We start from the raw sequence: 57,671 nt of genomic DNA, 5'->3' as shown, positions 1-57,671 counted from the left end.
GGCTTTATAAGCGCGGGCGATCCCCATTTTCAGGGTAAAGTCATCCCCCAGACCTTGCGACAGGTTCAGCGACGGGCTCCAGTTATCCCCCACAATACTGTGATGATCGAAACGTAGCCCCGGCGTCAGCATGGTGCTGTCGGTCAGTTCCATGTTGTTTTCAGCAAACAGAGAGAAAATTTCCGCTTTTGAATAGGGGCTACGATTGGTACTGCTGTAACCCGGGATATTTCCCCCCATAAAGGTTTGCGAGTTGGAGAGCTCGTCTTTCATACGCTGTTGGGCCCATTCGCTACCCAGCGTCAGGTTTTGATTGACCAGCAGATCGAAAGGAAGGCTCACTTCGCTGTGTAGGGTGACGTCATTCAAATCGGCATCGGCATATTTTTGCGATGCTTTGGGATCGAAAATTCCTTCGGTGCCGCCTGCTAAGCCTTCCGGCATCCGGGAGTTACGGGTATGTTCGTATTGCACCCAGTTACTGGTGGTTACGCCATTATCCCAGCCGCCGTTCCAGGTCAGAGAGTAGTTCTGCCGATAGAGGCGGTTCGTCTCTTTTCCGTAATTATCTTTCACCAGTTGGTTCGTATTGGTGTTCTGAGTATCACCGGCATAGAGATTGCCCTGGCGACTGTATCCGGCCTCCAGCTCCAGAGACTGAAGCGGAGCAAAATCCCAACGAACTACGCCGTTGATATCTTTGTTAATGACCCCCTCGCGTCCTGCCGGTAGCGTGTCGGCGTAACTCCCGGTACGTTCAGACTGATGCCCCTGGTTAATATTACGCGCATCCGCCTGCGTTTTGTCGAGGTTGCCATACAGACGGAAGCTGAAATCCCCGCCCAGCGGGCCGTTCAGGCTAAAGTTAGTGCGTTTGGTCGCGCCTTCGTCTTTATGTTCCGGCGCGTTGAAATAGGTATTCCAGGAACCGTGCCACTCGCTACCGCCTTTTTTGGTAATGATATTGACCACGCCACCCGCCGCGCCGTTACCGTAGCGTGCGGCGGCAGGGCCACGCAGCACTTCAATGCGTTCGATCATCTCCGGCGGCACCCACGCGGTATCGCCGCGGGTATCGCGTTCGCCGCGCCAGCCCAGGCGCACCGAGTTACGGCTGGTGACGGGTTTACCGTCTATCAGGATGAGGGTGTTTTCCGGCCCCATGCCGCGAATATCGATTTGGCGGTTATTCCCGCGCTGACCGCTGGTGGAGTTGCCGGTCAGGTTTACGCCCGGCATGGTGCGGATGATTTCTGACACGTCGCGCGCGGGCGGATTTTTGCGGATCTCATCGGCGGTGATGGTGGATACGCCTGGCGCCTGTAGGTTTTGCTGGGCAGCGGTCACCACGATGGTGTCTTCATTGGTGAGCGCAGCGCTATCGGTTTTTTCTTCCGCCATCACGGGCAGAGCGGCCCCGTAAATCCCTAAATTGACCAGTAAGGTCAGGGAATGAATCTTCTTGTTCATTGTATATCCTGCTTTTCTTTAGCCACATAAGCCAAAGCGCCCGTCAAAGGCATTGGCCGGGTGGTGAAATTGTGTTCGCGCGTCCCATAGCGCGACAATACGCTATTGCAAATGCAAATAGTTATCAATAATATTATCAATATATTTCACCTTTTATATACAAAATTCATAATAAACACAGGGTTATAATGAAAGAGGCGCTGGCAACGGGAAGTGAGGCCTGGTGGAGGACGAAAACCGGGCCGGAATGGATACGGGAAAAAGACGGAAATTATCGGGTCACTTTTTGGTGGCGCGACCCGCAGGGAAACGAAACACACTCCCCGATACGGCGTGTCTGGGTCTACATCACTGGCGTAACCGATCATCATCAAAACGCGCAGCCTCAGACGATGGCGCGTATTGCCGGAACGGATGTCTGGCGCTGGAGTACGGCGCTTAGCGCTAACTGGCGCGGCAGCTACTGTTTTATTCCTACCGAACGCGATGACGTTTTTGCCGCTTTTGCGCCGGGCGAAACGCCCGATCGGAACGCACTGCGTGAAGGCTGGCGACAGCTATTACCGCAGGCGATTGCCGACCCGCTTAATTCGCAAAGCTGGCGGGGAGGACGTGGTCATGCGGTTTCAGCGCTGGAAATGCCGGATGCGCCCCTTCAGCCGGGGTGGGATCGTCCTGAAACGCCGTACTCGCCGCCTTTGATGATGCAGTGGCATAGCGAACGTCTGGATAACTCCCGCCGCGTATGGATATTGACGATCGGAGACGAGGCGCCGGAGGAAAGACCGTTGGCTATTCTGCTGGACGGTCAATTCTGGGCGGAAAATATGCCCGTCTGGCCCGCGCTCGCCTCGCTGACTCATCAACGCCTGCTTCCTGGTGCCGTCTACCTGCTGATTGACGCGATTGATACTCAACACCGCAGCCAGGAGTTGCCCTGCAATGCCGACTTCTGGCTGGCGGTGCAGCAGGAACTGTTGCCGCAAGTCAGAGCCGTGACGCCTTTTAGCGATGATGCCGGGCGAACGGTGGTCGCCGGACAGAGTTTTGGCGGCCTGTCGGCGCTGTATGCCGGCCTGAACTGGCCGACGCGTTTTGGCTGTGTACTGAGCCAGTCAGGATCGTTCTGGTGGCCTCATCGCATCACCCCGCCGGAGGGGGAAGTCATTACCCGGCTGAAAACCGGCGCATTATGCGCGCGCGGACTGCGTATCGTACTGGAGGCCGGCGTGCGTGAGCCGATCGTGTTTCAGGCAAATCAGGCGCTTTATGCCCAACTGAACACCTCGCAGCAGTCCATTTTCTGGCGTCAGGTTGACGGCGGACACGATGCGCTTTGCTGGCGCGGCGGGCTAACGCAAGGGCTGATGCTGCTTTGGCAGCCGCTTATCGACACGCTTTAACCGGGCACATGTCCATGACAGGAGTTGAGTATGGAATTCAGTAATCCCTTCGATAATCCGCAGGGACAGTTTTACATCCTGCAAAATGCGCAGCGTCAATTCAGCCTTTGGCCAGCGGCGTGCGCGCTTCCCGCAGGCTGGGACGTGGTATGCGAACCGCAATCGCAGGACGCGTGCCAGCAGTGGCTTAATACGCGCTGGACAACACTGAATCCGGCGCATTATGCCGATAAGCAGGAGGCGAAATGACGCAGCGTTTACCGTTAGTCGCCGCCCAGCCGGGGATCTGGATGGCGGAAAAACTCTCTGATTTACCCTCCGCCTGGAGCGTGGCGCACTATGTGGAACTGAACGGCGAGCTGGATGCCGCCTTGCTGGCAAAAGCGGTAGCGGTAGGGATGCAACAGGCGGATACGCTACGGATGCGTTTTACCGAAGAGAACGGCGAGGTCTGGCAATGGATAGATCCTGAGCACACCTTCGGCGAGCCCCCGATTGCCGATTTACGCGACCAGCCCGATCCGCATCACGCGGCGCTGGCGTTAATGCAGGCGGATTTACGGCAAAACCTGCGCGCAGATAGCGGTAAGCCGCTGGCGTTTCACCAGTTAATCCGCATTGATGATACCCGCTGGTATTGGTATCAGCGCTATCACCATTTGCTGGTGGATGGCTTTAGCTTCCCGGCGATAACCCGCCAGATTGCGGCGATTTATCGCGCCTGGCAGAGCGACGCCCCTACGCCGGAGTCGCCTTTTACCCCCTTTGTGGATGTGGTCGAGGAATATCAGCGCTATCGCCAGAGCGAGGCCTGGCAGCGTGACGGCGCCTTCTGGGCGCAGCAGCGCCGCGAGTTGCCGCCGCCGGCGTCAATTTCTGCCGCGCCGTTGCCGGGGCGGTCGGCGAGCGCGGATATTCTACGTATGAAATTGAGCGCGCCGGCGGGGGCGTTTCGCCAACTGGCGGCGCACATGCCTGAGATACCGCGAGCGGATCTTGCCCTGGCGCTGGTGACGTTGTGGCTGGGACGATTATGCGGGCGTATGGATTATGCCGCCGGATTTATCTTTATGCGGCGGATGGGTTCGGCGGCGTTAACGGCGACCGGGCCTGTCCTTAACGTGTTGCCGCTGGCGGTTAACCTTCATGCGACGGAAGATCTGCCAACGCTGGCGAAGCGTCTTGCGGCGCAGTTAAAGAAGATGCGCCGTCACCAGCGTTACGACGCCGAACAGATTGTACGCGATAGCGGGCGAGCCGCAGGGGAGACGCCGCTATTTGGCCCGGTGCTCAATATAAAAGTGTTTGATTATCATCTGGATCTTCCTGGCATACAGGCGCAAACCCATACCCTGGCGACGGGGCCGGTTAACGATCTTGAACTGGCGCTTTTTCCGGATGAAAACGGCGGTCTGGATATTGAATTGCTGGCGAATGCACAGCGTTACGATGATGCCACGCTCTCCCGCCATGCCTTACGATTGATGGCGCTTATCACGCAGTTTGCGGATAACCCGGCGCTGCGCTGCGGCGATGCGCAAATGCTGCTGGCGGAAGAACAAACGCAATTAACACACCTTAATAATACGGCGGTAACGATTCCCGCCGCCACGCTTAGCGATTTGGTGGCGCAGCAGGCGCAAAAAACGCCAGAGGCTTCCGCGTTGGCAGATGCGCATTATCATTTTACCTACCGTGAAATGCGTGAACAGGTTGTGGCGCTGGCGTACGCGCTGCGGGAACGCGGCGTTCAGCCTGGCGATAGCGTGGCGGTGGCGTTGCCGCGGTCGGCTTTTCTGACCTTAGCGCTGCATGGCATTGTCGAGGCGGGCGCCGCCTGGCTGCCGCTGGATACCGGTTATCCTGACGATCGGCTGCGAATGATGCTGGAAGATGCGCAGCCGAAACTGTTAATTACGACTCAGGCGCAGCTGGCGCGCTTTCACGATATTCCGGGGATGGAATATTTGTGTTATAGCCAACCGCTACCGGTCAGTGACGCCACTCCGCTGGGGCTGTCGTTACCGCATCATACCGCTTACATCATTTTCACCTCTGGCTCGACGGGCAGGCCGAAAGGGGTGATGGTGGGACAAACGGCGATAGTCAACCGGCTGCTGTGGATGCAGGATCACTATCCGTTGACGGCGGATGATGTAGTAGCGCAAAAAACGCCGTGCAGTTTTGACGTCTCAGTATGGGAGTTTTTCTGGCCGTTTATCGCCGGGGCGAAACTGGTGATGGCTGAACCGGAAGCGCACCGCGACCCGCTCGCGATGCAACGGTTCTTTGCGCAATACGGCGTCACGACCACTCATTTTGTGCCGTCGATGCTGGCGGCCTTTATTGCCTCGCTCACGCCAGCGTCGGCTGGGAAAAGCTGCGCTTCCTTAAAGCGCGTTTTCTGTAGCGGCGAGGCCCTGCCGACGGCGCTGTGCCGCGAATGGGAGACGTTAACCAACGCGCCGCTACACAATCTGTACGGGCCAACGGAGGCCGCGGTGGATGTGAGCTGGTATCCGGCCTGTGGCGATGAGCTGGCGGCTGTTGACGGCAACAGTATCCCGATTGGTTATCCCGTCTGGAATACCGGTTTACGTATTCTCGATGCGCATATGCAGCCGGTGCCGCCGGGCGTGGCTGGCGATCTCTATCTTACCGGTATCCAACTGGCGCAGGGCTATCTGGGGCGTCCGGATCTTACCGCCAGCCGTTTTATCGCCGATCCTTTTGCGCCAGGCGAACGGATGTACCGTACCGGAGATGTGGCGCGCTGGCTGGATTCCGGCGCGGTGGAGTACCTGGGGCGCAGCGACGATCAGCTCAAAATTCGGGGGCAACGTATTGAACTGGGCGAGATTGACCGCGTCATGCAAACGCTGCCGGATGTTGAACAGGCGGTAGCACATGCCTGCGTCTTTAATCAGGCGGCGGCGACGGGCGGGGATGCCCGGCAACTGGTCGGCTATCTGGTGTCGCACTCCGGTTTGCCGCTGGATTTACCGGCGCTGCAGGAAAAATTACGCCAAAAACTTCCCGCGCATATGGTGCCGGTTGTGTTGTTGCAACTTGCCGGTTTGCCGCTTAGCGCTAATGGCAAGCTGGATCGTAAAGCCCTGCCGCTGCCGGACCTGACGCCGCGCGTGAAAGGGCGTGCGCCGCAGTCCGCAACGGAGATTGCTGTCGCCGCGGCGTTTTCCCGCCTGCTGGGCTGTGAGATTAACGACGTTGAAAGTGATTTCTTTGCGCTGGGCGGACACTCGCTGCTGGCGATGAAACTGGCCGCGCAGCTAAGTCAGACTTTTAACCGCCAGGTGACGCCGGGGCAGGTGATGGTGGCGTCTGACGTGGCGCAGTTAAGTAAGCTGCTCGATACTGACGATGACGAACGCTCGCGCAATCTGGGGTTCGGGCCGCTGTTGCCGCTGCGTGAAAGCGATGGTCCAACGTTATTTTGTTTCCATCCGGCGTCGGGGTTCGCCTGGCAATTTAGCGTATTATCACGCTATCTCAGCCCGTCGTGGTCGATTATGGGGATTCAGTCGCCGCGCCCCGCTGGCCCTATGCAAACCGCAACCACTCTTGATGAGGTATGTGAACATCATCTGGCAACATTGCTCTCCCGGCAGCCGCATGGCCCTTATTATTTATTAGGCTATTCGCTGGGCGGGACGCTGGCGCAAGGGATCGCCGCCCGGTTGCGCGCACGCGGCGAAACGGTGGCGTTTTTGGGGTTACTGGACACCTGGCCGCCGGAAACGCAAAACTGGCGAGAAAAAGAGGCGAATGGCCTCAATCCGGACGTATTGGCGGAAATTGAACGTGAACGCGCTGCGTTTGTCGCCGCGCAGCAGGGAAATGCCTCCGAAGCCTTATTTACCGCCATTGAAGGCAATTATGCGGATGCCGTCCGTTTGCTGACGACGGCGCATAGCGTACCGTTTGATGGACATGCTACGCTCTTTGTGGCGGATAAAACGGTGCCGGAAGGCGTATCGCCTGAACAGAGCTGGTCGCCGTGGATAGCGTCGTTGGCTATTTATCGCCAGCCGTGCGCGCATGTAGATATTATTTCTCCCTCCGCTTTTGAAACTATCGGGCCCATCATCAGCGAGCTTATTAATAAATAACGGGCGTTGTTTCTAGCTTTAACAAATTAAATCCTGAAACCCATAATAATGACTAATTATTATGGGTTTTTTATTGCAACTATTAATTCTTTTAACATAAGTGATACATGCTACAGGCAAGTTTAATTCCGAATATTTAGCTTTTCGGGCACTGGCGCGCAAAGAGTGTTTCGGATAATTCTGACTTGCTGTTAGAATCTCTGACAGGAATGTGTTCTTTCATTGGATAAAGTTTTCAGGTCATACGGCATGCCATCTCTTAATGTAAAACAAGAAAAAAATCAGTCACTTGCAGGTTACTCACTGCCGCCCGCCAACAGTCATGAAATCGATTTGTTTAGCCTTATAGAGGTGTTATGGCAGGCGAAACGTCGTATTCTTGCTACCGTTTTCGCCTTTGCGTGCGTGGGGTTGCTTCTGTCCTTTCTGCTGCCGCAAAAATGGACCAGCCAGGCGATTGTCACACCGGCGGAGTCGGTACAGTGGCAGGGGCTGGAGAGAACGTTGACCGCGCTGCGCGTGTTGGATATGGAGGTAAGCGTTGATCGGGGCAGCGTATTTAATCTGTTTATTAAAAAGTTTAGCTCGCCCTCGCTGCTGGAAGAATATCTTCGTTCTTCTCCGTATGTCATGGATCAATTAAAAGGCGCGCAAATAGACGAGCAGGATCTTCACCGGGCGATTGTCCTGCTGAGCGAAAAAATGAAAGCGGTGGACAGCAATGCCGGCAAGAAAAATGAAACGTCGTTATTCACGTCGTGGACATTGAGTTTTACCGCGCCGACGCGGGAAGAAGCGCAAAAAGTGTTAGCTGGCTATATTCAGTACATCTCTGATATCGTCGTGAAAGAGACGCTGGAAAATATTCGTAACCAGCTGGAAATCAAAACCCGCTACGAGCAGGAAAAGCTGGCGATGGATCGGGTGCGTCTCAAAAACCAGCTTGATGCCAATATTCAACGTCTTCATTATTCGCTGGAAATCGCCAACGCCGCCGGTATTAAGAGACCGGTTTACAGCAATGGTCAGGCGGTAAAAGATGATCCGGATTTTTCTATTTCTCTCGGCGCGGATGGTATTTCCCGCAAACTGGAAATTGAAAAAGGGGTAACGGACGTGGCCGAGATCGACGGTGATTTGCGTAACCGTCAATACCATGTTGAACAACTGGCGGCAATGAATGTGAGCGACGTGAAGTTTACCCCGTTTAAGTATCAACTGTCGCCGTCTCTGCCAGTGAAAAAAGATGGCCCGGGTAAAGCGGTCATTATTATCCTGGCGGCGTTGATTGGCGGTATGATGGCCTGCGGCGGCGTATTACTGCGTCACGCGATGGTCTCACGTAAAATGGAAAACGCGCTGGCGATAGATGAACGGTTAGTCTGATTTACCCGAAAAGCCGGATAGCGATATCCGGCTTTGTCATCTGTGTGGGCGACTATCGCCGCCCCAACGGTACCACCAGCGGCGTACCGGCAACCGGATCGTCGATAATCATACAGCGCAGTCCATAGATTTTTTCGATAAGCTCTGCGGTAACAATCTCTTTCGGCGCGCCCTGCGCGACAATGTTACCTTCGCGTAATGCAATCAAATGCGTGGCGTATCGGCAGGCTTGATTCAGGTCGTGCAGGACGGCGGCGAGCGTATAACCTTTTTCGCGGTTGAGATCGCTTAACAACTCCAGCAAATCAATTTGATGGCTAATATCCAGCCACGTTGTCGGCTCATCCAGCAGCATGATGGACGTTTCCTGCGCCAGCACCATGGCTATCCACGCCCGCTGACGTTGGCCGCCGGACAGAGTATCTACGCTTTGCGTCGCCAGTGAGGTGATACCTGTTGCACGCATGGCACTGGCGACGGCGTCGGCATCTTCCTTGCGCCAGCGGGTAAATAACGGCTGATGCGGATAACGCCCTCTGGCGACCAGTTCTTGTACGGTGATATCGCCCGGCGTAGTGGCGTTTTGCGCCAGCAATCCGATGCGCCGCGCCACCTCTTTACTGGCGTAACGCTGTATTTGTTCGCCATCCAGCCAGACATGGCCGTCAACAGGCGTCATCAGACGGCTTAGCGTGCGTAGCAACGTTGACTTGCCGCAGCCGTTAGGGCCGATGATGGCGGTAAAATGGCCGTCCGGAATCGAAACATTAAGGTTTTTTGCGACGGTATAGCTGCCATAACCCAGCGTTAACTGGTCGCCGCGCAAACGGGCTACGGATTCGGTCATTTTTTGCGGGACTCCTGAATTAACAAGACGATAAGGTAAATACCGCCGAGGCTGACGGTGACCACGCCCACTGGAAGCTGATAAGGCATAAACAGTTGCTGCGCGCACGCATCGGCGGCCAGTAGTAACAACGCGCCGCACAGCGCCGACTGGGTTAATCCCCAGCGCGCTGTGCCGCTAAGGCGGCGGGCGATGTGCGGCGCGACAAGGGCAATAAACGAGATGGGGCCAGCCAGTGCCGTTGCCGCAGCGGTGAGCGACACAGCCACCAGCATCAGCATCAGGCGTGACCGCTCCACGCTAACACCCAGCGCGCAGGCGCTGTCATCGCCCATCTCCAGCAGCCGCATACGACGCACCAGTAGCGCGGCGCCTGTCAGCATCACAATAATCAGCGGCGCCGAAGGCCAGGTTTTTGCCCATGTCAGACCGTTGAGCGACCCGGCGTTCCATAAGCCGGCGGTGAGCGCCGTTTCCAGCGACGCCTGCAACAGAAGCCAGGTATTAAAGGCGACTAACATCGCGCGGATGCCGATACCGATGATAATCAGCCGGAAAGTTTCAATCCCGTTACGCCAGGCGAGCAGCCAGACAATCAATGACGTGACGATACCGCCCGCCATTGCCGCCAGCGCGATCGCGGTAAGATGCTGGCCAAACAGAACCATTGCGACCAGTACGCCGCTCCAGGCGCCGGTATTAAAGCCCATCACATCAGGGCTGCCTAGCGGGTTACGCATCAGCGACTGAAAAATCGCGCCACTGACGCCAAGCGCAGCGCCAATCAGCAACGCCATTAATACGCGCGGTAGTCGCCATTCGGTTACGACAAGGGTGATGTTACGCGGCGCGTCGCCCAGCAGCGCGGCAATAATCTGCCCGGTCTCAAGAGGCACGGCGCCGCTTTGCAGGCTCCATAAGCCAATGGCGAAGCAGCCAGCCGCCAGAAGCAGGCAACTTACGATAAGCCGACGAGAAAGAAACATCACAGGCCGCCTCCGTTCGATTTACGGCGTACCAGAAAGATAAGTACCGGCGCGCCGATAAACGCACTGACAACCGATACGCGGAGTTCGCCCGGCACCAACAGACGACCAATAATATCGGCAAAAAGCAGCAGAGCAGGGGTTGCCAGTAGCGTCACTGGCAGCGACCAGCGGTGGTCTGCGCCCACCAGCCAACGCGCCATATGCGGCATCATCAGACCAATAAAGGCGATAGGGCCGACCAGCGCCGTTGCGCTGCCGCACAAGACGGTAATCGCCAGTAAACCGATAAGTTGGGTGCGTGCCACTTTACTCCCCAGCGCCGTCGCAGTATCGCTGCCGAGGCTCAGGCTATTCAGCGCACGGCTCAGAAATAGCGCCACGATCCCAGCGATAACCACGGGCGCAAGCGCGACTTTCAACGTTTGCAGGCTGCGAATGTCCAGCGATCCCGCCTGCCAGAAGCGAAGCTGATCATAAACCTCTGGATTTAACAGCGCGATGCCGCTGGTCAATCCTTCCAGTACCGCGCCAAGCGCCACGCCCGCCAGTGTCAGGCGGACTGGGCTTAACTGGCCGCCGCCCTGACTACCGGTGAAGGCGACAATCAGCGATGCGATAAGCGCGCCGCTAAATGCCATGAAAAGCTGTTCCAGCGGCGTGGAGAAACCAAACAGCGCCGCGCCCAGTACAATGGCGAAGCTGGCGCCGTTGTTAACGCCCAAAATCCCCGGGTCGGCGAGCGGGTTGCGAGTGAGTGTTTGCATGAGCGCCCCGGCGAGACCCAATGCGCCGCCTGCCAGTAATCCGGCCAGCGTACGCGGCAAACGCGCATCCAGGACGATGGTGCAATCGGCGCTTTGGCACACGCCGGTGAACGCCTCCAGCACGACGGCGGCGGGCAGCGGTTTCGCGCCAATGACCAGGCTTAAAACCGCGGCGAGACTCAGTAATAACAACAATCCGGGCACGGCAAACGCGCGCGTCACGGAAAACGAGCATGACATAGTAACTTCCCTGATAATGATAGTAATTATCGTTATCTATCTTATTTGGTTATGTTAGCATGTGCAGCCATTGAATGGATATTTAAAAAAACTCGCATTAAGGCGTTGTAATGAATCGACAATCCTGGCTGCTCAATCTCAGCCTGTTGAAGACGCACCCTGCATTTCGCGCAGTATTTCTGGCCCGTTTTATCTCTATTGTCTCGCTGGGGCTGCTTGGCGTGGCGGTTCCGGTACAGATCCAAATGATGACGCACTCCACCTGGCAGGTAGGGCTGTCGGTAACGTTAACCGGCGGCGCCATGTTTATTGGCTTAATGGTGGGCGGCGTACTGGCCGATCGCTACGAACGCAAAAAGGTGATTCTGCTGGCGCGCGGTACTTGCGGTATTGGCTTTATTGGCCTGTGCGTGAACGCGCTGCTGCCGGAACCATCATTGCTGGCGATATATCTCCTTGGCCTGTGGGACGGCTTTTTCGCGTCTCTGGGCGTGACCGCGTTACTGGCGGCGACGCCAGCGCTGGTCGGAAGAGAAAATCTGATGCAGGCCGGCGCGATTACCATGCTGACGGTACGTCTGGGATCGGTTATTTCCCCGATGTTGGGGGGCATATTGCTTGCCAGCGGCGGCGTAGCCTGGAACTATGGGCTGGCGGCCGCCGGGACGTTTATTACGCTATTGCCGTTACTGACGCTGCCGCGACTGCCTGTTCCTCCGCAGCCGCGGGAAAATCCATTTATTGCGTTACTGGCGGCATTTCGTTTTTTGCTCGCCAGTCCGCTTATCGGCGGTATTGCGCTGCTTGGCGGTCTGGTGACGATGGCAAGCGCGGTACGCGTCCTCTATCCGGCGCTGGCGATGAGCTGGCAGATGTCGGCGGCGCAAATCGGTTTGCTGTATGCGGCAATTCCGCTGGGGGCGGCCATTGGCGCGCTGACCAGCGGACAACTGGCGCATAGCGTTCGTCCGGGGCTCATTATGCTGGTTTCGACAGTCGGTTCTTTTCTGGCGGTGGGGCTGTTCGCCATCATGCCGGTCTGGATCGCAGGTGTTATCTGTCTGGCGCTGTTTGGCTGGCTTAGCGCCATCAGTTCGTTATTACAATACACTCTGCTGCAAACCCAGACGCCGGAAAATATGCTGGGGCGAATGAACGGCCTGTGGACTGCGCAAAACGTCACGGGAGACGCTATCGGCGCGGCGCTGTTAGGCGGTCTTGGCGCAATGATGACGCCGGTCGCTTCCGCGAGCGTGAGTGGATTCGGGTTGGTGATTATCGGTTTGCTGCTGTTGTTAGTGCTGGGCGAGCTACGTCGTTTTCGCCAGACGCCGCCGGTTAGCGATGCTGGCTGATGAAGGGGCGTTTATCCGACTGACCAAATCGGTCTGGTCAGTCGGATAAGACTCCGATAAGGCTAAAACAGGGCGGCCAGCCGGTTAAGCAACAACGTTGCGCTGTAATAATCCAGACGGAACGTCTCCGTACCCAGGGCATAGACGCGCTTATTTTGCACCGCTGGCAGGTGCGCCAGCAGCGGATTGGCGTAAAGGGCCGCGACATCTTTGTTGTCGCCGGCAAACAGGAAAAGAGATTCACCGTTTAACCCGGCGGCCAGATTTTCACCGCCAAGCTGAATGATATCGTGGCGCTTACCCTGGCTTTTGCTGGTTTGCAGCCCTCGGGGCAATGTCGCCAGCGTAAAGCCTAACTGCGTCAATAGCTTGCCTTGTGCTGATTCTGGCGTCCACAGATTGGCGCTATGCGCGGCAGGGGTATACACCAGCGCGCTAACCGGCTGCGGCGGCAGGGCGATTCGCTGTTTAACCGTCGTCAGTTGCGCCTCAAATTCCGCTATTCGCGCGGCGGCCTGTTTCTCCTGACCGGTGATCTCGCCAAGCTGCGTGAGCAAACTCTGCCAGCTTTTATCGTCATAATTGATGACGAGCGTCGGCGCGATAGCGGAGAGCTGATCGTAAAGCGCCAGCGCGGAGTCGCCGCCGGTGGCGCTAATCAAAATGAGATCCGGCATTTGCGCGGCGACCGTTTCGGCATTCGGTTCGCCGATGTACAGCCGGGCGACATGGCGAGCCTTTGCTACGTCGCTCCACTGGCGCATAAACCCTTGATCGTCAGCAAAGCGGTTATTCGGCGTAGTGGCTCCGCTGGCGACGACGGGCGCATCAATCGCCAGCAGCGAGCCTGTCAACGTCACGCTGGTAGAGACGATACGCGCGGGCTTGTGGTCCAGAGTATGAACGCCGCGGCTGTCCTGAATTTGCCGGGGCCAACCGGCGTCCTGGGCTAAGGATATTCCTGAAATTGATAAACCAACCACTAAAAGCAGCCAACGATAAAAGGCGGGGAGTCTCACAATAGCGTCCTGTTATTAATAAAGTTAATGCTTCTCATTTTCATGTCAGCGGCAGCGAGATGCAAGCCTTAGTGCCATTTAACTCATGACCAGAGTTGACAGAGCGACGTTTTACTCTTAGGTTAGCGCACTAAAAATAGAAATAATAATCATTATTATACACAAAATCATTCAAGAAGCATCGCAACGGCAAGGGAAGAAATCCCCGCGAGCATAGATAACTGTGTGACCGGGGTTTCTGATCGCAGCCAACAAAGAGGCAGCTTGAAAGATGAAGTGTATATAAGCCTTTATCATTGGAGGATGATATGGATATGTCACTGGCCGAGGACGCTCAGGAGACGATGGCAACGCTTGCTCCCGATCGCTTTTTCTTCATGTCGCCGTATCGCAGTTTTACCACTTCCGGGTGCTTCGCCCGTTATACCGAGCCTGCGGTTGCCGGCGATTCGCCGGATAGCCCTTTCCAGCAGAAATTGCGCCAGCAGTTTGCCGAGGCCAAATCGCAGGGCATCGCCAACCCTATCCTGGTGGGGGCGATCCCCTTTGATACTCGTCAGCCGTCGTCGCTATTTATCCCGATGGCGTGGCAGTCCTTTTCCCGCCAGCAAAAGCAGCGCACGGCGCGTTATTTTACTGACCATCAGTCGCTGACGGTGACGGCGCGAAAGGCGATTCCGGAGCAGGATGCTTTTGAAGCGATGGTCGCACGCGCGGCTATGCTGACCGCCACGCCAGACGTCGATAAAGTGGTGCTTTCCCGGCTGATAGATATCACCACTGATGTGGCGGTGGATAGCGGAGCATTGCTGGAGCGGCTGGTTGCGCAGAATCCAGTTAGTTACAACTTCCATGTGCCACTGGCGGATGGCGGCGTTCTGCTGGGCGCCAGCCCCGAATTGCTGCTACGCAAAGAGGGCGAGCGGTTTAGTTCGCTGCCGTTAGCAGGCTCGGCACGTCGACAGCCGGATGACGTTCTGGATCGCGAGGCGGGAAACCGACTGCTGGCTTCACAAAAAGATCGCCATGAACATGAGCTGGTGACGCAGGCGATGAAGCAGATCCTGCGCGATCGCAGCACGGAACTGCAATTACCTTCCTCTCCGCAGTTGATCACCACGCCGACGCTATGGCATCTCGGTACGCCGTTTGAGGGCAAGGCCAACGCCGGAGAAAACGCGCTGACGCTGGCCTGTCTGCTGCATCCAACGCCTGCGTTAAGCGGTTTCCCTCATCAGGTCGCGAAAAAGCTGATTGCTGAACTGGAACCGTTCGATCGTGAACTGTTTGGCGGCATTGTCGGCTGGTGCGATGCCGAAGGAAACGGCGAGTGGGTAGTGACGATTCGTTGTGCGAAATTGCACGGTAATCAGGTGCGCCTGTTCGCTGGCGCCGGGATTGTCCCTGCCTCTTCGCCAGTCGGCGAGTGGCGGGAAACCGGCGTCAAGCTCTCTACGATGTTGAACGTTTTTGGACTGCATTAAGGAACGATGATGCGTATACCTTTCACCCGTTGGCCGGATGAATTTGCCCGCCGTTATCGTGAAAAAGGCTACTGGCAAGACGTGCCGTTGACCGATATTCTGACCCGCCACGCTGACAGCGACAAGACGGCGGTCATTGAAGGCGAGCGCGCATTCAGCTATCGCCAGCTCAACCAGGCCGCAGATAATCTGGCCTGCAGTTTACGCCGTCAGGGCATCAAACCTGGCGAAACCGCTCTGGTGCAACTGGGGAATGTACCGGAACTGTATATCACCTTTTTCGCCCTGTTGAAGCTTGGCGTAGCGCCCGTTCTGGCGCTGTTTAGCCATCAACGTACCGAACTTAACGCCTATGCGATGCAGATCGCGCCGACGCTGGTGATCGCCGATCGCCAACATACGCTGTTCGCCGGGGAGGACTTTCTCAACACGTTTGTGGCTGAACACCGCTCTGTGCGGGTGGTGTTATTGCGCAACGACGACGGCGATCACAGCCTGGACGCGGCGATGAGGCAGGCGGCGGAAGATTTCACCGCCACGCCATCACCTGCTGACGAAGTGGCCTACTTTCAGCTTTCCGGCGGTACTACCGGCACGCCAAAGCTTATTCCCCGTACCCATAACGACTATTACTACAGCGTGCGCCGCAGCAATGAGATTTGCGGTTTCAACGAGGAGACGCGTTTTCTGTGCGCGATTCCCGCCGCGCATAACTACGCCATGAGTTCGCCGGGCGCGCTGGGCGTTTTTCTCGCCAAAGGAACGGTAGTGCTGGCGACCGATCCCAGCGCCACGCTCTGTTTCCCGCTGATCGAAAAACACCAGATTAATGCCACGGCGCTGGTGCCGCCCGCGGTCAGTCTATGGCTACAGGCTATCCAGGAGTGGGGCGGCAATGCGCCGCTGGCGTCATTAAGGTTATTGCAGGTCGGCGGCGCGCGGCTTTCTGCGACGCTGGCCGCCCGTATTCCGGCTGAAATTGGCTGTCAGTTGCAGCAGGTCTTCGGCATGGCGGAAGGGTTAGTGAACTATACCCGGCTGGACGATAGTCCGGAACGGATTATCAATACCCAGGGAAGACCCATGTGTCCGGACGACGAAGTGTGGGTGGCGGATGCTGACGGGAATCCACTGCCGCCGGGCGAGATTGGTCGTCTGATGACGCGCGGCCCCTATACTTTTCGCGGCTATTTCAACAGTCCGCAACACAATGCCAGCGCCTTTGACGCCAACGGTTTTTACTGCTCCGGCGATCTGATCTCCATTGATCAAGACGGTTACATCACCGTTCACGGGCGTGAAAAAGATCAGATCAACCGGGGCGGCGAGAAGATAGCCGCCGAAGAGATAGAAAACCTGTTACTGCGCCACCCGGCGGTGATCCATGCGGCGCTGGTCAGCATGGAAGATGAACTGCTGGGAGAAAAAAGTTGCGCATATCTGGTGGTAAAAGAGCCGCTGCGAGCGGTACAGGTACGCCGTTTCCTGCGAGAGCAGGGCGTGGCGGAATTTAAATTACCGGATCGCGTGGAGTGCGTTGCGTCACTGCCACTGACGCCGGTTGGTAAAGTCGATAAAAAACAATTACGCCAGCGGTTGGCGTCACGTTCACCGCTCTGAAGGAGAAAGAGAGATGGCCATTCCGAAACTACAGTCTTACGCGCTGCCCACCGCACTGGATATCCCGACCAACAAAGTGAACTGGGCATTTGAGCCGGAGCGCGCTGCGCTGCTCATCCACGATATGCAGGATTACTTTGTCAGCTTTTGGGGCCGCAACTGCCCAATGATGGACCAGGTGATTGCCAATATCGCCGCTCTGCGCCAGTACTGTAAGGAACATCATATCCCGGTCTATTACACCGCTCAGCCGAAAGAGCAAAGCGATGAAGATCGCGCGTTACTCAATGATATGTGGGGGCCGGGACTGACGCGCTCTCCGGAACAGCAGAAGGTGGTAGAAGCCTTAACGCCGGATGAGGCGGATACGGTGCTGGTGAAGTGGCGCTATAGCGCGTTTCACCGCTCGCCGCTGGAACAGATGTTAAAAGATACCGGACGTAATCAGCTCATCATTACCGGCGTGTATGCGCATATTGGCTGTATGACCACCGCTACCGATGCGTTTATGCGCGACATTAAGCCGTTTATGGTGGCGGATGCGCTGGCGGATTTCAGCCGGGAAGAGCATCTGATGGCGCTGAACTATGTGGCGGGGCGTTCAGGTCGCGTCGTCATGACTGAATCGCTGCTGCCGACGCCGGTTCCTGCCAGTAAAGCGGCGCTGCGGGCGTTGATTCTGCCGTTGCTGGATGAGACCGACGAGCCGCTGGATGATGAAAACCTGATTGATTATGGCCTGGATTCAGTACGCATGATGGGGCTGGCGGCGCGCTGGCGTAAAGTACACGGCGATATCGACTTCGTGATGCTGGCGAAAAACCCGACCATTGACGCCTGGTGGGCGCTGCTTTCTCGCGGGGTAGAGTAATGCCCTGTATTGATTTTTCAGACAAAACGGTATGGGTGACCGGGGCGGGGAAAGGGATCGGTTACGCGACGGCGCTGGCGTTTGTTGACGCCGGGGCGCGGGTGATCGGCTTCGATCGCGAATTTACGCAAGAGAATTATCCCTTTGCTACCGAAGTCATGGATGTGGCGGATGCCGCACAGGTTGCGCAGGTGTGCCAGCGTGTGTTGCAAAAAACGCCGCGGCTGGATGTGCTGGTCAACGCCGCCGGTATTTTGCGTATGGGAGCGACCGATGCGCTTAGCGTCGACGACTGGCAGCAGACATTTGCGGTCAATGTGGGCGGGGCATTTAACCTGTTTTCGCAGACGATGGCGCAGTTTCGCCGTCAGCAGGGAGGGGCGATTGTCACCGTAGCCTCAGATGCGGCGCATACGCCGCGTATCGGTATGAGCGCCTACGGCGCCTCTAAAGCGGCGCTGAAAAGCCTGGCGCTAACCGTAGGGCTGGAGCTGGCGGGCTGTGGGGTGCGCTGTAATGTGGTGTCGCCCGGTTCGACCGACACCGATATGCAGCGCACGTTATGGGTAAGTGAAGATGCCGAACAGCAGCGCATTCGCGGTTTCGGCGAACAGTTTAAGCTCGGCATACCGCTCGGTAAAATCGCCCGTCCGCAGGAGATAGCCAATACCATTTTGTTTCTTGCCTCCGATCTGGCCAGCCACATTACCTTGCAGGATATCGTGGTGGACGGCGGTTCAACATTGGGAGCCTGACGATGATCTGGAAACGGCATTTAACGCTGGATGAATTGAACGCTACCAGTCAGAACACGCTGGTGGCGCATCTGGGCATTGTTTACACCCGTCTGGGCGATGACGTGCTGGAGGCGGAAATGCCCGTCGATGCCCGCACTCATCAACCGTTTGGTCTGCTACATGGCGGCGCATCGGCAGCGCTGGCGGAGACGTTAGGATCAATGGCGGGTTATCTGATGACCCGCGACGGGCAGTGCGTGGTCGGGACCGAGTTAAACGCCACCCATCACCGCGCCGTCTCGCAGGGGAAAGTACGCGGCGTTTGCCTGCCGCTGCATCTGGGGCGGCAGAATCAAAGCTGGGAAATTACGCTCTTTGACGAGCAGGGGAGGCGCTGCTGCACTTGTCGCCTGGGAACGGCGGTAATGGGATAGTTCTGGCAAAGTAAAATGCAATTGCAGCATTAACGAAGAAAGGAAGTGATCTGGTTAACACTGTAATGTAAAAAATGGGTAACGATCCGGTTTTATCATGTTGTTGTGTTGTTAATTACGGTAAAGGTGTTATAGAAACAAAATGTAACATCTCTCTGGAACACCCAAACGGACAACAACTATGAATAAATCAGGGAAATACCTCGTCTGGACAGCGCTCTCAGTATTGGGTGCGTTTGCCCTGGGCTATATTGCGTTAAATCGTGGGGAACAGATCAACGCGCTATGGATCGTGGTGGCGTCGGTCTGTGTCTATCTAATTGCGTATCGTTTTTATGGGCTCTATATCGCCAAAAAAGTGCTGGCGGTTGACCCAACGCGTATGACGCCCGCGGTACGTCATAATGATGGTCTGGATTATGTCCCGACCGATAAGAAAGTGCTGTTCGGTCACCATTTTGCTGCCATTGCTGGCGCAGGTCCGCTGGTCGGGCCGGTACTGGCGGCGCAGATGGGCTATCTGCCGGGGATGATCTGGCTGCTGGCGGGCGTTGTGCTGGCGGGAGCGGTGCAGGACTTTATGGTGCTGTTCGTCTCGACCCGGCGCGATGGGCGTTCGCTTGGCGAGCTGGTTAAAGAGGAGATGGGCGCGACGGCAGGGGTGATCGCGCTGGTAGCCTGCTTTATGATCATGGTGATCATTCTGGCCGTCCTGGCGATGATCGTGGTGAAAGCGCTGACCCATAGCCCGTGGGGAACGTACACTGTCGCGTTCACTATTCCACTGGCGATTTTTATGGGCATCTACCTGCGTTATCTGCGTCCGGGGCGCATCGGCGAGGTGTCGGTCATTGGGCTGGTATTTCTTATTTTCGCTATTATTTCCGGCGGATGGGTGGCGGCAAGCCCAACCTGGGCGCCGTACTTTGATTTTACTGGCGTGCAGCTTACCTGGATGCTGGTGGGGTATGGTTTTGTCGCGGCGGTACTGCCAGTCTGGCTGCTGCTCGCGCCGCGTGATTACCTATCTACCTTCCTGAAAATTGGTACGATTGTCGGTCTGGCGGTCGGGATTCTGATTATGCGTCCGACGCTGACTATGCCGGCGCTGACCAAATTTGTTGATGGTACCGGACCGGTCTGGACGGGCGACCTGTTCCCGTTCCTGTTTATTACCATCGCCTGCGGCGCGGTCTCCGGTTTCCATGCGCTCATCTCCTCCGGCACGACGCCGAAGATGTTGGCCAACGAAGGCCAGGCCTGCTTTATCGGCTACGGCGGGATGTTAATGGAATCTTTCGTCGCCATTATGGCGCTGGTCTCGGCCTGTATTATCGATCCGGGCGTTTACTTTGCGATGAATAGCCCGATGGCGGTACTGGCGCCAGCGGGGACTGCGGATGTCGTGGCTTCTGCTGCGCAGGTGGTCAGTAGTTGGGGTTTCGCTATCACGCCGGATACGTTACACCAGATTGCCAATGAAGTCGGCGAACAATCCATTATCTCCCGCGCAGGCGGTGCGCCAACGCTGGCGGTAGGGATGGCCTACATTTTACATGGCGCGTTGGGCGGCATGATGGATGTGGCGTTCTGGTATCACTTCGCCATTCTGTTTGAAGCGCTGTTTATTCTGACGGCGGTGGATGCGGGTACCCGTGCGGCGCGCTTTATGTTGCAGGATCTGTTGGGCGTAGTGTCGCCAGGGCTGAAACGTACCGATTCGCTGCCAGCGAACCTGCTTGCTACGGCATTGTGCGTGCTGGCGTGGGGGTATTTCCTCCATCAGGGCGTGGTCGATCCGTTGGGCGGTATTAACACCCTGTGGCCGCTGTTTGGCATCGCTAACCAGATGCTGGCGGGCATGGCGCTGATGCTTTGCGCCGTGGTACTGTTCAAAATGAAGCGTCAGCGTTATGCGTGGGTCGCGCTGGTGCCAACGGCCTGGCTGCTGATTTGTACGCTGACGGCGGGCTGGCAGAAAGCGTTTAGTCCGGATGCGAAAATCGGCTTCCTGGCCATTGCCAATAAGTTCCAGGCGATGATCGACAGCGGCAATATTCCGCCGCAATACACTGAATCGCAGCTCGCGCAGTTGGTATTCAATAACCGTCTGGATGCCGGGCTAACCATCTTCTTTATGGTGGTGGTCGTGGTGCTGGCGGTCTTCTCTATTAAGACGGCGCTGGCCGCTCTGAAGATTGATAAACCGACGGCGAATGAAACGCCGTATGAGCCGATGCCGGAAAATGTGGATGAGATCGTGACGCAGGCGAAAGGCGCGCACTAATCTTTTTACATCAATAGCCCTCTCCAGAATAAGGAGAGGGCATTTGGATGACAGGTGACAACGATGTTCGATACGCTTTCGAAAGCCGGAAAATATCTGGGACAGGCCGCAAAAATGATGATTGGCGTGCCAGACTACGACAACTATGTGGAACATATGCGCATAACGCATCCGGATCAGACGCCGATGACCTATGAAGAATTTTTCCGCGAGCGGCAGGATGCGCGCTATGGTGGAAAAGGCGGCGCGCGTTGCTGCTGATGGTTGCCAGGCCTGATAAACGCAACGTCACCAGGCTATATTCTGAAAAATTCAACTTTTTCAAACGCCGCACGCAGGGTGTCTGGCGTTAACGTCACCGGTAAATAGTGGATGGATTCGACCGGGCGCAGGGTATGCGCGATTACCCTATCGATCTCGGCGGTGTTATTAATATCCACGTCCAGTTCGCTAAGCCGGGCCGGCAGATGAAATCGCCGGTACGCTGCAATCAATTGCGCCAGCACGTCATCTTGTCCCAGTAGCGCGCTTTGCACCAGAATGCCATAAGCCACTTTCGTTCCGTGCAGGAATTTTTCCGTTTGCGGCAGGACGGTCAGACCGTTGTGTACCGCATGGGCGGCGGCGACACGGGTATAGCGTTCCCCAAGGCCGCCGACCATACCGCCGCCAGCGATAATCGCATCCACCACGTCGCAAAATGCCTGGGTCAGCCGACGCTGCTGTTTATCCGCTAATGCTTGTTCGCTGTTGTCCAGCAGGAGATCGCGAATAGCGCACGCGCTGTTAATGCCCAGTCTTACGGTCAAAGGTAACGTTTCAGGCTGCGGCGCAAGCACAACGGCTTCATACCATTTCGCCAGCGTATCGCCAATGCCAGCTAACAGATAGTCATCGGGCGCCTGCAGAATAATGCGCGGTTCGACCAGCACCAGAAAATTGGCATCATCAAAAATTTCGAACTGTAACGCCTGTCCCGCGTCGTTATACCAGACGGAAAGCGGTGTCCAGGCGGCGCAGGTCGCTGCGATGGTCGGGATAGCGACAAACGGCAGCGCCAGACGGCGGGCGAGCGCTTTGGCGGTATCGAGCAGCGCGCCGCCGCCGACGCCTATTACCACCTGACGATCGTCGTTGCAGGCGTGCGCCAGTTGGGCAACATGGCGTTCGCTACAATGGCCGGTAAACTGCAGATGTTTTGCGCCAGCACGTTCAAACGCTTCCGGCAGGTAAGGCCGGGCGGCGGCAATCGCGCGTTCGCCGTACACCCAAACGGCGTGGGAAAGCTGTTCCGGCGTGAAAAAGTCTGTCAGTCTTCCGAGACTTCCGGCATGGGAATAATAATTCGCCGGGCCGGTAACGACGCGGATTTCAGTGTGGTTCATGTTGTGTTGTCCTTAGGGTCTTCTCACCGCTGTTATTATATTTAGACATCTAAACGTCTTGATTGCCAAATACTAACACCCTGTGATAGTGTGTCAATAACCACATCACTGGCGGGTATGAAGATAATGAGAAATAACCCACTGATTCCAAAAAGCAAATTGCCCAATCTTGGCACCACGATTTTTACGCAAATGAGCGCGCTGGCGCAGAAACATCAGGCAATAAATTTATCGCAAGGCTTCCCTGATTTTGATGGTCCTTCTTATTTGCACGAGCGGTTGGCTTATCATGTCGCGCAGGGCGCGAATCAATATGCGCCGATGACGGGCGCGCAGGCGCTGAGGGAGGCCATAGCCGATAAAACGGCGGAAATATATGGTTATCGACCCGATGACGTAAGTGATATCACCGTCACAGCGGGCGCGACAGAAGCGCTGTATGCGGCGATTACCGCGCTGGTGCGGGCAGGGGATGAGGTTATCTGTTTCGATCCCAGTTACGACAGCTATGCCCCGGCCGTGGCGCTTTCCGGCGGCGTGTTAAAACGCATAGCGCTTACGCCGCCGCATTTTCGCGTCGACTGGCAGGCGTTTTCGGCGTTGCTTAGCGAGCGCACGCGACTGGTGATCCTCAATACGCCGCATAATCCCACCGCTACCGTCTGGCGCCAGGCGGATATCGAGGCGCTGTGGCAGGCTATCGGCGAGCGGGAAATTTATGTATTAAGCGATGAAGTGTACGAACATATTTGTTTTGCCGCCGAAGGTCATGCCAGCGTACTGGCGCACCCTCAGTTACGAGAGCGGGCGGTTGCCGTTTCATCGTTTGGTAAAACCTTTCATATGACGGGATGGAAGATTGGTTACTGCGTTGCGCCTGCGGCCATTAGCGCCGAAATCCGCAAAGTTCACCAGTACCTGACGTTTTGCGTCAATACGCCGGCGCAACTGGCGCTGGCGGATATGCTGCGCGCCGCGCCGGAACACTATCGCGCGTTACCCGATTTTTACCGGAAAAAACGCGATGTGCTGGTTAACGCGCTGGCGCAAAGCCGATTAAAAGTGCTGCCCTGTGAAGGTACCTATTTTCTGTTAATCGATTACAGCGCAGTGTCGACGCTAAATGACGTTGAGTTTTGTCAGTGGCTAACCGAAGAAGTCGGTGTCGCCGCTATTCCGCTTTCTGTCTTTTGCGCCGCCCCTTTCCCGCATCAGCTTATACGTTTATGTTTCGCTAAACAGGAATCAACGCTGCTGGCCGCCGCAGAGCGCCTGTGTAAACTGTAGTTATTTAACCGTCCACGCTCTGGAGAATCGACGGTCTGCAAAAAGCTCCTGCAGGCCGTTGATCTGTTTCAGGCGCAGGACTTCATCGGCGTCCATACCTAACTCCTGGCCGATTTTGCTCTCGTCCCAGCCTAGCAGAGAAAGTTCGCGCACGATTTCTGACATGGCGTGGATCTGGTGACGCCCGCGCGCGCGGTTATGCCGAATGGTTGCCGCCATGCGTTCGTGACGTTCTCTGTCCAGACACGTTATCGGCAGGTAGCCTTTCAGACGCCTTTTCAGGGCCGCTTTTCCTTTGCCCAGCTCATGACGGTGAAAACCGTCCACAATCTCGTACTCCTCGGCATCGGCCTTTACCACCACGATCGGCTGAGTAAACCCATCTTGTTCAATCGATTTAAGCAGCAGTTTTTTCTCGGGCGGCGCAACGTTATTCGGGTTGTAGTCATTAGGCGAAATATGATCGTTTTTCACCCACAGGACACAATCGACAGGCTCATCGCGAAAAGGACTAACGCTATGTATCGCCATTCTAAATTCATTAATGGCGGCGATCCTCTCCTCTTCAGGCAGTTCAGAGAGAAAGTGAGTTATTTCGGCTGTGAGTCGGTGTTGCATAAGATCCCCCATTCCTGGCGTTTAGCTTTCATACGTTCGTTATAACGCTGGTAATTCTTAGGTTTTGTCGGACTAAATGACAGCGCCCGGCACCAGTAATCATTGTTCAGTAATACTTTGCAGATCCGTCGCCATGACGGAATATCGCGCGATCCGATATCGCCATGCTGCGTCTGTGGAATAGTGTTCATGCCTTTTTTCTTATACCACTGCAAATAAACGGCGATTTTATTACGGTAATGTTCGGCAGTGACTTCAGGCATACTGTGTAGCAGGAGCAGCGCGTACTCTTCCCAGTTAAGGTGATCGGGTTTTAAAATTTTCCGGTGGCCATAAAAATGGCTGTCTTGTCCGGCGTATATTCCTCCGCTGAGTGCGCCGCTGACTCTGGCGCACATGGCCGCCCAGCGCTCAGGTTCGATAACATGATACAGCCATAACCCTTGTCGTTGTTCCGGGCCGAACGGTTCGCAAATACGCATGTAGCGGGGCGGTACGCCAGCCTGATACATCAAATTATACAAAGGGTTACAGGGTTTACCTGTTTTGGCGAACCAGGTCCAGATATCTGCGGTTTTCCAGTCATAGATGGGATAGATATACCAGGTGTGCCCCTTAGGGGCTAACGTGGTCCAGGGCTTATCGTCGGCAAAGCGCAGCTTATGCGAGTTAGCGATAGCGGCAAATCGGTTATAGGATTCGTCGGAACGAATACCGACCAGCATAGCGGCAGGACGTTTTTCTGAAAACCAGTCGGCAAAATCGCGAACAAACTGTTCAAAGGTCATGCCTTGTTGATAAAAGGAAAAAAAGGCCGGATCGGTAATCGCATTTTCTGGCGGTTGTCGTACCCAGTCGGCACCCGGCTGCCAACACTGCCACTCCGGCTGGTATTGTGAAAGGGAATTTTGTGTGGTTAAGGGTAATGCGACCCAATAAAAACGCTCAATAACGTCCGCGTAGTATTCACGTAACGATTCAATATAGGTGATGGTACAGGAGAATTGCGCTTCCCAGTCAATGAAGAGAACGTGGATCTTTTTATTCATTTTGCGCGCCAACGTTGCCGTCAGGTGCAGCATAAGTCCTGAATCTTTACCACCAGAAAATGAGACGCAGACCCGGGGTAAGGTTTCCAGGGTCCACATTATACGCTCTTGAGCCGCTTCCAGAACATTTTGCTCAAGCGGAACTTTATAAACCGACATCTCTGGATAGTCTCCGATGTGTTAACTACAGTATATTCGAAATAATTAACATAAAGGATAAGCGGATTAGATGAACTTGCAATGCTTTATTATATTTGCTAAATAAATACATTATGTAGACATATACATTGAATTTATATTACCTCCCTCTTGGGCCTTCTTATTAATACTTTTTTGTGATGTGCTCAATGAGCTCAGCAAATCCGCTATTATTCAGCGAAGCTCTATTATACATAAGATAGAGGGGGTTAGCAGGAACAGAAAAAGGTGTGGAAATTTGTCTAAGCTTAACCGTGGGTTGATAATAATCCACAATAATCTTAGGTAAAAAACCAATAAGATCTGTCACGCTAATCGCATTGGCAATAGTGATAAGCGACTTACTTTTAAAGCCTATAGTTCTTTCTGCTAATACATGATTAAGGAAAGTCTGATGCTCTTTTACTGCGGCATCATCGGCGGCGATGAGATGAGTAAAAGTTTCTTTCAGCAGTTCTTCAACGCTTACGCTCTCTCGCAATCGGGGATGGTTTTCACTGCAAACCAGAACGCATTCCACCCTATAAAAGTGCGTACAAACAATGGAGCGATTACTGATCGGCGACATCGAGAGGACAATATCTGCTTTACGGTAGGCGAGAAGATCTTCAGGAGATTCTTCCGTTCCCAAAATGTCGTGATGTTCAATTTCAATCTGTGGGTCTTTACGCAGATATTTCATCAGTTCCAGTAATTGTTTCGTTATCAACAATTGTGGGCTGTAGATAATAAACTTTTTCTTCAGGCTGGACTGATTCATTATATTAATAGTTTGTTCCAGGCTGTTAAGGTTATTTTCTAAATGATAATGTAAATTAATGCCTGTTACGGTAGGCGTAATTCCTTTACCTGAACGAATAAATAGAGGGTCGTTGAATTGCGTGCGCAGGCGTTGCAATGACTGGCTTACGGCAGAAGGTGTAATATAGAGTGTTTCTGCTGCTTTGCTAATGCTTAAATGTTGATAGATACATTCAAATATAACCAACAAGTTAAGATCAAATTTTTTAAGGTCGTAAAGGTTAGCCATAGTATCTTCCCGGCATCATCATGGTATCTTCCATGATTATGACTTAATCTCAATAATTTACCAGAGTTATGTTTATTAAACTTAATGTAGAGTTTATTTAAACTAAAATACCACAGTTATGAATATTTTAGCGAGTAAATAATCACAGTAAAGGCGGACATAACGTACACTTTTATAATCACGCCGTTAGTCTAAAAAGGCTGTGCCGGATGACATGCTGGTCTGGCGTCGCGTTAATGCCGGGAGGAGGTTGGCCCGACAAACGCAGCGCTATCGGGCGGGGTACGGTTAAGCTTCTGCTTTGCTAATTTCTGCGTTAAGGCTGCCCCATCATGGCGTCCAGTTGCGCTTTTTCTGGTAAACCCACAACCTGTTGCAAAATCTTATCTTTATTCATGTAATAAATTGCTGGCGTCGCGTTAGCGCCAAGATCGTCCATTAACTGCTGATTCTGGTTAATGACTTTCATCTGCGCCGGGGGGATGGACGCCGGAACCTCCAGCTTCATCTTTCCTGCGGAGGCTTCATAGTCATGCCAGGTTTTCGCCGGGTCTTTCGCGGTTAAAATCGCTGCGGCTGTGGCCGGGCTTTCCGGTTTAATCACCCCGACCAGTAACGTACGTAATTGTACCTTGCCGGATTCGACCCACGGGCGAGCTTGCTGCCAAAACTGCTTACAATAGGGGCAGAAAGGGTCGGCGAAGACATACAGCACCACCGGCGCGTCTTTTTTACCGTCGAGTATCCATGACGCTTTTTCCATTTTCTGCCACATTTCACGTCCGGCCGGTGCATAGATCTCTTTTTCTATCAGGGCGTTGCTAAGATTTTCGCCTTTTTCATTATACATATAGCCGGAAATCGCGTGTTTACCGTCCGGCGTCAGGTAAATGGTGACGCCCATATCCTGATACTTTCCGAGATAGCCCTTCATGCCCCCCGGCGCCTCGAAGGATTTCAGGATAGTTATGCCCTGTTTTTCAATGGCTTTAACTGGCGCAGGCAGTTCTTCCGCGTGGGCGAGAATGGGCAGCATAGCAAGCAGCAATGTACGTTTAATCATATTTTTTCCTTTTAAGATCAAAGCGAAAAGAGTATTAATGATGATGCCTATCACAGACATAGGTAAGAGCTGGCGTGCCGGGATTGCCCTTTCTATGCTGGGGTGATGTAATCCTTTTCGCTGTTACAGCCTTTGTTAAGGTAATGTAGAGCGCAACACTTAGCCAGCATATACGCTATGGATTTCGAGTTGCAGACAATACGTCTGTAATTTGCAAGACGAGTCGTACTGGCTCTGAAGTTACCTACGGGTAGTTCAGGTAATGGGGCCGCCTGTCAGGCGGCCTTTTTACTTTAGATGGCTGACAGGGCGCAGTGTTCACAATGTCGCCCGAATCGGGTTGTTAGTTAACGCTTATTGATTTGATAATGGAAACGCATTAGCCGAATCAGCAAAATTTCGTTAACTTACTCCTCAACGAAAACACGGAGGAAGTATAGATGTCCTTAATTAACACCAAAATCAAACCTTTCAAAAACCAGGCGTTCAAAAACGGTGAATTCATTGAAGTCACCGAGAAAGATACCGAAGGCCGCTGGAGCGTCTTCTTCTTCTACCCGGCCGATTTTACCTTTGTTTGCCCGACTGAACTGGGTGACGTTGCCGACCATTACGAAGAACTGCAGAAGCTGGGCGTAGACGTTTATTCCGTCTCAACCGATACTCACTTCACGCACAAAGCATGGCACAGCAGCTCTGAAACTATCGCAAAAATCAAATATGCGATGATCGGCGACCCGACTGGCGCCCTGACCCGTAACTTCGACAACATGCGTGAAGATGAAGGTCTGGCAGACCGTGCGACCTTTGTTGTTGACCCGCAGGGTATCATCCAGGCGATCGAAGTTACCGCTGAAGGTATCGGCCGTGACGCGTCTGACCTGCTGCGTAAAATTAAAGCAGCACAGTACGTTGCCGCTCACCCAGGCGAAGTATGCCCGGCGAAATGGAAAGAAGGTGAAGCGACTCTGGCTCCATCCTTAGACCTGGTTGGTAAAATCTAAATTTCCGTCGTCTTTCACGCCATAGCTGCGTTGGCGTCGCCTGCTCACCCCGGTCACTTACTTCAGTAAGCTCCCGGGGATTCTCAGGCTAGCCGCCTTACTCTGACGTGAAATACTTTGGAAATTGTTTCAGTCATGGGCGCACCCGCGCCCATTTCATTTCAGCACCATGACGCAAGTTGCATTAATGCAGTCCCGCGAAGTCGGCTTGCATGATGATGTTTTCAGAGAGGGAAGAAGAATGCTCGACACAAATATGAAAACCCAGCTCAGGGCTTACCTTGAGAAACTGACCAAACCTGTTGAGCTGATTGCCACGCTGGATGACAGCGCTAAATCGGCGGAAATCAAGGAACTGCTGGCTGAAATCGCCGAGCTGTCCGACAAAGTCACGTTTAAAGAAGACAATACTCTGCTGGTGCGCAAGCCGTCTTTCCTGATTACGAATCCAGGTTCTCAGCAGGGGCCGCGCTTTGCCGGTTCTCCGCTGGGCCACGAATTTACCTCGCTGGTTTTGGCGCTGCTGTGGACCGGCGGTCATCCATCAAAAGAAGCGCAGTCGCTGCTGGAGCAGATTCGCGATATTGACGGCGATTTTGAATTCGAAACTTATTATTCACTCTCCTGCCATAACTGCCCGGACGTAGTGCAGGCGCTGAACCTGATGGCGGTGCTGAACCCGCGTATTAAACATACGGCAATTGATGGCGGCACCTTCCAGAACGAAATCACCGAACGTAACGTGATGGGTGTTCCGGCGGTATTTGTTAACGGTAAAGAGTTCGGCCAGGGACGTATGACTCTGACCGAGATTGTCGCTAAAGTGGATACTGGCGCAGAAAAACGCGCGGCGGAAGCGCTGAACAAACGCGATGCGTATGACGTACTGATTGTCGGCTCCGGCCCGGCGGGCGCGGCGGCGGCGGTCTACTCGGCGCGCAAAGGCATCCGTACCGGTCTGATGGGCGAGCGCTTCGGCGGTCAGGTGCTGGATACCGTGGATATCGAAAACTATATCTCGGTGCCGAAAACCGAAGGCCAAAAACTGGCGGGCGCGCTGAAAGCGCATGTCAGCGATTACGACGTTGACGTTATCGACAGCCAGAGCGCAAGTAAACTGGTTCCGGCCGCAACAGAAGGCGGCCTGCATCAGATTGAAACGGCGTCCGGCGCAGTATTGAAAGCGCGCAGTATCATCATCGCCACCGGCGCGAAATGGCGCAATATGAATGTGCCGGGCGAGGATCAGTATCGCACCAAAGGCGTCACCTATTGTCCGCACTGCGACGGTCCGTTATTTAAAGGGAAGCGTGTGGCGGTCATCGGCGGCGGCAACTCTGGCGTTGAAGCGGCTATCGATCTGGCAGGTATTGTAGAACACGTTACGTTGCTGGAGTTCGCGCCGGAGATGAAGGCGGACCAGGTGCTACAGGACAAAGTGCGTAGCCTGAAAAATGTCGATATCATTTTGAATGCGCAAACGACAGAAGTGAAGGGCGACGGTTCGAAAGTGGTGGGGCTGGAGTATCGTGACCGTGTCAGCGGCGATATTCATAGTGTCGCGCTGGCAGGGATTTTTGTGCAGATTGGTCTGTTGCCGAATACCCACTGGCTGGAAGGCGCGCTTGAGCGTAACCGCATGGGCGAGATCATTATTGACGCCAAATGTGAAACCAGCGTTAAGGGCGTCTTCGCCGCAGGCGATTGTACCACCGTTCCTTACAAACAGATTATCATCGCCACAGGCGAAGGGGCGAAAGCCTCGTTGAGCGCCTTTGATTATCTGATTCGCACCAAAATCGCATAAAAAGAAGTAAGCACACCTGCAAGGTCAGTTAACTGGCCATCGTAAATGGCCCGATAGTGTAAGCTATTCGGGCCTGCGGTGTTTATGCCCGGGGAACGCCGCTGGGTAAAACACCTTCTTCATTATCAATACTCTGAAACCGTCTGTTAATAACAGACGGTTTTTTATTTCAACGGTCTTCTGTTTTTAAACTTTGAAACAATAAAAAAGTCTTCTACGGATTTAACTGGAATTTTTCTGTTTTTTTATCAAAGAAAGATTAAGCGCTTCCGTTAACATGCCCATTCTTTTTTCTTGATTTATACTGCATTTGTATGTGAGGTTATTTATTCATGGATTCAATCTATGAATCACTGACGGAATTAGAAAAAACAGGGCTTACATTGCGTGATTTTTTTAATTCTCATGATAGTCATTCACTGAAATCTGCCTACGTGAGATTAAATCCCTCTGCTGCGGTAAACCTTACCGACCGGGCGTGGCTGGAAGCGGAGTATGACTTTAATGCGCTATTCGTCGGTCCTGGCAAGCTGCTGGCTGCGCCTTTCGCTTCAGTGTATCTGGAAGAGGATGCGCTGGTGATGGGAAAGGCGACGCTGGAGATACGGGAGTTTATGGCAGCGTTGGGATTGTCGGTTAATCAGGAGATCAATATTCCTGACGATCATATTTCCTGCGTGCTGGAGTTGACCACACTATTACTGGCTAATACCCGGCAAACGTCACAATACCGCTCTACCCTCACTCAATATATCAATAATTATTTAACAAAGTGGGTGCCATTATATATCGAAAAAATAAAAACTCATGCACAAACGACCACGTTATATACGGTGGCGGACATCTTATTTTATTGGTTTGATGAATTAAAACGAGAGTATCAATATGAGTAATGAGACGGGACATCTGAACAGACGTTCTTTTTTAAAGGGGATAGTGGCGCTGGGCGCCGTTGCGGCTTTACCCGGAGGATTACTGACCTCCCGATGCGCGCTTGCGCAGCCGCCTGTTCCCTTTAACCCTAAAACGTACAAAATTTATCGTAACGCGTGTCCGCGTAACTGCTATGACACCTGTAGCCTCAAGACGTGGGTAAAGGACGGGGTCATTACTTTCGTGGAAGGTGCGCCGGAATCAACATTTACTCACGGTACCCCTTGCGTCAAAGGGTTAAGCTATCCGCGCCGGGTTTATAGCCCCGATCGTATTAAATATCCCATGGCGCAGGACGTTCGCGGTAGCGGCAACTGGCGTCGCATCTCATGGGAAGAGGCGATGCAGCGCATTGCCGCCAAAATGCTGGAGATTAAGAAAAAAGACGGTTCTATGCTCGGTCTGGCGCTGACCAAATATTCCGGTAAGTTTGGCGTGCTGAACTATGCCGTTGAAGGGATGATGTCCTCGCTTGGCTACACCACCCGTTTTGCCGGTACGCCGTGCTGGCCTGCCGGTATCGACGCGCAAAACTACGACATGGGCGACATGTGGTGTAACGACCCGGAAGATATGGTGAAAGCGAAATACATCATTATCTGGGGCGCCAACCCGGCCTGGTGCTCAATGCATAGCATGAAGTACATCTATCAGGCGCGCGAGAAAGGGGCGAAGGTCGTGGTTATCGACCCGCTGCTGTCGCAGACTGCCGCCAAAGCCGATCTCTACCTGCGCGTACGGCCTGGCTCAGACGGCGCGCTGGCGCTGGGGATGGCGCGTCATCTGGTGGATAAAGGCCTGGTGGATCAGGATTTTGTCAACAACGACGCTCACGGCTATCCGGAATTTGAAGCCTATCTGCGCAATAACGTCACCGTGGAATGGGCGGCAGAAATCTGCGGCCTGTCTGCGGATGTCATTCGCCAGCTGGCAGAAGAGTTTACGGCGGTTAAGCCGGCCACGGTCTGGATTGGTTACGGGATGCAGCGTCATGTCAACGGCGGCGCCAACGTTCGCGCTATCGATGCCTTTGTCGCTATGTCCGGCAACATCGGTGTCGAAGGCGGCGGCGCGCGTTATGGCCATCTGCATACCTGGGGCTTTAACTATAACGCCATGATGCAGAAGCCGCCAGTGGGCGCTATTGGCATACCGGGAGCGGCGGGCACCACCAGTGAATTCGGGGCTGCCGCTGGCAGCGACGCCGTGCAGTACTCCGATCGTTCTCTGAATATCAACCAGACGGCGCAGGGGATTCTGGAGGCCAACGATCCGCCGGTTCGTATGCTGTGGGTCGCCTGTAAAAACCCGTTTGCCCAGGATTTCGATCGCAGCAAGATGAAAAAAGCGTTTGAAAAACTGGAAATGGTGGTCTGCGCCGATCAGTTCTTCAACGAAACGGTGCAACACGCTGATATCGTGCTGCCCGTTACCACCGCGTTTGAAGAGTGGAACGTGGATGCTTCTTACTGGCACTACTGGCTTTCCATTAATCAGCCGGCGATTAAGCCGATGTATGAAGCAAAATGCGACCTTGAAATCGCGACCATGCTGTCGCGCACCATGAATAAGATGGCGCCGGGTTCCTGTACCTTCCCGCAAGAGTTCGATCACAAGCGCTGGCTGGATCAGGAGTTCAACGACGGTATGGCGAAAATGTTCGGCATCTCTTCCTGGGACGATCTGCTGGACGGGCCGAAAAAAGCGATCCTGCCAAGCTCTGCCGCCTGGTATGACCGCAAGTTCAAAACGCCGTCAGGCAAGTATGAATTTAAATCTGAACTGGCGGAGAAAAACGGCCACACCGCGCTGCCGGAATACAAACCGGAAGCCGAGAGCAAACTGCCGTTCCATCTGTTTACGCCGCACGTGCAGTTTGGCCTGCACTCGCAGTTTATCAACCTGGACTGGATGCAGGTGTTCTACCCGGAACCGTTCGTTTATATCCATCCTTCTTCCGCACAGAAAAAAGGCATCAGCGAGAACGATCTGGTCAAAGTTTTCAATGGCACCGGTGAAGTTGAGCTGCGGGCAAAAGTCACCACCAACGTGCCGGAAGATTTTCTGGTGATGTATGAAGCCTGGTTCCCGAAACGGCAGTACAACGTGCAAAACGTCGTGGCTGATACGCCTGCTGATATGGGGCTGATGAAAACTGGCGCGCCGGGCGCCGCTATCCACAGTCAGTTTGCTGACGTTGTATTGATCGGTAAAGGGGAGTCCGTAGCATGAGACGTGCGTTTTTAGTGAATAGCGATAAGTGCATCGGCTGCCGCGGCTGTGCTATGGCGTGTAAAAGCTTTAACCAACTGGAGCCGGATCGCTTCTGGCGCTACGTTTATCCGTTGGATAAAGACATCTATCCACATGAAGAGCGGGCGTTTTACTCGCTGGCCTGTAACCACTGCGAACATCCGGCCTGCGTCGCCGCCTGTCCGGTCGAAGCCTATACCAAACGTGAAGATGGCGTGGTGGTGCATAACCCTGAGCGCTGCATCGGCTGTAAAAACTGTATTCGTAACTGTCCTTATGGCGCGCCGCGTTTTAATGAAGAGACGCGTAAAGCGGAAAAATGCAGTATGTGCTACGAGCGTCTTGATATCGGTATGAATCCGGCGTGCGTAAACGCCTGCCCGGTGGGCGCCTTGTCGATTATCGATTTGGATGCCGATCTTGTGCCCGATAATGCGGTGCAGTATCCGCCAGGGTTCCCGCATATGCCACAGCTTAATCCAGGAACGCGCTTTATTCTGGCGCGCCAGCCTAAGCAGCCGGAGGACAAGTAATGGAAAAATATGAACTGCCGCTGGTGTTTTTTACGGTATTAAGCCAGATGTCTGTCGGGATGGCTTTGGTACTGACATGGCGTACGCTGCGTGGTGAAGTGGAAGGCCTGCGTTTCTATTGGTTGGCCACCGGGCTGGTGCTGGCATTGGCGTCTATTGCCGCGATTCTGCATCTGGCGCATCCCGATCGCGCTTATGATGCGCTGATTAACCTGCGACATGCCTGGTTAAGTCGGGAAATCCTTGGCGCCACGTTGTTTGGCGCAGCGGTCGGCGTAACGTTCCTGGCAAAGGGACATAAAGCGATGGCTCTTATCGCCTCCGTGTTCGGCGTGTTACTGGTGGCGGTGCAGGGGATGACCTACGCCGCGCCAGCGATGGTGGCTATCGCTAATGGATTTACCATGCTGTTATTTTTTATTACGGTATGGGTCATGGGTTGCGCGGCGATTCCGCTGTTAAAACTCAGGCCTGCCGTTCCTGTGTTACGCCAGGGAATTGTGGTGTGTATCGCGGTACTTATCGCGGCGCCGCTGGTGTGGTTAAGCGGGGGAACGGTAATGCAGATGACGGCGCGTTCATGGCTGGCTTCCCCGTTTTATCTGGCAAGCCTGGTCTGCCTTGCGCTCGCTTTTGTCGCCAGCCGTCACGGTGATTCGCGCCCGAAACTCCTGTTCGTCTTGTTATTCGTTGGCGTATTTCTGAGCCGGCTGGTCTTTTTTGGCGACACGGTGAGTACTATTGTGAATATCGGGCATTTGTATTAACGATGATGCAGTAAAAAGCCCTGCCAGGCGTGACCTGGCAGGGCGTGTCAGTTTTTAGCCACCAGGGTTAACGCACAACCAATACTGGCAGCGTCGCATGGCGCACCACGCTTGAGGCGTTAGACCCCAACAGGTGTGTCGTGATGGACGGATTACGCGAACCGATTACCACGACATCCGCATCCAGTTCTTCGCCCATCTCATTGACGACATCGCGCACGCTACCAAAGCGAACATGCGTTTTAATTCGTGAAGGATCGATACTGAAGTGTCCCACCATCGTTTGCAGACGCGTTTCCGCCTCATGCTGTAAATGTTCTTCAAAGCGACGCACGTCGGCGGCAAAGCGGTGCAGGCTCATGCTCGCGGACCCAGGCAGTACATGCAACAGATGAATGACGCCATCCTGTTGCGCCAGAAACTCAGCGTGGCGAATGGCTTTATCGCTAAGTTCCATTTCAAAAACATCAACCGGCATAATGATTGTCTTATACATACCCGTTACTCCCTGTTAATCAATACTGAATTTATTCAAGCATATAATAATGTTTCTTTCTGCTATTTGTCTGGCAATTTTAAATATTACGGCAACCTGACGTTAAAAAAGTTGTGTATTTTCCAGGAAAAATCCTAAAGCCGCCTGTTTTTCCGGCAGTCTCTCCGGGATAGCTACCCTTTTATAGTCGAACGCAACATTCACCGTTACTCCGGAGGCTGCATGAAAGCATTGACGTATCACGGTCCACATCACGTAAAGGTTGAAAACGTACCCGATCCCGGCATTGAGCAGCCTGACGATATCATTTTGCGTGTTACCGCCACCGCGATTTGCGGATCTGATTTGCATCTCTATCGCGGCAAGATCCCACAGGTAAAACATGGCGATATTTTCGGCCATGAGTTTATGGGCGAGGTGGTGGAAACCGGACATGATGTAAAGAATATTCGGAAAGGGGATCGGGTCGTTATCCCGTTTGTCATTGCCTGTGGCGACTGCTTTTTCTGTCGGCTACAGCAATATTCAGCGTGTGAAAACACTAACGACGGACACGGCGCGGCGATGAATAAAAAACAGATCCCGCCACCGGCGGCGCTGTTTGGGTATAGCCATCTGTATGGCGGCGTTCCCGGCGGACAGGCCGAATATGTTCGCGTGCCAAAAGGTAATGTCGGTCCATTTAAGGTGCCGCCGCTGTTATCTGACGATAAAGCGCTGTTTCTTTCTGATATTTTGCCTACCGCCTGGCAGGCGGCAAAAAATGCTCAGATTCAGCAAGGTTCCAGCGTGGCGGTTTTTGGCGCAGGGCCGGTAGGATTACTGACTATCGCCTGTGCGCGACTGCTGGGCGCGGAGCAGATCTTCGTCGTTGATCACCACGCCTGGCGCCTGCGTTTCGCCGAAGAACGTTATGGCGCGATACCGATCAACTTCGATGATGAGAACGATCCGGCGGAAAAAATCATCGAGCAGACGGCAGGCCACCGCGGCGTGGACGCGGTAATTGATGCCGTAGGCTTTGAAGCGAAAGGCAGCATGACGGAGACGGTGCTGACGAACCTTAAACTGGAAGGCAGCAGCGGCAAAGCGCTGCGACAATGTATCGCGGCGGTCAGACGCGGCGGCGTGGTCAGCGTGCCCGGCGTGTATGCCGGTTTTATTCACGGCTTTTTATTCGGCGACGCCTTTGATAAGGGGCTAACTTTTAAAATGGGTCAAACCCATGTTCACGCGTGGCTGGGGGAATTATTACCGCTTATTGAAAAAGGGTTGCTGAAGCCGGAGGAGATTGTCACGCACTATATGCCGTTTGAAGAGGCGGCGCGCGGCTACGAAATTTTCGAAAAACGCGAAGAAGAGTGCCGGAAGGTTATCCTGGTGCCGGGAGCGACGTCGGCACAAGCGGCGCAGAAACAGGCGACGGGAGTCATCAACCCGATGCCAGGCGGCGTTGTCTGAAACAGGCAGAAATGAAAGGGCTAACGGAAAGAGGATGCGCAGGCATCCTCTGTGTAAACGCATTAACGCTTATGCAGATGGTTTAACGCAGGAAGTCGCCCGCGGCTTCAGGCTGATATTCGAGTTCCAGCACTTCGAGATGGGTGGAGGCGCCGCCCGGCAGTTCCCAGTGAATGGTGTCGCCGACGCGCAGTCCCAGCAACGCCGCGCCGACGGGCGCCATTACCGAAAGCTGGGTACTGCTGTCCGTCATATTGGCGGGGTACACCAGCGTCCGCACGCGTGTTTCACCATCGCTCAAATTGCGGAATTTAACGCGGCTGTTCATGGTGACGACATCGTTCGGCATCTCTTGTGGCGAACACATTTGCGCGCGATCCAGTTCGGCGTTGAGCGCGTCGGCAATCGGCAGATCCGCATACGCAGGCTGTTCCAGAAGACGATCAATACGTTCGGCGTCAAGGTCGTTAATGATAATAGTGGGTCTGGACATTTCTTACTCCATGTCATCGATACTGCGAGTAGTGCAGGTAAATGGTCCCAAAAGAAAACCCTCACCGTCTGGCGGCGAGGGTTTAACTCTCATGATGATACTGAGACTTACCCCGTCTTTGAAGTGATTTAGTTCACATTCGGGTAAATCCTCAAACGTCATAGCCCTGAGTGAATTTTAGTCTACATTCGGGCGTGTTCTCAAATGTGGCTACGGTTTTAAACCTCTGCTTCGTCAATAACCGGCTTTATCGATAATAAACTGTTTCCCGCAGTTGCCGGGATGCGGCTGCGGCAGGAATGAGGCAGAGGAGAGCGGGGCGTTAATCATCGACGCCTTTAATGAAAACTGAATCTCTGTTAAATAGGCGGGATTGCCATGGCAGTTTACTTTAACGGCTTTGACATTATCCTGGCCCCACATTTGTGCGACGACGCTATCAAACTCAGCGCGGCTAACGGTTTTGCCGTAATTATCCGCCAGAAACTGCCCCAGCGCGCTGTCTTTTATCGCCTTATCCAGCCGTATCATGGTGCCGAAATAGGCATTGGGATCAAACCCGAAACAGGCGCCATGTTTGGCATATTCGTAGCGCTCCAGACAGGAATTCCCCCCCGCGCCGGGCATCACTTCCTTAAGCGCTGCCGCGATGTCAGGCGAAAGTCCGGGGGCGGGGGCGGAGCATTTCCGGCTGGCCTTGACTTCAGGCAGATTCGGGATTGGCCGCGTCGCACAGCCAAAGCGCTGCCAGCGTCGCTGGTCAACACCGCGTGCGGCGATAGATTTGGGTAATCCAGGCCACAGGCCGTGGACGGTCAGAAAGTCTGCTTTGTTGGCTGGCTCTTTTTGCAGACGGCACTCATCGGGTTCCCGATGGCGGCGTTCATGCTGGCTTTGACAAAAACCGGTTTGCCAGGAAAGCGCCAGCACATAGTCAGTGAAATCACCGTACTGTTGCGCCTGAAGTTCGTCGGCGTTGGCGGCAAAAATTGGAGTTAAGAGGGCAGCCAGCAGCGGACTGTAATGCCATATTGTGTTCATGATGAATTCGATAATTTATACACATTATGAATGTTACCCATTTAATCATAAAAAATGCCGCTCAGGTGAACCTGAACGGCATCATTTTTAACCTACGTTGGCGTAATGTTTAATTCCACATTGCCAGAATCGGCCAGCCCACCAGCAACAGCATCGCGATATAGATAACGCCAAAGATTGCGCCAAGCCGCCAGTAGTCTCTGGATTTCACGTAACCGCAGCCGTAGATAATCACACCAGGGCCGGTGGCATACGGCGTCAGACAGCCCATGATACCGATAGACAGCACCAGCAGAATACACAGTTGTTCCATCGGAACGCCCGGAATGCCTTTACCCACCGCCAGAATGACCGGCAGCATGGTCGCGGTGTGAGCGGAAAGGCTGGCAAACAGGTAGTGCGCGAAATAGAACACCAGTACCAGTACAATGACGGTTGCATCCGGCGAGAAACCTTCCAGATGCGTACTCATGGTATTGGCGAACCAGTCAATAAAGCCGGAGCGGGTTAAGCCATTGGCCATGACCACCAGCGTAGCGAGGTTCACCAGGGTGTTCCAGGCGCTGTTGTAGCGCGTAATGTCTTTCCACGGCACAACATGCAGCGCCAGCATCAGCGAGACGGCCAGCAGACCCACGGCAGTGGCGTTGATGATTTTTCCACCAAAAACCCACAATCCTAAGCTAAGCAGCACCAGGCCAATCAGCGTCCACTCTTTGCGGGACAGACGCCCCATGTTTTTTAACTCGCCGCCAGCCCAGGCTGCGACTTCCGCACTGTGGGTCACTTCAGGTTTATAAAGCACATAGGAGAGCCACGGCGCAACGATCAGTAAAATAATCCCTACCGGCAGAAAGCTGAGAAACCACTGCAGCCAGCTAATCTGGACGCCGGCAATCTTGCTGACGAACTCCAGACCTAACACGTTTGGCGCCGCGCCAGTGACAAACATCGAAGAGCTCAGGCTGGTACTGATCACCATCATCCACATCAAATAACCGCCGATGCGGCGTGCGGAAGGATCGTTTGGAAACGATTTAAACAGCGGCGGCAGGTTCTTGATGACCGGGAAGACAGTCCCGCCGGTACGAGCCGTATTGGAGGGAGTAAACGGCGCCAGCAAAATATCGATAATGACAATCGCATAGCCGAGCGTCAGCGTGCGTTTACCCATGAATTTTACCAGAAACAGCGCAATGCGGCGCCCCAGCCCGGTCACTTCGTAGCCCAGCGCGAAAATAAACGCGCCGAAAACCAGCCAGACCGTGGTGCTGGAGAAACCGGCAAGCCCCCATTTCAGCGCCTGTTTACTGGCTTTAAACGCCGGATCGGCCAGTTCTGAAGCGTCAAATAGCAGGTAATTGCTGCCGATAACGCAAATGGTTACGGCGATAAAACTGATCGCTGTCGCCGGGATCGGCTCCAGGATCATACCGACAATCATCGCGACGAAAACCGCAAAATAGTGCCAGGCCTGCGGCGGCATACCATCTGGAACAGGAATTAGCAACATGACGCCCATCACCACTAATGGGGCCAACAACTTCCATATATTATCTTTGGATAAAGACATAAATGACTCTCCGGAAAGGATATTTTCTATAATTGTGTTAATGATTAACTTGCGAAATTTGCGCTAAAAACCAGGTCACGATCAGCAGATCGGCGCTACCGCCTGGGCTGAGATTGCGTTCAATGCATTGCTGATCGAACCGGTGGAGATAAACGAGATCGTCAGGCGTCCGTATGCCGCCCTGATGTAATAAGACCGCAGCCTGCTGCTGTAACCAGCGCAGACCGTCCGCCCCGCCTCGCGACGCGACGTTGGTATCGCCGTTAAGCGACATCAGCAGCAGTAAGGTATCAAGCAGCGCCAGTTCCGGATCGCGCCCCTGCGCCAGCAATGCGCGGTAGTGCGGCAACGCGTGGCGGATGACCAGCGGATAGCCCGCTTCCGCTTCGCCGCGCGCGCCGGTTAATCCCAGTTGCTGATACAGCCGCTGGCCTGCGGTGAGCTGTAGGTTGTTCTGGCGCAGTTCGCGCGTTGTCAGGCCGCGGCAAAAATCGGCGGCGGTAGCGCAGAGTGTTTCTGCAGCGATCGGCTGGCGTAGCTGATACAGGCGGCCAATGGCGGCGCACAGTAACCCCAGCGAGAAAATGCTGCCTTTATGGGTATTGACGCCCGCAGTTGCGCGAAACATCGCTGCTTCACAGGCCATCCCCAATGGACGCAGGCCCGCCAGAACTGACTCTGGCGGCAGGCGCGTGCAGCTGGCGCCATATTCCATAAAGCGCGGCAGCCAGTGTCGAATCGCCTCCGCGCTGCGGTGAAAATCCGCCAGCGCCATATCTTTGTGCGCGCCGCAGTTTAGTCGGTCTACCAGACCGGGTTTTGGCGATAAATTTACCTCGGTCAGCATGGCGCGCCAGGCCAAATCGGCCCAGGCGTCATACAGCGACTGAGGCTGAATGGAGGCGTTAGTCGGGTTGACGGGAATCGGCATCATGCAGCAGCGCCTCCATATGAGTCAGTAAATCAGTTAGCGCGTGGGTTTTACCCCGCGCGCATTCAGCCGCGCTTTGCCCGCACAGCAGACAGCGGCGAGCGGGAAGCGCGAAATGGCGGCGAGAGAGTATTTCGCCTTCCGCCGTCAGGACATCGATATCCCACAGGCGCCCCAGTGGATAACGCTGTTCAAGCGCGATGGTCGTCTGTTTGAGCGCCTGAGCGGGCGCGTCAATCGCCAGCAGCCCTTCAGGCCCGCTGGCGGAAGCCAGTGCAGCCTGCTCCCGGATGGTCCAGCCATACTCTTCTGCCAGCGTATGCAGGGCAGTCACGCCGTGATTAAAGATCCGGCGGGTTAACGCGCTGTCTTTTATCGGGCCTGGCGCCACCACGGTAAAGGAGACCAGTGGAGTGGCGTGGCGCGTTAGCCAGGCGCGCTGTCTTGCTTGTCTCTCATCCCGGCTGGCGAGCAGCTCAGGAATAGAAACGTCGTGACAGGTGGCGAGTTCAGGAAACAGGCGCATGGCTTATTCCTTCACCTGATGCACCACATCGATCACTGAACCGTCGCGATAACGCACGACAGCAATCACGCGGTCGGTGAATTCGATAGGACGGGGCTGACCGGTAAGCAGTTGCGCGCGTTCGCGCAGCCACTCAATCGATACCACTTTCATTCCCGCTGCTTTCAGGCGTTCAGCCAGCTCCGGACGCGCCGGATTGACGGCGATACCGTGATCGGTGACCAGAATGTCAACGCTGGAGCCTGGTGTGACGCAGGTGGTGACGTTATCAACCAGCGTTGGGATGCGACCGCGCACCAGCGGCGCGACGATGATGGACAGCGCCGCCGCGACGGCGGTATCGCAGTGACCGCCGGACGCGCCGCGTAGAACGCCGTCGGAGCCGGTCAGCACGTTAACATTGAAGTGGGTGTCGACTTCCAGCGCGCTCAGCACCACCACGTCCAGACGGTCGACGGAAGCGCCTTTAGAGCCCCAGTTGGCGTACTGGTTAGCGCTGATTTCGATATGGTTCGGGTTGCGGGCCAAAGATTGCGCCGCGTTACGATCGAAGCTCTGCACGTCAAGCAGTTTGCGGATTAAGCCCTTTTCATGCAGGTCGACCATGGTGGCGGTGATTCCGCCCAGCGCGAAATTAGCCACAATGTTGCGGCTACGCATTTTGTCTTCCAGGAAGCGGGTGACCGCCAGCGATGCGCCGCCGGTGCCGGTTTGTAGGGAGAAACCTTCGTTGAAGTAGCCGGAGTGAGCAATGACTTCCGCCGCGCTGCGGGCGATCAGCAGTTCACGCGGATTAGTGGTCATGCGGGTCGCGCCAGCGCCGATTTTGTTTGCATCACCGACTTCTTCGATTTGCACGATCAGATCAACCTGATCCTGAGCGATGCTTGCCGGGTTATGCGGATACGGCAGCAGTTGCTCCGTCAGCATCACGACCTGCTTCGCGCTGTCGGCATCCACCATCGCGTAGCCCAGTGAACCGCAACAGGCCTTGCCGGTATAACCATTAGCATTACCGAATTCATCGCAGGAGGGCACGCCAAGAAACGCAACATCAATGTTGAGTTCGCCGCTTTGTACCAGATGTACACGACCGCCGTGGGAGTGAATCTGAACCGGCTCAGCCAGCAGGCCGCGAGAAATTTCTTCCGCCAGCGGGCCGCGCAGGCCTGACGTGTAGATGCGGCTGACCACCCCGTTACGAATGTGTTCAACCAGCGGCGCGTGGCAGTCGCTCAGCGAGCTGGAGGCCAGGGTCAGATTTTTGAAGCCCATCTTTGCGATGGTTTCCATCACCAGGTTAATCGTCAGATCGCCGCCGCGAAACGCGTGGTGAAAGGAGACCGTCATGCCGTCGCGTAAACCGGAACGGCGGATGGCCTCTTCCAGGCTGGCGCACAGTTTGTGGTCGCGCGGTTTTTGCGCTTGTAGATCCAATTTTGCCGCACTTTGGTAAGCGCTCAGTTCGCTTTCAGCGTGACGGCTCCAGGCGGCTACGCGATCCTGGCGTTGAGATTCATTTTTCTGCGTCATTTTTTTGCCTTATTCTTCGCGAATACCGGAAAGTTCTGCACGGGAGAGCACCAGACGGGCGCGTTCAATCACCGGGCTGTCGACCATCTTGCCGTTAAGGGAAACGACGCCGAGACCTTCGCGGGCGGCGGCTTCTGCGGCCTCAACGACCAGACGCGCATGGGCGACCTCTTTACGCGTCGGCGCATAAAGGTTGTGCAGCAGTTCTATTTGGCGGGGGTTGATCAGTGACTTACCATCAAAGCCCAACTGTTTAATGTGGGCGGCTTCTTGCAGGAAACCGGCTTCGTTGTTGGCGTCGGAATAGACGGTATCGAAGGCCTGAATGCCGGCGGAACGCGCGGCCTGCAAAATGGCGCAGCGGGCGAACAGCAGTTCGGTGCCTTCCGGAGAGCGTTCGGTGCGCAGGTTGCGAACATAGTCTTCCGCGCCCAGCGCAATCCCGATCAACCGTTCAGAGGCGTGGGCGATTTCTACCGCGCGGGTAATACCCAGCGGCGATTCCACGGCGGCTAACAGGCCGGTACTGCCCGGTTCGCGACCGCAGGCGTTTTCAATGCGCAGAATTTCGTTTTCGATATCAATGACGTCCTGCGCAGTGTCGGTTTTCGGTAAACGCACCACGTCCGCGCCGCCGCGCACGACCGCTTCCAGATCGTTGACGCCCCATTCGGAGTCCAGCGCATTCACGCGGACGATGGTTTCGACGTCACGGTAAAGCGGGTGTTGCAGCGCGTGATATACCAGACGGCGCGCCGCGTCTTTTTCGCGTAATGCAACGGAGTCTTCCAGGTCGAACATCAGCGCGTCGGCCGGGTAGATAAACGAATTGCTCACCATCGCCGCGTTGGCGCCCGGTACGAATAACATACTGCGGCGGGTGCGGGTTTTACGTTGTTGCAGAGAGGCGGAAATCATTGGCGCTCCTCCCAGGGCAGAGCGGCAATACCGCTGGCGCGCGCCAGTAGCGTTTCCAGTCGGGCGCGCAAAATGCAGTCCAGAGCGCCTTTATCATCGACGTTCAGTTGTACGCCGCGCACGTCGTAGCGAGAAAGCACCTCCAGGATGGTGGCGCGAATGGCCTCGCCAAACTGTTTTTCAACGCTACTGTTGATTTGCAGGTCAATATCCTGCGTATCGAGCGGCGCAATGCGTATCATCACATCGCCGGACTCAAGCGTGCCTGCGACGGCTAGCTGGTTTATTTTCATTTTTCACCTGTTGCTAATACGGGGGACTTTTGACGGGCTGCCGCGCTGCCCGGATGGCGTTCGACCATGCCCTGCAAATAGCGCAGGGTGGCGTCGGGAACCAGCGGCGCGATAGCCGTGAGATCGTGTTTAACCAGCAGCTTGCGTACCCAGGAGGCGGATATCGGCGTCTCCTGGAAGCAAAGCCGCTCTATTTCCACCAGCGTAATGGGTGGGGCGGGAAGCGTTGGCGTCTCCAGCCAGAAACGCATATCAAGGTTGTACTGGGCGGTAACGGTGCAAAACGGCTCCGTACCGACAAAGCGGTGTGTGATGCCAAGCGCGGGCGCCAGATACTGGCGAAAAATCTTCAGGTCGATTTCGGTATAACAGTGATTAATAACGCTCTGCTCTTTAATGAAATAGCAGGGGAACGTCGCCCGAGAGATAATGTATTCGGAGCCGCGGTGAACGGTTAAGCGCGGGATATCGGTGGTCCCTTTAAGAACCAGATTGAGTCGGTCTTCATAGGGAAAGCGTGACGTATCTTCTTTGACCAGGAACAGATGCAGCCAGTCGCACTGTGCAGCCGCCTGTTGGATCAGATAGCGATGGCCGTTCGTGAAAGGATTGGCGTTCATCACAATACAGCCAATTTTCTTTCCCTCGTGACGTAATGTCGCCAGCGATTCCGCATACCGTTTCAACCGGGTCGCGCTATTTTCCATTAAGACCATCACGCCGGGGACGCTGGCTATCGTCGAAAAGCTGCACTGTTTAAACAGCGCTTCGTATTCCGTTTTGGTATAAATAAAAAGATGGGTGCAGTGCCGCTCCCAGGCGAGATTAATCAATTCCGTCGCCAGCGTTAACGCTAAGCCTTCGCCGCGTACTGATTCGCTAATGGCCACGCATTTAATGATATTTCCGGCAATACCGCCGCAGGCAATAAGACGGTCATCACGGCTGACGGTAATAAACACTTCTACAGTGGTATCGACGCTTAAATCATTCTCTTTGAGAAAGTGAGCGATCTCCGCCATTTTTTTATTTTCAGAGCGTTTTACCCGAGTGAATACATTATTGCCAAACATAGTAAGAAATATCCTGGTGATATGCTTGTTGCCACTTTTCTGTATATGTTGCACTGTGTTGCAACTTGATAACTTTTTCTTTTCAGTCAGAGTGGGAGTATTTTTATAACGAGTTATTTATTTTTCTCACTGACGTATACATCGTAAGGAGTATTTTGGTGGTAAATTTTGATTTATTTCACAAAGCGTTAGATGGTTTTTAAGTGTTTTATGGTTTTAAGTTTTTTAATTAATTTAATCGCCATTCTGGCGATGGGTTTTAGTTGTTTAATTGATTTAATGTGGGGAATCTGTAACGATTGGTTTTTATAGGCTTCAAGATGCTCAAAACATTTTTATTACATTTGCGATAAATCTGCAGAGAAATACCCATAAGGAACCTTAATGTCCTATCAGAAAAATAAAAAGCTGTTTCCTTTTTTTCGGCAACTCGCGTTTCCGTTACGTATTTTTCTGCTCATTCTGGTGGTTTCTGTTTTCATCGTGGCAGCGTTAGCACAATATTTGTCTGCCAGTTTCGAAGATTATCTGGCGTCCCATGTTCGTGATATGGCGATGAATCAGGCAAAAATTATTGCTTCTAACGACAGCATTATCGCTGCCGTAAAAAACCGGGACTATAAACGCCTGGCGATAATTGCGAATAAACTGCAGCGCGGGACGGATTTTGACTATGTGGTGATAGGCGATCGCCACTCGATCCGGCTTTACCATCCGAATCCGGAAAAAATCGGCTATCCCATGCAGTTTACGAAACCCGGCGCGCTGGAAAGAGGAGAAAGTTATTTCATTACCGGTAAGGGCTCAATAGGGATGGCGATGCGCGCCAAAACGCCTATCTTTGACAACGAAGGCAACGTGATCGGCGTTGTTTCAATTGGCTATCTGGTCAGTAAAATCGACTCCTGGCGGCTGGACTTCTTATTACCGATGGCGGGAGTTTTTGTCCTGTTGCTGGTGGTCTTAATGCTGCTTTCCTGGTTTTTCGCCGCGCATATCCGCCGACAAATGCTGGGCATGGAGCCGAAACAGATTGCGCGCGTGGTACGCCAGCAGGAGGCGTTGTTTAGCTCGGTTTATGAAGGGCTGATCGCCGTTGATCCGGAGGGACATATCACTGCGATTAACCGCAATGCGAGAAAAATGTTGGGGCTGCCGTCGCCGGGGCGTCAGTGGCTGGGCAAGCTGATAGCGGAAGTCGTCAATCCGGCAGACTTTTTTACCTGCCAGATCGCAGAAAGACGCCAGGACGTGATGGCCAACTTCAATGGCCTGAGCGTCATCGCCAATCGTGAGGCTATCCGTTCCGGCGAGGAGCTGCTGGGCGCTATTATTAGTTTTCGCAGCAAAGATGAAATCGCGACGTTGAACGCGCAGCTAACCCAGATTAAACAGTATGTTGAGAGCCTGCGCACGCTACGCCATGAGCACCTGAACTGGATGTCGACTCTGAACGGCCTGCTGCAAATGAAAGAGTATGATCGGGTCAGAGAGATGGTGCAGGGTGAGTCGCAGGCGCAGCAGCAACTTATTGATAGTTTACGCGGCGCCTTCGCCGATCGTCAGGTGGCCGGTTTGCTGTTTGGCAAAGTTCAGCGCGCGCGTGAACTGGGGCTCAAGATGGTGATTGTTCCCGGCAGCCAGCTACATCAACTGCCGGAGGGGCTGGATAGCACGGAGTTCGCCGCCATCGTCGGGAATCTGCTGGATAACGCGTTTGAGGCGAGTTTACGTACACAGGAAGGCGACAATACCATCGAACTTTTCCTGAGCGACGAGGGCGACGAGGTGGTGATAGAGGTCGCCGACCAGGGCTGCGGCGTTCCTGAAGCGCTGCGGGAAAAAATTTTTGAGCAGGGCGTAAGTACCCGAACTGACGAACCCGGTGAGCATGGTATCGGGTTATATCTGATTGCAAGTTATGTGGGGCGCTGTGGCGGGGTCATTACGCTGGAAGACAATGATCCTTGTGGCACCTTATTTTCTTTATTCCTTCCGAAAGTGAAAAAAAACGATGACAGAACCATTAACCCTATTGATCGTTGAGGATGAAACGCTGCTGGCGGAAATGCACGCAGAATATATCCGCCATATTCCTGGCTTTAACCAGATATGGCTGGCGGGCAATCTGGCGCAGGCGAGAATGATGATTGACCGGTTCAAACCTGGATTAATTCTGTTAGATAATTATCTGCCGGATGGGAAGGGGATTACGCTGCTGCATGAATTAATGCAGTCGCGCTATCCCGGCGGCGTCGTGTTTACGACCGCCGCCAGTGACATGGAGACGGTAGCGGAAGCGGTACGTAGCGGCGCGTTTGATTATCTGGTCAAACCTATTGCTTATGAGCGTTTGGGGCAGACGCTGACCCGCTATCAACAGCGCAGACGTATGCTGGCGAGCGCGGATAGCGCTAGCCAGAAGCAGATAGATGAAATGTTCAACGCCTATGCGCGCGGCGAACCGAAAGGGGATTTGCCGACCGGTATTGATGCCTTAACCCTTAATGCGGTGATGAAGCTGTTTGCCGATCCAACCGTACGCCATACGGCTGAAACGGTCGCGCAGGCCTTAACGATAAGCCGCACTACATCCCGACGCTACCTGGAATATTGCGCGAGTCGGCACCTGATTGTCGCAGAGATTATTCATGGCAAAGTGGGCAGGCCGCAGCGTATTTACCACGGCGGCTAAGCCTGGTTTAAGATGCCGGGGCGATGTTTTCCCTCGCCCCGGCTTACCGGCTATCAGCCGCCAGTAACGGCGGAAGAGGCGCCTGGCACCATAATTTCCGTGGCGATAATGACGATCAACAGACCGACGATGACCGGAACGGACGTGCGTTTCACCACTTCAAACGGTGATATTTTAGCCATCCCGGCGACAGCGACCACGACGCCGGAGACCGGCGAAATCGTGCGCCCCAGGTTTGAGGCTTGCAGCATTGGGATGGATAAATAGGCAGGGTTGATGCCGGAGGAGTGCGCCAGTTTAGGGATCATCTCAACAAAGGCGTAAAAAGGCGCATTGCCTGAACCGGTGGTCATCGCGGCCAGCATGGTTAAAATCACTAAGACCAGCATCAGAATAATGCTGGCGGAGCCAAAAGAAGTGGCAATCGAGATCAGACTTTGGATAAAGCCAATGGTGCTCAGCCCCTGGGCGAAAACGCCCGCCGCGACCAGCAGCATCACAACGCCGGCAAACGCATCCGCCATGCCGCGATAAGCCACTTCCAGGCCGGAAAACACATTTTGCGTGTTGAAGCCGCGCACGAATTCCAGCACGGCGGCCAGCAGCATACAGATCACCAGAATGGTAATAATGTGCAACTGCGGCCCCCATTTACCGTCAAAAATCAGTACGCCGATAATGGGCGTGAACGGCAAAAGGGCATAAAACGCCGGGGCCGTGGTGGTAATCTCCGCCACGTCCAGCATCTCATGTGAAATGTTCTCTTTTTTATCCAGATAGCGTTGCCAGAAAAAGTGCGCAATCGCCATACCGATAATTGCGGCGATGGAAATCGGCAGCGTGGTTTTGAACGCGAAATCGATTAATGGCATCTCCGCCGCTTTTGCGGCTAAAACCACATCGCCAGACGTTGGCGAGAGGATGATGGCGGCCGGAGAGGCGCAAATAGCCGCCGCCGCGCCGCGGCTAATGCCGACGTTGACCATCACCGGGAAGAGAGTAGCCATGAGCAGTACGCCAAGCCCCGTCGCGGAAGAGACGGCCAGCGACATCAGGCAGGCGACAAAATAGGCAGCAATCATCAACAGGTAGGGCGAGTTTATGTACTGTAAAGGTTTCGACGCCAGCTTCACGACCATATCATTCGCGCCGATATGCGTCATATAGGCGGCAAAGCCGCACAGCATCATGATCATCATGCCAAGATCGCCGCCGCGACTCATAAGCAAAATTTTGATGTATTCAACAATATCTGTTGCGGTATAGCCGGTACTGGTTTCGCTGGCAGGTAATACCTTATGCCCCATCAGCGCGCTGATAATAAGCAGAACCAGACCGCCGACAAATAAAACGCCAGTGGCGGAATATCCCTTAATGATGTAGCGCGCTACACCCACAATAACGACGACTCCGATAAGGAGCTCTATAACTGTTAGCATTGTTTCCCCTGTCTTATCGACACCCAGAGTAAAAATAAGAGCCACAAAAGTGGTATAAAAATGTACCGAATAAAGGATGGCGCCTTACTGATTAAAATCACGGCGCGGTTATTTTTTCATGTCATCGCTAAAGATGAAATATGCTTATACGAATTTTCTGTAGCGCTATAAGTATTAATTTATTGTTATTTTATTGTTTTGTTTGTTGTGCTTTGTTTTGTGTTTTTGTGAAAGCTTATTAAGGAGCGCGCGACGGTTCTGAGTGCTAAATCAAACGCCGTTAACCCGATACTTTCTCAGATTATTCTCTGTTTATAGTTTGTTAAGATTTTATTCAGGTTAATGTTGTTATTATCACAGTCGAATTTTTGAACGGTATGGCTGTTGTGATGATTATCAGAAAGTATTTTCTTATTATTGCTCTCCTTGTTATGCCATGGCTGGCTATTCCTTCAGTCTCTGCGGCGGATAAAGGGTGGTTTAACACGTTTACCGATAACGTCGCAGAAACGTGGCGACAGCCTGAGCATTATGATTTGTATGTCCCCGCCATTACCTGGCATGCGCGCTTTGCCTACGATAAAGAGAAAACGGATCGCTATAACGAGCGGCCGTGGGGCGTTGGTTTTGGTCAGTCCCGCTGGGACGATAAAGGCAACTGGCATGGCCTCTATATGATGGCCTTTAAAGATTCATTTAACAAATGGGAACCCATAGGCGGTTATGGCTGGGAAAAAACCTGGCGACCGCTGGAAGACGATAATTTTCGTCTGGGACTGGGCTTTACCGCAGGCGTTACCGCGCGCGACAACTGGAATTATATTCCCATCCCTGTGCTGTTGCCTTTAGCGTCGATAGGCTATGGTCCCGCTACCTTTCAGATGACCTACATTCCGGGTTCGTATAACAACGGAAACGTCTATTTCGCCTGGATGCGTTTCCAGTTTTGACGGGGAAGGGCATTCTTCAGTTGTGAATTAAAAAGCCTTAAAAAACAATAAGTAGATAGAGTTAGCTAAAAATTAACGCGATATTTATCACTTTTTCGCAAAGTTCGACTGGACAAAATGCATCACAATTGTTGTACTGGTATCCGACACAGCATTTGTGTCTATTTTTCATGTAAAGGTAATTTTGATGTCTAAGATTAAAGGTAACGTTAAGTGGTTTAATGAATCCAAAGGATTCGGTTTCATTACTCCGGAAGATGGCAGCAAAGACGTGTTCGTACACTTCTCTGCAATCCAGACCAATGGTTTTAAAACTCTGGCTGAAGGTCAGCGCGTAGAGTTCGAAATCACTAACGGTGCCAAAGGCCCTTCCGCTGCAAACGTAACTGCTCTGTAAGCATACGTCCGACAGCAAGATTTCAAAACCCGCCCTTTCGGCGGGTTTTTTTTGCGCTTAACGCGCCGCTGCGGCGGAAAATAGCCAGAATGCCAGCGCCGTCATGGCAAACGAACCCAACAGGTTAATCAGCACATTCAGCAGCGCCCAGCCAAAGCGCCCCTCTTGCAGCAAGAATACCACTTCAGCAGAAAAAGTAGAAAAGGTCGTCAGGCCGCCGCAAAAGCCGGTCGTAATGAGCACTTTCCACATCGGATCGATATGTGTCATGCGGTTAAACCAGGCGAACCCCATGCCGATAATAAACGCGCCAAGCAAATTTGCTGTTAGCGTACCGATGGGAATCGCCTGATGAAGCGGATTAAAACGCATACTTAGCATCCACCGGGCTACGCTCCCCGTTCCACCGCCGATAAAAACTGCTAAAAGAAGCTGTAACACTGCCGAATCCTTTATTTAATTGCTATACAAGAGGAGTGTAACGCCGAACACGCATAATTGGCGAGTCCTGACAGAGGTGTGGGAGGGGATATGTTCGTTGCAGCCGGGCAGTTTGTGGTGAGTTCTGTATGGGAAAAGAATGCGCAAGTTTGCGTTTCGTTAATGGCTCAGGCGGCGGACCGCGGCGTATCGCTTCTGGTGTTGCCTGAGGGGATATTAGCGCGAGATGACATCGACCTTGACCTGCCGATTCGCGCCGCGCAGCCGCTGGATGGCGCGTTTATGACGCGGCTTCTGGAAGAAAGCGCTCATAATAATATGACGACGATATTCACTATCCTTGTCCCGTCAACGCCTGGACGGGCGGTTAATATGCTGGTGGCGCTACGGGCGGGTCACATTGTCGCGCGTTACGCGAAGCTGCATCTCTATGATGCGTTTTCGATGCAAGAATCCCAAAGTATTGATGCCGGAACCGTTATCGCGCCTGTGCTGGACGTGGAGGGGGTTAAGGTGGGGCTTATGACCTGTTATGACCTGCGCTTTCCTGACATGGCGTTAGCGCTGGCTTTACAGGGGGCTGACGTATTGGCGCTGCCGACGGGCTGGGTTCGCGGCCCGTTGAAAGAGCAGCAGTGGTCGACGCTGCTGGCGGCGAGAGCGCTGGATACCACCTGCTATATGATTGCGGCCGGGGAGTGTGGTAATCGTAATATTGGTCAAAGTCGTATTATCGATCCGTTGGGGGTAACGATAGCCGCGGCAGCCGATCGTCCGGCGCTGATCGTCGCGGAAATATTCAGAGAACGAATAGACCAGGTGCGGGAGCAACTTCCTCTTTTGCAGCAACGACGATTTGCGCCACCGCAATTATTATGATGTTTTTTTACGCAAAGCTTGATTCACCTTGTTACAGATTGCTATTGTGTGCGCGCGTCGAAAGACCGTTAATATTCTCAGGTTAATCCGGCGCGTTACGCAGCCTGTTTTTAGTGAAGAAGGTATCTATGGGTGAGATTAGTATTACCAAACTGCTGGTGGTTGCCGCACTGGTTGTTCTGCTGTTTGGTACCAAGAAGTTACGTACGCTGGGCGGAGACCTGGGCACGGCGATTAAAGGATTCAAGAAAGCAATGAACGATGAAGACGCGGGCGTTAAGAAAGACGTCGACGGTAGCGTTCAGGCTGAAAAACTCTCGCATAAAGAGTAATAGCGCAATGCGCTTGCTCCGCAGAGTAAAAAAACCGGCGAGTTGCCGGTTTTTTTTGCCTGAAATGTAAGCGTCTATTACACGATCATTTCACTTCCATGCCTTTGGCCTGGAGATCAGCATGGTACGAAGAACGTACAAAGGGGCCACAGGCGGCATGGGTAAAGCCCATCGCCAGGGCTTCCGCTTTCATCTCGTCAAACTCTTCCGGGCTGACATAACGCTGTACCGGCAGGTGATGGCGGCTTGGCTGTAGATACTGACCAAGCGTCAGCATGGTAACGCCGTGACGGCGTAAGTCGCGCATAACCTCAATGATTTCCGCATTGGTTTCGCCTAAGCCCACCATCAGACCCGATTTTGTCGGAATTTCCGGGTGTGCTTCTTTGAAGCGTTCCAGTAATTTCAGCGACCAGTTGTAATCGGCGCCCGGACGAACCTGGCGGTAAATACGCGGCACGTTTTCCAGGTTGTGGTTAAACACATCCGGCGGCGTCGCGTTAAGGATATCCAGCGCGCGATCCATACGTCCACGGAAGTCTGGCACCAGCGTCTCTATTTTTATCTCCGGGCTTTTGGCACGGATGGCGGTGATGCAGTCAGCAAAATGCTGGGCGCCGCCGTCACGCAGATCGTCACGGTCGACAGAGGTGATGACCACATAACGTAGCGCCATGTCGGCGATCGTTTGCGCCAGTTTCTGCGGCTCTTCCGCATCCGGCGCAACGGGGCGGCCATGGGCGACATCACAGAACGGACAGCGGCGAGTGCAAATGGCGCCAAGGATCATAAACGTAGCGGTACCGTGGTTGAAACATTCAGCCAGGTTTGGGCAAGACGCTTCCTCGCAGACAGAATGCAGGCCATTTTTGCGCATTGCGGCTTTGATGCCCTGGATACGGGTAGAATCCGCCGGAAGTTTTATTTTCATCCATTCCGGTTTACGTAGTAGAGCGTCGCGCTCTGTGACCACATTTTTAACCGGGATAAGAGCCATCTTATCGGCATCGCGGTATTTTACACCGCGTTCCATCACAATGGGTTTACTCATAGCGTGCGTGTTCCAGTTGCGAATAACGAAGGAAAGCGTTTCAATTCAAGGGAAAGTTGTATTTATCAACTATTTTTGAATTTGTGACACGCAGTATATCATTGATAAGGGCCATAAAGCAGCCTGACAGCCCGGCAAAATGTAAAATAGTTGTTGTTTTGTGCTGTTTGCCCATATCTTCCGTGACCTGGATGCAACATTTTTGTCAGAACGCCTCACGAATGATATCAATGACGTTCTCCAGCACCGGATCGCGCAGACTCAGTTTATTGTAATGCAGCGAGAACTCGACCTGTTCACTATTCACCGGCGCGTAGGGAAGGCGTTCAAGCGGCCAGCAACGGCTAAATAAGTCGTAGAAGCGGGTGGGCATCAGTCCCAGCAGATCGCTGCTGGCGATCAGCGAGGCAATGGTAAAAATATTGTAGCTGCTAAAACTGATTTGCTGATCGGGAAATGTCTCCTGCAGTCGCTGGCGCAGCAGGGAAAGATGTTGTCCCTCCAGCATCAGAAAGGTGTGATCCGCGCTGTTCAGTCTCTCTTCAGTAATGGCGTTCGCCAGACACGGGTGATGCTGGCGGCAGACAATCTCAAGCGTATCGCTAAACAGGACGTGATGCTGAATGCTCCGGTTGTTATAGCTATGGGTATTGATAATGAGATCGGTCTGAAACTGACTAAGCTGGCTTTCGGCATCGTCTACCGGAATGTTGCGCAGCAAAAGCTGAGGATAACGCGGCCTGATGGCCTGGTAAATAATCGGCATCACTAGCGCGCCGACCGAAGGCGTCGTGCCAATCGTAATGGTGCGTTGCTTATCATAGCTGCCCGTAAGATCCAGGGCGCCAAGAATAGATTCCAGCCCCTGGCTGATGTATTCGTGCAGATGCGTAGCATACGTCGTGGGCGTTACGCCCTGGCCTTTGCGAATAAACAGCGGATCGGGAAATATAGTCCGTAATTTTTGAATGGACTGGCTGATGGCTGACGGCGTCAGGTTAAGAATTTTCGCTGCATTGACGATCCCTTTATGGACATATACGGCCTCAAAAATCGTCAACAGATTGAGGTCAATATTTCTCAGTGTTCTGAAAATTTGCGGTTTGTCTTGTAGATGTTGATCGGCCGGTTGTCTTTCTGCCTGATTATTATCACTCACGCTCTGGCTCCGAATTCATTCGTATTATGAATAATAGATGAAATAGTATATTTTGCATTTATGAGTTGGTTTTAAAATTACTCTTATGAATGTATTTTTAGTCATTTCAATAAGATAAGTAACAGCAAGGCCGGGATTTTGTTCACGGAAAATTCCTCATCATGAGGACTGAAGAGGCCATGCCGCCTGGCGGCTACAGCAGGGATATAACGAAAATATAGAAAGCGGGGGGAGAAGTAAAGCATTCAAATCATATATGATTAATGACCCATAAATTTCTTGGGCCATTATATTTTACGCATTAAGCAGCAATATATTCATACGGTGGATTATTTAGCAGAGCTAAAATATTCGCCAGCAAGCGGGGCGCAATATTATCCGTGGTAGCGTCTTCCTTCCACTGCGTTATTTTGGCCATTTCCATGCCTGCATAACCACACGGGTTGATGCGTAGGAAAGGAGAAAGATCCATGTTAACGTTTAGCGCTAAACCGTGGAATGAGCAGCCGCGACGGATACGTAAACCCAGCGAGCAGATTTTCTTTTCACCCACATAGACGCCCGGCGCATCGGCGCGCGGATGCGCCTCAATACCAATTTCAGCCAGCGTATTCACCACGGTCTGTTCAAGTAGGGTGACTAAATCACGCACGCCCAGTTTACGTCGTTTCAGGTTAAGTAAAACGTACATTACCTGTTGGCCCGGACCATGATAGGTCACCTGTCCTCCACGATCGCTCTGCACAACGGGAATATCGCCAGGCATCAATATATGTTCCGCTTTACCGGCCTGGCCCTGGGTGAACACCGGGTAATGCTCAACCAACCAGATTTCATCATGGCTGTTTTCATCGCGCATATCGGTAAAGTTATGCATGGCCTGAGAGATAGCTTCATAGGGCTGAAGGCCGAGCTGGCGGACAAGGATTTTATCCTGATACAAAACGGCATCTCCGTAGAGAATGAAAAAAAGAGAGGAAAGTATATCACAGCGGGGGAGGCGGGGAGTTACCCGGATAAGACCGGGTAACCGTCTGGATGTATTACAATACCATTCGCACGATATCAATATTGCCCAGTTCTTCGTACAGCGTTTCAACCTGTTCAATATGGGTGGCATTAATGGTGATAGAGACCGAGTGGTAGTTGCCTTTGCTGCTCGGTTTTACCGTCGGAGAGTAATCACCAGGCGCATGGCGCTGTACCACTTCAACCACCTGATCAACCAGCTCAGGTAACGCCTGCCCCATTACTTTGTAAGTAAATGGCGTAGGGAATTCAAGCAGTTCGTTAAGTTTGGTTTTCATGTCAGCTCCGGCATTACGTAAAAAAATAACAACTCCCGCCACAGGGCGGGAGTTTTACTGATGCATAGTATATGGGGACGAAAATTACACTTTCAAGTGTTCAATTTTTATCCGAACCAGTGATGGAACATTAATTTAATGTAATCAATGATTTTACCGAAGAAGTTCCCTTCCGGGATCTCTTGCAGTACGACCAGCGGACGCTGCTCGATGGTTTTACCGTCCAGCTGGAAGTTGATGGTGCCGACCACCTGGTTTTTCTGCAGCGGCGCGTGCAGTTCTGCGGTATTCAGTACATAGCTCGCTTTCAAATCTTTCATGCGACCGCGAGGGATCGTCAGGTAAACGTCTTTATCGACGCCCAGCGAGGCGCGATCGGTATTACCAAACCAGGCGGGTTCAGAGGCGAACTCTTTACCAGCCTTCAGCGGATTAACGGTTTCAAAGAAACGGAAGCCCCACGTCAGCAGTTTTTTGCTTTCTGTTTCACGGCCTTTATAGGTCCGTCCGCCCATCACGGCGGAAATTAATCGCATCTGGCCTTCGGTTGCGGAAGCGACCAGATTATAGCCCGCTTTGCTGGTATGGCCGGTTTTGATGCCGTCCACATTCAGGCTGTTATCCCACAGCAGACCGTTACGGTTTAACTGGCGAATGCCGTTAAAGGTGAACTCTTTTTCTTTATAAACGGCATATTCGTTAGGCACATCGCGAATTAACGCCTGACCAATCAGCGCCATATCGCGAGCTGAACTGTATTGTCCGTCGGCGTCCAGGCCGTGTACGGTCTGGAAGTGGGTATTTTTCAGCCCCAACGCGTTCACATAGCTGTTCATCAGCCCGACGAAAGCATCCTGGCTACCGGCGGCGAAATCAGCCATCGCCACACAGGCGTCATTGCCGGATTGCAGATTGATGCCGCGTATCAACTGAGAGACCGGTACCTGCATTCCCGGCTTGAGGAACATCAGCGAGGAGCCTTTAAATACCGGATTGCCGGTGGCCCAGGCATCATTACCGACGGTAACCAGGTCGGTTTCTTTAAATTTACCCGCTTTCATTGCCTGTCCGATGACGTAACTGGTCATCATCTTCGTCAGACTCGCCGGGTCGCGACGTTCGTCGGCGTTTTGTTCCGCCAGAACTTTACCGGAGTTGTAGTCGATCAGGATGTAGGATTCCGCATCGATCTGCGGAACGCCCGGGATCATAGTTTTGATATTCAGGTCATCGGCATGTGCGGTTGAGATAAACGCGGCACAAAGCGCCGTGGTGAGCGCCATGCGCTGCATAAAACGAGCGGAAAAAGTGGTCTTCATGGTCTGAACTACGACGTCCGTGATGAAATTAAAAAAAGAGCCCTACTATAGCAAAAGCATAACTGGCAGGCATCTGACTTTCCGCGTGACTTTGTTAATGTCATTTACAGAAATTGACAGTACAGATACCTGCGATCGGTTACTGCGCGCTGGCGATAAAGGACTGTAATTGTGCTTCTGTTTGCAAACGTTGCTGTAACGCGCTGGCTTCGGCTTTACTGGCAAAAGGCCCCAGTTGAATACGCCAGACCGCGCCGTTTTGTATTACGCGTCCTGGTACGCTGAACTGCTGGCTTAAACGCTGTTGGTATTGCTGCGCACGCGTTTGATCGCTGACGGCGCCGACCTGGACGACGAAACGACCGCTCGCCGCGGCGGCTGGCGCACTCACCGGGGCAGAT

The 57,671-nt window shown here is 53.6% G+C and carries 54 protein-coding genes (2 of these 54 cut by a window edge); 26 read left to right on the top strand and 28 right to left on the bottom strand.

Annotation, left to right across the window (positions count from 1 at the left end; translation table 11 throughout):
* A protein-coding gene (locus K8W53_RS16060) for a TonB-dependent siderophore receptor (protein WP_001034964.1) crosses the window boundary here: on the bottom strand, positions 1-1,470 show its 5' portion. Its footprint begins 786 nt before the window's first position; 1,470 of the gene's 2,256 nt are visible here — the first part of the coding sequence; it begins with the start codon at positions 1,468-1,470; its stop codon lies beyond the left edge, outside the window.
* Between the two features lie 188 nt (positions 1,471-1,658).
* Between K8W53_RS16060 and fes the strand changes: the two genes are divergently transcribed.
* From fes to wzz(fepE), 4 genes are all read left to right on the top strand, one after another.
* Complete coding sequence (gene fes / locus K8W53_RS16055) at positions 1,659-2,873, top strand: enterochelin esterase (protein WP_023224069.1); 1,215 nt, start codon at positions 1,659-1,661, stop codon at positions 2,871-2,873.
* A 30-nt stretch (positions 2,874-2,903) separates the two neighbouring features.
* Positions 2,904-3,122, top strand: a complete 219-nt coding sequence (locus K8W53_RS16050; protein ID WP_000396006.1) for an MbtH family protein — start codon at positions 2,904-2,906, stop codon at positions 3,120-3,122.
* Entirely contained in the window at positions 3,119-7,003 is a 3,885-nt protein-coding gene (gene entF / locus K8W53_RS16045) for an enterobactin non-ribosomal peptide synthetase EntF (RefSeq protein WP_052939230.1), read from the top strand. The genes K8W53_RS16050 and entF overlap by 4 nt, the downstream gene beginning before the upstream one ends.
* Before the next feature lie 249 nt (positions 7,004-7,252).
* Positions 7,253-8,389: an LPS O-antigen length regulator Wzz(fepE) gene (gene wzz(fepE) / locus K8W53_RS16040; protein WP_017441644.1), complete on the top strand. Its 1,137-nt coding sequence runs from the start codon at positions 7,253-7,255 to the stop codon at positions 8,387-8,389.
* Positions 8,390-8,441: 52 nt separating this feature from the next.
* Here wzz(fepE) and fepC read toward each other — a convergent pair whose 3' ends face one another.
* From fepC to fepD, 3 genes are read right to left on the bottom strand one after another with little or no spacing between them, the layout of a single operon-like run.
* Entirely contained in the window at positions 8,442-9,236 is a 795-nt protein-coding gene (fepC, locus tag K8W53_RS16035) for an iron-enterobactin ABC transporter ATP-binding protein (protein ID WP_000140622.1), read from the bottom strand.
* Positions 9,233-10,222, bottom strand: a complete 990-nt coding sequence (fepG, locus tag K8W53_RS16030) for an iron-enterobactin ABC transporter permease (RefSeq protein ID WP_000480064.1) — start codon at positions 10,220-10,222, stop codon at positions 9,233-9,235. The genes fepC and fepG overlap by 4 nt, the downstream gene beginning before the upstream one ends.
* Positions 10,222-11,229, bottom strand: coding sequence for a Fe(3+)-siderophore ABC transporter permease (fepD, locus tag K8W53_RS16025; protein WP_001277879.1), 1,008 nt, complete (start codon positions 11,227-11,229; stop codon positions 10,222-10,224). The genes fepG and fepD overlap by 1 nt, the downstream gene beginning before the upstream one ends.
* A 110-nt stretch (positions 11,230-11,339) precedes the next feature.
* Here fepD and entS point away from each other — a divergent pair, with 110 nt between their 5' ends.
* Positions 11,340-12,584: an enterobactin transporter EntS gene (gene entS / locus K8W53_RS16020; protein WP_001081661.1), complete on the top strand. Its 1,245-nt coding sequence runs from the start codon at positions 11,340-11,342 to the stop codon at positions 12,582-12,584.
* 62 nt (positions 12,585-12,646) lie between these two features.
* On the opposite strand, the gene fepB is transcribed toward entS, so the two are convergent.
* The gene (gene fepB, locus K8W53_RS16015; protein ID WP_001238992.1) at positions 12,647-13,603 is read right to left on the bottom strand and encodes a Fe2+-enterobactin ABC transporter substrate-binding protein; all 957 of its coding nucleotides are present in this window, start codon (positions 13,601-13,603) and stop codon (positions 12,647-12,649) included.
* 308 nt (positions 13,604-13,911) lie between these two features.
* Between fepB and entC the strand changes: the two genes are divergently transcribed.
* From entC to K8W53_RS15980, 7 genes are all read left to right on the top strand, one after another.
* Positions 13,912-15,087 (top strand): isochorismate synthase EntC, encoded by a 1,176-nt coding sequence (gene entC, locus K8W53_RS16010; RefSeq protein WP_000367601.1) that lies wholly within the window; start codon positions 13,912-13,914, stop codon positions 15,085-15,087.
* A 9-nt stretch (positions 15,088-15,096) separates the two neighbouring features.
* Positions 15,097-16,707, top strand: coding sequence for a (2,3-dihydroxybenzoyl)adenylate synthase EntE (gene entE, locus K8W53_RS16005; protein WP_001222447.1), 1,611 nt, complete (start codon positions 15,097-15,099; stop codon positions 16,705-16,707).
* 13 nt (positions 16,708-16,720) lie between these two features.
* A complete protein-coding gene (locus K8W53_RS16000; protein ID WP_001007166.1) occupies positions 16,721-17,578 on the top strand; it encodes an isochorismatase in 858 nt (285 codons plus the stop codon).
* A complete protein-coding gene (entA, locus tag K8W53_RS15995) occupies positions 17,578-18,333 on the top strand; it encodes a 2,3-dihydro-2,3-dihydroxybenzoate dehydrogenase EntA (RefSeq protein ID WP_020839499.1) in 756 nt (251 codons plus the stop codon). The genes K8W53_RS16000 and entA overlap by 1 nt, the downstream gene beginning before the upstream one ends.
* A 2-nt stretch (positions 18,334-18,335) precedes the next feature.
* Positions 18,336-18,749, top strand: coding sequence for a proofreading thioesterase EntH (gene entH, locus K8W53_RS15990; RefSeq protein WP_000637966.1), 414 nt, complete (start codon positions 18,336-18,338; stop codon positions 18,747-18,749).
* 181 nt (positions 18,750-18,930) lie between these two features.
* The gene (gene cstA, locus K8W53_RS15985) at positions 18,931-21,036 is read left to right on the top strand and encodes a pyruvate/proton symporter CstA (protein ID WP_001043108.1); all 2,106 of its coding nucleotides are present in this window, start codon (positions 18,931-18,933) and stop codon (positions 21,034-21,036) included.
* A 63-nt stretch (positions 21,037-21,099) separates the two neighbouring features.
* Positions 21,100-21,297, top strand: coding sequence for a YbdD/YjiX family protein (locus K8W53_RS15980; protein WP_000460619.1), 198 nt, complete (start codon positions 21,100-21,102; stop codon positions 21,295-21,297).
* Positions 21,298-21,332: 35 nt separating this feature from the next.
* Here K8W53_RS15980 and K8W53_RS15975 read toward each other — a convergent pair whose 3' ends face one another.
* Positions 21,333-22,421: an oxidoreductase gene (locus K8W53_RS15975; protein WP_017441650.1), complete on the bottom strand. Its 1,089-nt coding sequence runs from the start codon at positions 22,419-22,421 to the stop codon at positions 21,333-21,335.
* A gap of 126 nt (positions 22,422-22,547) precedes the next feature.
* Between K8W53_RS15975 and K8W53_RS15970 the strand changes: the two genes are divergently transcribed.
* The gene (locus K8W53_RS15970; protein WP_001245604.1) at positions 22,548-23,708 is read left to right on the top strand and encodes a pyridoxal phosphate-dependent aminotransferase; all 1,161 of its coding nucleotides are present in this window, start codon (positions 22,548-22,550) and stop codon (positions 23,706-23,708) included.
* On the opposite strand, the gene K8W53_RS15965 is transcribed toward K8W53_RS15970, so the two are convergent.
* The 4 genes from K8W53_RS15965 to dsbG all read right to left on the bottom strand — a co-directional run bounded on the left by K8W53_RS15965 (position 23,709) and on the right by dsbG (position 27,666).
* Positions 23,709-24,326: an IbrB-like domain-containing protein gene (locus K8W53_RS15965; protein WP_001164751.1), complete on the bottom strand. Its 618-nt coding sequence runs from the start codon at positions 24,324-24,326 to the stop codon at positions 23,709-23,711.
* The gene (locus K8W53_RS15960) at positions 24,299-25,534 is read right to left on the bottom strand and encodes a phosphoadenosine phosphosulfate reductase (protein ID WP_052939231.1); all 1,236 of its coding nucleotides are present in this window, start codon (positions 25,532-25,534) and stop codon (positions 24,299-24,301) included. The genes K8W53_RS15965 and K8W53_RS15960 overlap by 28 nt, the downstream gene beginning before the upstream one ends.
* Positions 25,535-25,697: 163 nt before the next feature.
* Positions 25,698-26,603 (bottom strand): DNA-binding transcriptional repressor CitR, encoded by a 906-nt coding sequence (citR, locus tag K8W53_RS15955; protein ID WP_000002487.1) that lies wholly within the window; start codon positions 26,601-26,603, stop codon positions 25,698-25,700.
* Positions 26,604-26,919: 316 nt separating this feature from the next.
* Entirely contained in the window at positions 26,920-27,666 is a 747-nt protein-coding gene (gene dsbG / locus K8W53_RS15950) for a thiol:disulfide interchange protein DsbG (protein WP_023224066.1), read from the bottom strand.
* Positions 27,667-28,106: 440 nt separating this feature from the next.
* Here dsbG and ahpC point away from each other — a divergent pair, with 440 nt between their 5' ends.
* The 6 genes from ahpC to K8W53_RS15920 all read left to right on the top strand — a co-directional run bounded on the left by ahpC (position 28,107) and on the right by K8W53_RS15920 (position 34,963).
* The gene (ahpC, locus tag K8W53_RS15945) at positions 28,107-28,670 is read left to right on the top strand and encodes an alkyl hydroperoxide reductase subunit C (RefSeq protein WP_000052802.1); all 564 of its coding nucleotides are present in this window, start codon (positions 28,107-28,109) and stop codon (positions 28,668-28,670) included.
* 241 nt (positions 28,671-28,911) lie between these two features.
* Positions 28,912-30,477 carry an alkyl hydroperoxide reductase subunit F gene (gene ahpF, locus K8W53_RS15940; RefSeq protein ID WP_052939232.1) on the top strand — a complete coding sequence of 522 codons (1,566 nt, stop codon included), beginning with the start codon at positions 28,912-28,914 and terminating at the stop codon, positions 30,475-30,477.
* A 332-nt stretch (positions 30,478-30,809) separates the two neighbouring features.
* On the top strand, positions 30,810-31,370 hold the full coding sequence (locus tag K8W53_RS15935; protein WP_023242311.1) for a molecular chaperone: 561 nt from the start codon (positions 30,810-30,812) through the stop codon (positions 31,368-31,370).
* A complete protein-coding gene (locus K8W53_RS15930) occupies positions 31,363-33,642 on the top strand; it encodes a molybdopterin-dependent oxidoreductase (RefSeq protein ID WP_023224064.1) in 2,280 nt (759 codons plus the stop codon). The genes K8W53_RS15935 and K8W53_RS15930 overlap by 8 nt, the downstream gene beginning before the upstream one ends.
* Entirely contained in the window at positions 33,639-34,196 is a 558-nt protein-coding gene (locus K8W53_RS15925) for a 4Fe-4S dicluster domain-containing protein (RefSeq protein ID WP_023224063.1), read from the top strand. The genes K8W53_RS15930 and K8W53_RS15925 overlap by 4 nt, the downstream gene beginning before the upstream one ends.
* Positions 34,196-34,963: a dimethyl sulfoxide reductase anchor subunit family protein gene (locus tag K8W53_RS15920; protein ID WP_052939233.1), complete on the top strand. Its 768-nt coding sequence runs from the start codon at positions 34,196-34,198 to the stop codon at positions 34,961-34,963. The genes K8W53_RS15925 and K8W53_RS15920 overlap by 1 nt, the downstream gene beginning before the upstream one ends.
* Before the next feature lie 67 nt (positions 34,964-35,030).
* Here the strand turns inward: K8W53_RS15920 and uspG are convergent, their stop codons facing one another.
* Positions 35,031-35,459 carry a universal stress protein UspG gene (uspG, locus tag K8W53_RS15915; RefSeq protein WP_000278499.1) on the bottom strand — a complete coding sequence of 143 codons (429 nt, stop codon included), beginning with the start codon at positions 35,457-35,459 and terminating at the stop codon, positions 35,031-35,033.
* A gap of 222 nt (positions 35,460-35,681) precedes the next feature.
* On the opposite strand from uspG, the gene K8W53_RS15910 reads away from it, so the two are divergent.
* Positions 35,682-36,920, top strand: coding sequence for a zinc-dependent alcohol dehydrogenase (locus K8W53_RS15910; protein WP_000646118.1), 1,239 nt, complete (start codon positions 35,682-35,684; stop codon positions 36,918-36,920).
* A gap of 82 nt (positions 36,921-37,002) precedes the next feature.
* Here the strand turns inward: K8W53_RS15910 and rnk are convergent, their stop codons facing one another.
* From rnk to citC, 9 genes are all read right to left on the bottom strand, one after another.
* Entirely contained in the window at positions 37,003-37,413 is a 411-nt protein-coding gene (gene rnk, locus K8W53_RS15905; RefSeq protein ID WP_000089748.1) for a nucleoside diphosphate kinase regulator, read from the bottom strand.
* A gap of 234 nt (positions 37,414-37,647) precedes the next feature.
* Complete coding sequence (rna, locus tag K8W53_RS15900; protein WP_001092569.1) at positions 37,648-38,454, bottom strand: ribonuclease I; 807 nt, start codon at positions 38,452-38,454, stop codon at positions 37,648-37,650.
* A gap of 109 nt (positions 38,455-38,563) precedes the next feature.
* Positions 38,564-40,027 (bottom strand): citrate/succinate antiporter CitT, encoded by a 1,464-nt coding sequence (gene citT / locus K8W53_RS15895; RefSeq protein ID WP_000059029.1) that lies wholly within the window; start codon positions 40,025-40,027, stop codon positions 38,564-38,566.
* A gap of 37 nt (positions 40,028-40,064) precedes the next feature.
* Positions 40,065-40,961: a triphosphoribosyl-dephospho-CoA synthase CitG gene (citG, locus tag K8W53_RS15890; protein WP_000982670.1), complete on the bottom strand. Its 897-nt coding sequence runs from the start codon at positions 40,959-40,961 to the stop codon at positions 40,065-40,067.
* Entirely contained in the window at positions 40,933-41,484 is a 552-nt protein-coding gene (gene citX, locus K8W53_RS15885; RefSeq protein ID WP_023224061.1) for a citrate lyase holo-[acyl-carrier protein] synthase, read from the bottom strand. Before citX ends, citG begins: the two co-directional genes overlap by 29 nt.
* A gap of 3 nt (positions 41,485-41,487) precedes the next feature.
* A complete protein-coding gene (gene citF, locus K8W53_RS15880) occupies positions 41,488-43,017 on the bottom strand; it encodes a citrate lyase subunit alpha (protein WP_000192334.1) in 1,530 nt (509 codons plus the stop codon).
* Positions 43,018-43,026: 9 nt separating this feature from the next.
* Positions 43,027-43,935: a citrate (pro-3S)-lyase subunit beta gene (gene citE / locus K8W53_RS15875; protein WP_000622342.1), complete on the bottom strand. Its 909-nt coding sequence runs from the start codon at positions 43,933-43,935 to the stop codon at positions 43,027-43,029.
* On the bottom strand, positions 43,932-44,228 hold the full coding sequence (citD, locus tag K8W53_RS15870) for a citrate lyase acyl carrier protein (RefSeq protein ID WP_023224060.1): 297 nt from the start codon (positions 44,226-44,228) through the stop codon (positions 43,932-43,934). Before citD ends, citE begins: the two co-directional genes overlap by 4 nt.
* Positions 44,225-45,301: a [citrate (pro-3S)-lyase] ligase gene (gene citC / locus K8W53_RS15865; protein ID WP_023224059.1), complete on the bottom strand. Its 1,077-nt coding sequence runs from the start codon at positions 45,299-45,301 to the stop codon at positions 44,225-44,227. The genes citD and citC overlap by 4 nt, the downstream gene beginning before the upstream one ends.
* Positions 45,302-45,685: 384 nt before the next feature.
* Here citC and dpiB point away from each other — a divergent pair, with 384 nt between their 5' ends.
* Positions 45,686-47,347, top strand: coding sequence for a sensor histidine kinase DpiB (dpiB, locus tag K8W53_RS15860; RefSeq protein WP_023224058.1), 1,662 nt, complete (start codon positions 45,686-45,688; stop codon positions 47,345-47,347).
* The gene (gene dpiA, locus K8W53_RS15855; protein ID WP_000138786.1) at positions 47,316-47,996 is read left to right on the top strand and encodes a two-component response regulator DpiA; all 681 of its coding nucleotides are present in this window, start codon (positions 47,316-47,318) and stop codon (positions 47,994-47,996) included. Before dpiB ends, dpiA begins: the two co-directional genes overlap by 32 nt.
* A 53-nt stretch (positions 47,997-48,049) precedes the next feature.
* On the opposite strand, the gene dcuC is transcribed toward dpiA, so the two are convergent.
* On the bottom strand, positions 48,050-49,435 hold the full coding sequence (gene dcuC / locus K8W53_RS15850; protein WP_000958619.1) for an anaerobic C4-dicarboxylate transporter DcuC: 1,386 nt from the start codon (positions 49,433-49,435) through the stop codon (positions 48,050-48,052).
* Positions 49,436-49,812: 377 nt separating this feature from the next.
* On the opposite strand from dcuC, the gene pagP reads away from it, so the two are divergent.
* Positions 49,813-50,385, top strand: a complete 573-nt coding sequence (gene pagP, locus K8W53_RS15845) for a lipid IV(A) palmitoyltransferase PagP (RefSeq protein ID WP_001623090.1) — start codon at positions 49,813-49,815, stop codon at positions 50,383-50,385.
* A 187-nt stretch (positions 50,386-50,572) separates the two neighbouring features.
* Positions 50,573-50,782 (top strand): transcription antiterminator/RNA stability regulator CspE, encoded by a 210-nt coding sequence (cspE, locus tag K8W53_RS15840; protein ID WP_000034826.1) that lies wholly within the window; start codon positions 50,573-50,575, stop codon positions 50,780-50,782.
* 57 nt (positions 50,783-50,839) lie between these two features.
* On the opposite strand, the gene crcB is transcribed toward cspE, so the two are convergent.
* Positions 50,840-51,223 carry a fluoride efflux transporter CrcB gene (gene crcB, locus K8W53_RS15835; RefSeq protein WP_000939753.1) on the bottom strand — a complete coding sequence of 128 codons (384 nt, stop codon included), beginning with the start codon at positions 51,221-51,223 and terminating at the stop codon, positions 50,840-50,842.
* A 90-nt stretch (positions 51,224-51,313) separates the two neighbouring features.
* On the opposite strand from crcB, the gene K8W53_RS15830 reads away from it, so the two are divergent.
* Both K8W53_RS15830 and tatE read left to right on the top strand, forming a co-directional pair.
* Positions 51,314-52,102: a deaminated glutathione amidase gene (locus K8W53_RS15830; RefSeq protein WP_023223954.1), complete on the top strand. Its 789-nt coding sequence runs from the start codon at positions 51,314-51,316 to the stop codon at positions 52,100-52,102.
* Positions 52,103-52,230: 128 nt separating this feature from the next.
* A complete protein-coding gene (gene tatE, locus K8W53_RS15825) occupies positions 52,231-52,434 on the top strand; it encodes a twin-arginine translocase subunit TatE (RefSeq protein WP_000503938.1) in 204 nt (67 codons plus the stop codon).
* An 85-nt stretch (positions 52,435-52,519) separates the two neighbouring features.
* On the opposite strand, the gene lipA is transcribed toward tatE, so the two are convergent.
* From lipA to rlpA, 6 genes are all read right to left on the bottom strand, one after another.
* A complete protein-coding gene (gene lipA, locus K8W53_RS15820) occupies positions 52,520-53,485 on the bottom strand; it encodes a lipoyl synthase (RefSeq protein WP_000042640.1) in 966 nt (321 codons plus the stop codon).
* Positions 53,486-53,690: 205 nt separating this feature from the next.
* On the bottom strand, positions 53,691-54,644 hold the full coding sequence (locus K8W53_RS15815; protein WP_001282817.1) for a YbeF family transcriptional regulator: 954 nt from the start codon (positions 54,642-54,644) through the stop codon (positions 53,691-53,693).
* A 301-nt stretch (positions 54,645-54,945) separates the two neighbouring features.
* Positions 54,946-55,587 carry a lipoyl(octanoyl) transferase LipB gene (lipB, locus tag K8W53_RS15810; protein WP_000284009.1) on the bottom strand — a complete coding sequence of 214 codons (642 nt, stop codon included), beginning with the start codon at positions 55,585-55,587 and terminating at the stop codon, positions 54,946-54,948.
* Positions 55,588-55,687: 100 nt separating this feature from the next.
* A complete protein-coding gene (gene ybeD / locus K8W53_RS15805) occupies positions 55,688-55,951 on the bottom strand; it encodes a DUF493 family protein YbeD (protein ID WP_000850547.1) in 264 nt (87 codons plus the stop codon).
* A 107-nt stretch (positions 55,952-56,058) separates the two neighbouring features.
* Entirely contained in the window at positions 56,059-57,270 is a 1,212-nt protein-coding gene (dacA, locus tag K8W53_RS15800) for a D-alanyl-D-alanine carboxypeptidase DacA (RefSeq protein WP_000858711.1), read from the bottom strand.
* 139 nt (positions 57,271-57,409) lie between these two features.
* Positions 57,410-57,671 carry the final stretch of an endolytic peptidoglycan transglycosylase RlpA gene (gene rlpA / locus K8W53_RS15795; RefSeq protein ID WP_023201922.1) on the bottom strand. The gene runs 872 nt beyond the window's last position, so the window shows 262 of its 1,134 coding nt (coding positions 873-1,134); its start codon lies beyond the right edge, outside the window; its stop codon occupies positions 57,410-57,412.

The sequence above is a fragment of the Salmonella sp. A29-2 genome (genome assembly GCF_020150755.1).
GTDB lineage: Bacteria > Pseudomonadota > Gammaproteobacteria > Enterobacterales > Enterobacteriaceae > Salmonella > Salmonella enterica.
Note: the sequence above shows the minus strand (reverse complement) of the source record. Positions and strands in the feature narration are given on the sequence as shown.

Bases quoted from the DNA above. Each gene is read 5' to 3' on its own strand.
- fes (WP_023224069.1), top strand. From the start codon at position 1,659: ATGAAAGAGGCGCTGGCAACGGGAAGTGAGGCCTGGTGGAGGACGAAA.
- K8W53_RS16050 (WP_000396006.1), top strand. From the start codon at position 2,904: ATGGAATTCAGTAATCCCTTCGATAATCCGCAGGGACAGTTTTACATC.
- entF (WP_052939230.1), top strand. From the start codon at position 3,119: ATGACGCAGCGTTTACCGTTAGTCGCCGCCCAGCCGGGGATCTGGATG.
- fepC (WP_000140622.1), bottom strand. From the start codon at position 9,236: ATGACCGAATCCGTAGCCCGTTTGCGCGGCGACCAGTTAACGCTGGGT.
- fepG (WP_000480064.1), bottom strand. From the start codon at position 10,222: ATGTTTCTTTCTCGTCGGCTTATCGTAAGTTGCCTGCTTCTGGCGGCT.
- fepD (WP_001277879.1), bottom strand. From the start codon at position 11,229: ATGTCATGCTCGTTTTCCGTGACGCGCGCGTTTGCCGTGCCCGGATTG.
- entS (WP_001081661.1), top strand. From the start codon at position 11,340: ATGAATCGACAATCCTGGCTGCTCAATCTCAGCCTGTTGAAGACGCAC.
- entC (WP_000367601.1), top strand. From the start codon at position 13,912: ATGGATATGTCACTGGCCGAGGACGCTCAGGAGACGATGGCAACGCTT.
- entE (WP_001222447.1), top strand. From the start codon at position 15,097: ATGCGTATACCTTTCACCCGTTGGCCGGATGAATTTGCCCGCCGTTAT.
- K8W53_RS16000 (WP_001007166.1), top strand. From the start codon at position 16,721: ATGGCCATTCCGAAACTACAGTCTTACGCGCTGCCCACCGCACTGGAT.
- entA (WP_020839499.1), top strand. From the start codon at position 17,578: ATGCCCTGTATTGATTTTTCAGACAAAACGGTATGGGTGACCGGGGCG.
- entH (WP_000637966.1), top strand. From the start codon at position 18,336: ATGATCTGGAAACGGCATTTAACGCTGGATGAATTGAACGCTACCAGT.
- cstA (WP_001043108.1), top strand. From the start codon at position 18,931: ATGAATAAATCAGGGAAATACCTCGTCTGGACAGCGCTCTCAGTATTG.
- K8W53_RS15980 (WP_000460619.1), top strand. From the start codon at position 21,100: ATGTTCGATACGCTTTCGAAAGCCGGAAAATATCTGGGACAGGCCGCA.
- K8W53_RS15975 (WP_017441650.1), bottom strand. From the start codon at position 22,421: ATGAACCACACTGAAATCCGCGTCGTTACCGGCCCGGCGAATTATTAT.
- K8W53_RS15970 (WP_001245604.1), top strand. From the start codon at position 22,548: ATGAGAAATAACCCACTGATTCCAAAAAGCAAATTGCCCAATCTTGGC.
- K8W53_RS15965 (WP_001164751.1), bottom strand. From the start codon at position 24,326: ATGCAACACCGACTCACAGCCGAAATAACTCACTTTCTCTCTGAACTG.
- K8W53_RS15960 (WP_052939231.1), bottom strand. From the start codon at position 25,534: ATGTCGGTTTATAAAGTTCCGCTTGAGCAAAATGTTCTGGAAGCGGCT.
- citR (WP_000002487.1), bottom strand. From the start codon at position 26,603: ATGGCTAACCTTTACGACCTTAAAAAATTTGATCTTAACTTGTTGGTT.
- dsbG (WP_023224066.1), bottom strand. From the start codon at position 27,666: ATGATTAAACGTACATTGCTGCTTGCTATGCTGCCCATTCTCGCCCAC.
- ahpC (WP_000052802.1), top strand. From the start codon at position 28,107: ATGTCCTTAATTAACACCAAAATCAAACCTTTCAAAAACCAGGCGTTC.
- ahpF (WP_052939232.1), top strand. From the start codon at position 28,912: ATGCTCGACACAAATATGAAAACCCAGCTCAGGGCTTACCTTGAGAAA.
- K8W53_RS15935 (WP_023242311.1), top strand. From the start codon at position 30,810: ATGGATTCAATCTATGAATCACTGACGGAATTAGAAAAAACAGGGCTT.
- K8W53_RS15930 (WP_023224064.1), top strand. From the start codon at position 31,363: ATGAGTAATGAGACGGGACATCTGAACAGACGTTCTTTTTTAAAGGGG.
- K8W53_RS15925 (WP_023224063.1), top strand. From the start codon at position 33,639: ATGAGACGTGCGTTTTTAGTGAATAGCGATAAGTGCATCGGCTGCCGC.
- K8W53_RS15920 (WP_052939233.1), top strand. From the start codon at position 34,196: ATGGAAAAATATGAACTGCCGCTGGTGTTTTTTACGGTATTAAGCCAG.
- uspG (WP_000278499.1), bottom strand. From the start codon at position 35,459: ATGTATAAGACAATCATTATGCCGGTTGATGTTTTTGAAATGGAACTT.
- K8W53_RS15910 (WP_000646118.1), top strand. From the start codon at position 35,682: ATGAAAGCATTGACGTATCACGGTCCACATCACGTAAAGGTTGAAAAC.
- rnk (WP_000089748.1), bottom strand. From the start codon at position 37,413: ATGTCCAGACCCACTATTATCATTAACGACCTTGACGCCGAACGTATT.
- rna (WP_001092569.1), bottom strand. From the start codon at position 38,454: ATGAACACAATATGGCATTACAGTCCGCTGCTGGCTGCCCTCTTAACT.
- citT (WP_000059029.1), bottom strand. From the start codon at position 40,027: ATGTCTTTATCCAAAGATAATATATGGAAGTTGTTGGCCCCATTAGTG.
- citG (WP_000982670.1), bottom strand. From the start codon at position 40,961: ATGATGCCGATTCCCGTCAACCCGACTAACGCCTCCATTCAGCCTCAG.
- citX (WP_023224061.1), bottom strand. From the start codon at position 41,484: ATGCGCCTGTTTCCTGAACTCGCCACCTGTCACGACGTTTCTATTCCT.
- citF (WP_000192334.1), bottom strand. From the start codon at position 43,017: ATGACGCAGAAAAATGAATCTCAACGCCAGGATCGCGTAGCCGCCTGG.
- citE (WP_000622342.1), bottom strand. From the start codon at position 43,935: ATGATTTCCGCCTCTCTGCAACAACGTAAAACCCGCACCCGCCGCAGT.
- citD (WP_023224060.1), bottom strand. From the start codon at position 44,228: ATGAAAATAAACCAGCTAGCCGTCGCAGGCACGCTTGAGTCCGGCGAT.
- citC (WP_023224059.1), bottom strand. From the start codon at position 45,301: ATGTTTGGCAATAATGTATTCACTCGGGTAAAACGCTCTGAAAATAAA.
- dpiB (WP_023224058.1), top strand. From the start codon at position 45,686: ATGTCCTATCAGAAAAATAAAAAGCTGTTTCCTTTTTTTCGGCAACTC.
- dpiA (WP_000138786.1), top strand. From the start codon at position 47,316: ATGACAGAACCATTAACCCTATTGATCGTTGAGGATGAAACGCTGCTG.
- dcuC (WP_000958619.1), bottom strand. From the start codon at position 49,435: ATGCTAACAGTTATAGAGCTCCTTATCGGAGTCGTCGTTATTGTGGGT.
- pagP (WP_001623090.1), top strand. From the start codon at position 49,813: ATGGCTGTTGTGATGATTATCAGAAAGTATTTTCTTATTATTGCTCTC.
- cspE (WP_000034826.1), top strand. From the start codon at position 50,573: ATGTCTAAGATTAAAGGTAACGTTAAGTGGTTTAATGAATCCAAAGGA.
- K8W53_RS15830 (WP_023223954.1), top strand. From the start codon at position 51,314: ATGTTCGTTGCAGCCGGGCAGTTTGTGGTGAGTTCTGTATGGGAAAAG.
- tatE (WP_000503938.1), top strand. From the start codon at position 52,231: ATGGGTGAGATTAGTATTACCAAACTGCTGGTGGTTGCCGCACTGGTT.
- lipA (WP_000042640.1), bottom strand. From the start codon at position 53,485: ATGAGTAAACCCATTGTGATGGAACGCGGTGTAAAATACCGCGATGCC.
- ybeD (WP_000850547.1), bottom strand. From the start codon at position 55,951: ATGAAAACCAAACTTAACGAACTGCTTGAATTCCCTACGCCATTTACT.
- dacA (WP_000858711.1), bottom strand. From the start codon at position 57,270: ATGAAGACCACTTTTTCCGCTCGTTTTATGCAGCGCATGGCGCTCACC.